Below are 52,589 nucleotides of genomic sequence, written 5' to 3'. Positions count from 1 at the left end.
TTCGCTGCTCCAGACTGAGTCAAAAGCGATGAAGATCTCGCGACGAACTGACCCAAGATATAATTATTAGAAATGGCTATTCGCACGCATGGAGCTGGCCTACGACTACCCTCTGTACAGGCCGCCGTCAGAGGCAAACTCGCTGATATTCCAGGTGACTCTGGGCTGCTCCTTCAACAAGTGCTCGTTCTGCGACATGTACAGGACAAAAGAGTACGCGGAAAGGCCGTGGGAAGAGATCAAGTCAGAGATAGACCTGATGGCCCGGCTCTACCCTGACTCGGCAAGGATATTCCTTGCAGACGGCGACGCGCTCAACATGTCAAAGGACAGGCTTGTGCAGATACTGCAATACTTGTACCATAAATTCCCCAAGATAGAGCGCGTGTCGTGCTATGCCATGCCAAAGAACCTGCTGCAAAAGACAGATGCTGAACTTGCGGAACTCCGCAAAGCCGGCCTGCACATGTTCTACGTTGGCATAGAAAGCGGCAATGATGTGGTCCTGAAAAAGGTCACAAAGGGGGCCACGGGAAAGTCCATAGTCCAGGCCTGCAACAAGGCCAAAAAACACGGCTATGTCCTGTCTTGCATGATAATCCTGGGGCTTGGCGGCAAAAAGTACAGCCAAGAGCACATCGCCGACACCGCCAGGGTACTGAGCGAGGTGGCACCGGATTACGTTGGCGCGCTGACTTTGCACCTTGACCCGAGCCTGCACGACGAGTTCATGAGCAAGTACGCCGAGCCGTTTGAGTTCATCGACGACATGGAAGTGTTAGACGAGCTTGAAAGACTCATCCATGATTTCAACCCCGCAGCGCCGGTAGTATTCCGTGCAAACCACGCGTCAAACGTGTATTCGGTAAAGGGCACGATGCCTGCCGACCGGGAAAAGATGCTAGAGCTGGTAAAGAAGCTGAAGTCGCACCCGGAGATGCTAAAACCAAAGTTTATGCGCGGCTTTTAGTTCAACCCTGCCTGGAGCGCCCTCCTGGAAAGCTCGCCCACCGTAACTACCTCGTATCCTTCTGCGTCGATTGCATTGAGCAAGAGCTCCAGCTCTGCCATCTGCTGCCTGTCGACGCGGTCCTCAAAATTCAGGCCCGACCTGACAGAGAACTCCATCGGGTGCATAGTGACTACCGCAAACCCGTGCCTGTCGACGCTCTTTCTTATGGCATCCATGGTCTTTGTGTGCGGGTATCCCGGCCAGCTCGTGCCCCCTGCGCTCAGGTCGCCTGTGAGCGCCGTCTCGTGGTACCGGAAGAGGTCCGGCCCGCTGTAAGGCGGCGGGTCAACAGTCATGTTGGCGCTGACATAGAGGATGCTGTTTTGCCTGGCCGCCCAGAACGTGTTGTTGTTGATGGCGTTGTAGGGCGCAATGAACACAAGCGGCTTGAAGCCAAAGATCTGGCTCAGCTTGTCGTTTGTCATCCCCATGAGGCGGGACTGCCCGTAACTGTCGAGCAGCACAAACCTCTCGTGGTTCCAGCCGTGGTTTGCTATCTCTAGCCTTGGCTCGCCCTTGAGCCTCTCCTTGATGTAGGACACCATCACCTGGTCTTGTCCAAAGTAATTGCCAATGACGCCGACAGTCAGGTCCAGGTCGCGCCGCTCAAAAGTGTCCATCATCTCTATCTGCACGTCGCGCAGGTAATAGTCCTGTATGTCGTCGAGCCTGAACGCTACACACCTGCACTTTTCGCCTGCAGGCTGCGCGTTGAAGCTTGGCGCGGCGCCCATCGTGAGCAACAGCAGCACCGCGCAGCCGGCAGCGGCACGTTTCAACCCGCCGCTGCTCTGCGTGCCGGCAAAGTAATCTGTTGTGCACGTAATTTCTAGAGGCTCGTTCCAAAATATTGCACTGCGCTCTCATTATAGAGCGTTATCAAAAGGATTATTAGCCAGCCGGACTTGTCAGTGTGCAAATGTACAGCGGGGAACTTGAAGTCCAGGCCAAAAGAAAGGCCCTGGCCGTTTTGCAGGACGAAATAAGCAAGATACTGAACTCTTCCCGCGACCTTTCCGCACTGACAACCTCGCTTGTCAGGGGCGACGACAAGGACATGCAGGTCTGCCTTGAGCGCATGCGCAACACCGAAGAAGAGGTGGAAAACCTCCGGCGCAACATCACACGCGAAGTCGCAGAGATAGGCGGGCTCATGGCCCACCGCGAGGACATACTGAGGACCGCCTACCTTGTAGACGACATCGCCGGCTATATCAGCGGCATCGCTTTCAGGATAGCAAACATGAAGGGCGCGGCCCTCAAGAAGGCCCAGTGCGACGCCGACCTCGAGCACCTCGTGGGAATGGTGGTTGAAGCGATTTTCAAGCTGAACGAGATGGGCAGGGCGCTTTCGATAAACCCTGCGACCACGATAGAGCTTGCCCAGGAAGTGCAGAGGCTCGAGCGCCAGGTCGACGCCAAGTACAGGGCGATGATAATCAAGGCCCTTGGCAACATACCTGACACCAAGGACCTGCTGCTTTTCAAGGACGCTGTCGAAGGCATAGAGGGCGTGGTGGACAAGTGCCAGGAAGCCTCAGACTCGTTCACCATACTTGCGCTTGGAATGTAAATGATAAAGGGAAGGCTCGTCGGCAGCAGAATAGTCGTCTGGGACATAAACGATTCACGGCAGCTGTACGGCTCGGGCTACTACGGCAAGCCGATTGGCGTCCCAAAGCCAAAGGGGACCGAGTTTGACGCGCCGCTTGTCCTTGACCTCATGGAAGGGTGCTACCTCGCAGAAAAGGGAAGGCTGAAAATATCGCAGCCAGACGGCAAAGCTGTCACGCCGGCAGAGATAAAAAAGATCTGCAAAAAACAGTACGTGGACTTTGACGACAAATACCTAGTTTTTCTGGACCTTCGCGGGAAAGGCTACGTCGTGACTCCGGGGATAAAATTTGGCTGCGACTTTGCTGTCTATGAAAGGGGCCCGGGAATAGACCACGCGCCGTACCTTGTACAGGTGTTCAGGCCAACCGACGAACTTACCGCCACGGGCGTGGTGCTTGCCGGCAGGCTTGCGACGACTGTCAAAAAGCAGTTCATACTTGCAATCCCGAAGGCAGGCAAGGCAGTCGACTATGTCGGCTTTGACTGGTGGCGCGCCTAGCCTTCTTTTCTTGGCAGGTCGAACTTGACGAAATTCTCGCCAGATATCGTCAACTTGGCTGAGAGCTTGTCGGAACCTTGCTCGAGCCAGCCCTTGTAGCGTATCGAGTTTTTCACGATGTCAGTCACGCTGGGCTTTTTCTCGTTGACCTCCTCGTAGCACGAGAGGACCTCGCCGTATTTCACTTCCGGCTGCTTGTTGAACTTTGTAATATAGTAGGCAAACACGGCGGCCTTTTCATAGTGGTTTGCAGGCTTTTTCTCTGCGTAGAACTCGCGCAGGCCGGGCTTGTCCTTGGACGGTTTCAGGTCGACCGGTATCGGCGGGATGGTCGCGGCGATGCGCGGGGCGTGCTTGGCAGGGGCGGCCTTTTGCTCTGGCGCTGCAGGGACTTCCTGCACCTCGGGAAGCGCCGCCTGAGCCTGCGCCTTTAGCGCGACCTGGACCTGGAGGCCGCTTGCGATTGCCTCCCTGACCGCCGCCTTGAATATCTCCTCGAACCTGTCGAGGTGCTTGTCCACAAAGCTCTCCTTGCCCTCAAGTTCCACAATCCCTTCCTTGACGTTTATGGTAAACCTTGCCTCTGAAGTTCCCGAGCTCATCCCGCACTAGCTGTGCCGAGGTTTTTAATTAATTTGGTGGTGCAACCGAGCAACCCTGATGTTAAAAAATGCGAACTTGGTTCCGGCTCTCTTAAATACACGCGCCGTCAATTAGATGCGCTGGAATGTTTTCGGTAAAAAAACTTGGCAAAAACGGCATGTGGGGGACGGTCAGCCTGATAGACCAGAACGGGTCGTTCAGGGGCGAGGCAAAGTTTGAGACCCGCAAGGAAGCCGAAGAGTACATGAAGATATACAAGCAGAGGATGAAAAAGCCGGTAGAGGTCAAGGTCTTTGACGACTCGCCGGAACCTGCGCCTGAGCCCGAGCCAAAGCCAAAAGCGCACAAAAAGCGCTAGCCCAGACCGTTTACCTTTTTCCCTATCTTTTCAGCAAGCGCGGCGAGCTCTCTCATCTCGGCGACCCGCCTTGCGGGCCACTTGCCGTCGGGGCTGTCGTCTGCAAAGCGCGGGATTACGTGAACGTGGACGTGTGGCACTATCTGGTTTGCCGCAATGCCGTTGTTCTGGCCTATGTTAAAGCCGTCTGCACCAACTGCCGACACGACGGCCTTTGCCACGGCAGGAACGGCTGCATACAGCCTGCCCACTTCTGCCGGCGGCATATGCAGGAGCGTGTCATAGTGCTTTACCGGGATAACAAGCGTGTGCCCCTTGTTTATCGGATACTTGTCCATTATCACCACGAAATCCTGGTCGCGGTAGACCTGCGCGCTTGGGATCTCGCCGGCTATTATAGAGCAGAATATGCACGAGTTTGGCATTTGTCGTTGATGACCATGCGTGCACGTTTATTCCTTGCTGCAAAAGACCAATTCTTAAATACCCCAGCTCCCCGACTTTTATCATGGCAGAGACCGTGGAACTTGAGGATTTTGACCTGACCTTCACGTTCAAGTGCCCCAAGTGCGACTACCTGAACGAGGAGGTCTCTGCCCGGGACATGTCGTCAGGAAACGCCGAGTGCGGCATGTGCGAGACCATTTTCAGGGTCGAGGGCCTCGACGCCGTCAAGGTCACTGCGACTCTTGACTGAGAAAGTCGAGAATCTTAAAATATGCTCTGCGAGCCCACACCATCATGGAGCTTCCAAGCAGAAAGGTTCTGGAGGGCACTGCAAGGGCGCCTCACAGGGCGATGTACAAGGCGATGGGCCTGACCGACGAAGACCTGAACAGGCCGATGATAGGCGTCTCTTCGACTTGCAACGAGGCAACGCCCTGCAACATACACCTGGGCCAGCTGGCACAGAGCGCCAAGAGGGGGGTCAGCGACTCGGGCGCGACCCCGCGCGAGTTTACCGCTATTGCAGTGTCAGACGGCATAGCCATGGGCCACGAGGGCATGAAGGCCTCGCTTGTAAGCAGGGAGATCATCGCCGATTCTATTGAAGTCATGATGAGGGCGCACGGCTACGACGGCCTCGTGGGGATATCGGGGTGCGACAAGAGCCTGCCCGGAACCCTGATTGCAATGGCTCGCCTTAACCTGCCGTCGATATTTGTCTACGGCGGAACCATAATGCCTGGCGAGTGGAACGGCAAGCAGGTGACAGTCCAGGACGTGTACGAGGCGGTAGGCGCCTACGACTCTGGTAAAATGACATTACAGGAGCTCTTGAGCCTTGAAAACGTGGCGTGTCCTGCCGCAGGCTCGTGCGCAGGCATGTACACCGCAAACACGATGGCGTCGGTGAGCGAGGCAATAGGCATGTCACTTCCGGGGAGCGCGTCGCCTCCGGCAGAAAGCGAAAGGCGCCACGAGATATGCTACAACACCGGCAAGTCTGTCATGAGCCTTATCGACGCAAACATCAGGCCCCGGGACATCATGACCTACGAAGCGTTTGAAAACGCGATAATGATGGCAAACGCCATCGGAGGCTCTACAAACGCTGTCCTGCACCTGCTTGCGATAGCAAAGGAAGCGCGCGTAAAGCTGACACTCAACGACTTTGAGCGGATACGCAAGCGCACGCCCCACATCGCAGACATGAGGCCGGGCGGCATGTACGTCATGCTGGACCTTGACAAGATAGGCGGAGTTCCAGTGATACTGAACGCGCTCTTGAAAAAGGGCCTGCTCAACGGCGACGTGATGACAGTCACCGGCAAGACGATGAAGCAGAACATAGAGTCGATGACTTTTGACCTGAGCCAGGGCAAGGAAAAGGTGGTCAGGCGATTGGAAGAGCCGATAAGCTCAGAAGGCACGCTCAAGATACTGCGGGGCTCGCTTGCGCCCGGCGGCGCGGTGGTAAAGGTGGCAGGCGTAAAGAGCAAAAAGTTTGCCGGCCGCGCGCGCGTCTTTAACAGCGAAGAGGAGGCGTTTGACGCCGTGTCAAAGCGCAAGATTGTGGAAGGCGACGTCGTGGTCATCCGCTACGAGGGGCCAAAGGGCGGGCCGGGAATGCGCGAGATGCTATCCACGACCGCTGCTATAGTCGGCCAGGGACTTGGCGAGAAGGTGGCGATGGTGACCGACGGCAGGTTCTCCGGAGCCACGCGCGGATTCATGATAGGCCACGTGGCGCCGGAGGCGATGGTCGGAGGCCCGATAGCACTTGTAAAGGAAGGCGACCAGATTGTGATAGACACCGCAAAAAGCAAGATAGACCTGCTCGTTTCAAAGGCCGAGCTTGCAAGGCGCGCCAAAAAGTGGAAGCCGATAAAGCCAAGGTACACGACGGGCGCGCTTGCAAAATACGCATCGCTTGTCCAGTCGGCCACCGTCGGCGCTATAACGACGCCTGTCGGCAGCTGAACCTTTAAATGGCAATCAGGCAGAGTAGCAGGAGAGAATGAACAAAGGTGGTAGCTTTTGGCCGGCAGCGGCTTGGCAGGGTCAAGGTACGCAAGCTAGCCACCGCTGACGACCAGTTCTCCCTTTTCAAAAAGATCTACTCGCTCTACGACCACGCCTTCATACTCGAGTCTCTCATAGGCCCCAAGGAACTTGCCGAGATGTCAGTCATTGGCTTTGACCCCGAAGTCACAGTCACGTGCGACTTTCGCTCTTTTGTAGTCAGGGACCGGCGGGGCCGGACAAAAAAGTACAAGGTGACAGAGCCACTTTCGCAGCTGCGCAAGCTCGTTCCGCGCGTCAGCGACGCAAGCTCGCGCTACATCGGCGGCGCGGTAGGCTACATCAGCTACGACGCCGTCAGGTTCTGGGAGCGCCTGCCTGTAGACAGGAAAAAGGGCAAGAACAGTTTTCCCGTGATGGAGTTTGGCGTCTACCACGACGGCATACTGTACAACCACAAGGAGAACCAGGCCTACTACTTTTACCTTGGAAAGTCGCGCCTTGAAGAGATAGAGCGCAAGATAGCCAAGGCTACTGCAAGCCCGACGCACTTTTCGCACACAGAGCCGGCTAGGAACATGACAGAGGAACACTTTGTCGACATTGTCAAGAAGGCCAAGAAATACGTCTACGACGGCGACGTGTTCCAGGTGGTGCTTGCCAAGAACATGAAGTTCGAGGTGGAAGGCGATCTCTTGCGCTTTTACGAGGCCCTCCGGGAAGTCAACCCCTCGCCCTACATGTACCTTCTAAAGTCCGGCAGGCGCTGCATAATCGGCTCAAGCCCGGAGATGCTCCTCCGCGTGACTGGAAGCCACGTCGAGACCTTCCCGATAGCAGGCACGCGGCCTATAACCGGCGACGAGGCCAAAAACGAGGAGATGCGCAAGGACCTGCTCAAGGACGAAAAAGAGCTTGCCGAGCACACGATGCTTGTTGACCTTGCACGGAACGACGTGGGCCGCGTCTGCGACTTTGGCACGGTCAAGGTCGACGAACTCATGACAGTCAAGCGCTTCAGCCACGTCCAGCACATAGTTTCGCACGTGACAGGTGACCTGAAAAAGTCCTTTGACTCGTACGACGCGCTGAAAGCTGTATTTCCGGCCGGCACGGTCTCCGGGGCGCCCAAGGTGAGGGCAATGGAAGTCATAGACGAGCTCGAGCCAGACCTGAGAGGTCCGTATGCCGGCGCGCTTGGCTATTTCTCGTTCAACGGCTCGTGCGACTTTGCGATAACCATACGCTCGCTCTTTGTCGACGGCAAGAAGGCATACATCCAGTCGGGTGCCGGAATAGTCATGGACTCTGACCCTGAGCGCGAGTGGGACGAGACCGAGCACAAGGCCGGCGCCATGCTGTCTGCACTGAAAAAGGCCAGCGGCTAGCTTTTCGCTCAATTTCACCTGCGCCGTAACCACCATTTTGCACCCCTACCGTGCATGCCGGGCGCCCAAAACCGTATGCCGGCATGCGCCGGCGGCAAACGCGGCTGGCAAAACCAGAAAAATCATAATGCTATCTGGTTATTGCAATTGTAATGATAGAAATGATATGATACTATAAACATCGTTGCAATATGGAATAGTTGATAATGTAGCGACGTAGACTGGTGCAAATGAAAAATCAGTGGCTTGTAGGCGGCCTTGCAAACATGTTCGTCGCGTCAGTGTGGTAGTTGACTGCAAGCGACGGATCCTTCTGCCTGCCTGTGAGTATGCCAACGACCACATCGTCTTTCTTGACGACTCCTTCCTTGCGGAGCTTTCTCACTCCTGCCGGCACGGCGCCTGAGGCCATCTCACAGTCAAAGCCGTTGAGCCCCACAATCGACATGCCGTCGCTCATCTCCTTGTCGCTCACCTGCACGACGACTCCTTTTGTAAAGTCAAGCGCGCGAAGCGCCTTTGCGATGTTGGCCGGCCTCCCTATCTGTATGGCAGTTGCGTGCGTCTTTGGCCTTATGCCCTTCTTGTCCTGGTAGGCGTAGTAGCGGTCCACCATCGCAAGGTCTGGCCTCCCGCCGTTCCAGGCCAGTTTCTTGTCCTCAAACTTGCCGTTGTAAAGCTCGTACAGCGTGTTGGCGCCCTCTGCGTTAACAACAGCTATCCTTGGGACCTTCTTTATCCATCCCCACTCGTAGAGCTCCATGAGGGCCTTTCCGCAGCTTGAAGTGTTGCCGAGCGCGCCGCCGGGGTACACTATCCAGTCAGGCGGGTTCCAGTCAAGGTGCTCCATGACCCTGTAGACGATTGTCTTCTGGCCCTCTATGCGGAACGGGTTTACAGAATTGACAGTATAACCGCCTGTTGCAGCCGCGTTTTTCAGCGACGTTGCGAGCGCGTCGTCAAAGTTGCCGGGCACCTGTATGACCTGGGCTCCAAACTGGAAGGCCTGCCCGAGCTTGCCCGGCGCTATCTCGCCCTTTGGGATATACACGTCGCACTCCATGTTCTCGTTTGCCGCATACATGGCAGCAGACGCCGACGTGTTGCCAGTTGAGGCGCAGATTATCTTTTTGACCCCTAGCATCTTGGCGTGCGTGACAGCTGTTGACATGCCGTTGTCCTTGAACGAGCCGGACGGGTTGTAGCCTTCAGGCTGCAGGAAAAAGTTGTCGTGGCCCATGTCGGCATAGTCGGCGGCTTTGCTCATCTTGTAGGGCTTGGACAGCCTACCTTCTGCGCCGTCAAGCGACACGATTACACGCGCACATTCGTCAAAGTTTTCAGTGTCCATGCCGGCGAAATTTATCAGGTCCCGGAAGCGCCAGACGCCCGACTCGTTGTATATGTTGGTGCCGTGGTTGCGCCTCTGGTAGAACACGTTGACGAGGTCGCGGCTGGGCTTTTTGTCGTATTTTATGTCAAGCAGCGAGCCGCAGGTGCACCTGTACGTGTCGTTTGCGATGCCGTATGTCTTGCCGCAATCCGGGTTGATGCATTTTTTGACGGCGCTTTGCGCCATGAAGTTGAGACGTTCTTGGTTGCTATTTAGGTGTTTTTACTTTTTGGCGTTCTTTTCATACATCTTTAGCAACTGCTGGACGACGCCATCCATGTCGTCCTCGCGCACTTCGGGCGAGACTGCGTGCTTTAGGAGGTTGCTTATCGTGGATGATATCTCGGAGCTGACCTCGTCGAAACTGTCGACGTCGCTGTAGCTTTGCTGGTAAAGCCTGCGCAGCTTCATCGCGTACATCTGCGTCTGCTCGTTTATGGTGACGCTGTAGCTGCGGTTGTTCACCTTTATCTTCTCCTTTATCATCCGCGCTTACCGGGGTTTTGGGTGTTTAAAATACTTGTTGCCACATTTTTCTGCCGCATGAGAGCGGCTGTCACCGCGAGTCTGTGTAACCGTGGTTACACCGCATGGCAGTACAGCGGGCCTTTTAGTCGCACCCAGCAAGACTGGCTAGGTACCAGTTAGAATGTCATTTGGTAACAAATGGGTCAAAACCGAAGGCGCAGGCGTAGGACACAGGCTGATAGAGGGGATCAAGCCGCAGGCCCCGCTCAAGCCAAGAATAGAGGAGGCACAGAAGAAGCTGCAGATGCAGATATCAAAACTAGACTCGATATCTGGCAGGATAAACGAGAAGGACCAACTTATCTTCAAGCGCATAGTCATTGCGATGCAGAGCCACGACGCACAGCACGCGCGCGTCCTTTCAGGCGAGCTTTCGCAGGTCCGCAAGATGGGCAAGATGATAAGCTCGGCAAAACTCGCGCTGGAACAGATACAGCTCAGGCTGAACACGATAACAGAACTTGGCGACGTTGTAGTCACGCTCAGCCCGGCAATGTCTGTCATCAAGGGGCTCCAGGGCGGGCTCACGGGCATGATGCCAGAGGCCGACCAGTCGTTCTCGCAGATTTCGGACCTGCTTGGCAGCATCATGACCGACTCGGGCCAGATACCTGCAGGCGAGATAGGTAGCTTCACGGCGGTCAACGAGGACACGGCGAGGATAATGGAAGAGGCAAGCGCAATCGTGGAAATGAACATGAAGAGCAAGTTCCCCGACCTGCCCTCGACCACGAGCTCGCAAAAGTCCGCCGAGGAAGCAGCGGGCTTTTAAGTCCCTCTACTTTTTTATCCCTGCAATTTTTTGCAACTGCTTTTTTATCCTTGATATCGTGGGGTAGCTGTAGCCTTTCTCGCGGTACGTGCGTATCATCACCTTCCAGTTGTGGAGCCTCCACTTTGCCTGATCCGCGCTAAGAAGGTGGGTCTCCCTCTTTACCATGCTCTTTCTTCCCGGCATAAGGTATCCGCCTGCAGCAGCAGAATACCTGTTAAACGCAAAGCGGAGTCCAAACAGCAGGTCCTGCGCAGGCAGAGTGTTGATGTATGTGGCAAGCTCTTTTGCCTGCTCGTCTGTCACCTTGATCTTGAACGTAAAGTCCTTCGCAGGCACGGTATTCTTTGAAAATACTTGTTAATTAACTTTATTTCTAAACTCGAGTTTAGAAATATGTGCTCAGACAAGACCTGTTTTCCTGCCTGCAGATGCAAATGCGTCAAGCGCAGATTCCAGGTGGCCCTTTTCGTGCATGGCAGTAAGGGAGACGCGCAGCCTGGCAGAGCCTTTCTTGACTGTAGGGTAGCGCACGGCCTGGGCAAAGGCACCGTACCTTAGCAGCTCCTGCGAAAACGCAAGCGCCTTTTTTTCGTCGCCAATTATGACAGGGATTATCTGGCTTGACGAGTTGCCTAGCGTGAACCCTTTCTTTTTCAGGCCGGATGCAAAAAACCTGATGTTTGCATAGAGCCTTTTTTGCAGCAGGCCTTTTTTCGCTATCGGGACTGCAGTCGTTGCAGCGGCGCAGAGGTGGTCGGGCAGCGCAGATGTGTAGATGAACTGCCTCGACGTGTTTATGAGGACGTCCCTGACCCTTTCGCTTGAGGCAACGTATCCGCCAAAGCAGCCAAGCCCCTTGCTGAGGCTGCTGATGTGCACGTCAACATCGACGCCGAGGCTTGCAGGGATGCCTGAAAACCCTGGCCCAAAGACAAAGTCGCCGTGGGCGTCGTCGACAATCGTCATCGCACCGTGTTCCTGCGCGACCTCGCAGATCTGCCTGAGGTCCGCGGTATCTCCATCCATGCTGAACACGCCTTCTGTTATCACGACTTTTCTCCCTTGCACGCGCATGAGCCTGTCAAGGTGCGCCGCGTCGTTGTGCCTGAACACCTGCACGCGCGCCCCGCTCAGCCTGCACGCGTCGATTATGCTTGCATGGTTCAGCTCGTCGCTAAAGATGGTCGTTTTACTGTCGGCAAGGGCCGTGACTGCGCCAAGGTTTGCCATGTATCCTGTGGGGTATACAAGCGCCGCCTCTGTCCGGCGGTGCCGGGCAAGGATTTCTTCCAGTTTTTCGATGGCAGGGTCGTTTCCGGCTATGAGGCGGGAGCTGGCCTGCGAGACGTGCTTTAACGCCCTGGCGGCGGCCTTTACCACGCGCCTGTCCTGGGACAGCCCGAGGTAGTCGTTAGAGCACAGGTGTATTGCCTTTTTGGCGTTAACGACGGCGACTGGACCTTTGACAACGACGCTCTTCAAAGTCCGGTACAGGTTGTCTGCTTTTATCGAGTCCAGCCTTTCGTCGGTAAAATCGTCACTTTGCCTTGAGACCAATCTCTCTTATCATCGCGATGTCCTTGTTGGGCTCGTTGCCGCCAGTGGTGAGGTAACCGCCAGTGATAATCCCATTGGCGCCGGCCTTCAGTGCCATCCGCTCCTTGTCCTTGAGGTGGACCTCTCGCCCGCCGCCAATCTTGAGTATCGTCTTTGGCATGACAAACCGCCACACCGCTATCGTCTTTATGGCGTCAAGCGGGTCTATAGTCCCCATGCCTTCCATCGGCGTGCCTTCCCTGCCGATGAGTATGTTCATCGGCACCTCGTCGGGGTTCAGACCTGCAATGGAAAACGCAAGTTCTATCCTCTGCCTTGCAGACTCGCCCATGCCTATAATGCCTCCGCAGCAAAGCTCTAGGCCCGCCTCTTTGACTATCTTTGCCGTATTTACGCGGTCTGCAAAGTCATGGGTCGTGCATATCTTTGAAAAGTAGCTCTCTGCCGCTTCCAGGTTGTGGTTGTAGCGTTTCACCCCAAGCTCTTTGAGGCGCCTTGCCCTCTCTGGCGTCATAAACCCGAGGGAGACGTTGACCTCGGTCCCGACCTGCTTCTTTATCTCGACAATCGCGTCGCAGATCTGCTCAAAATCCTTTTCCGGCGGCGACCTGTACGCGCATACGAGGCAGAAACTTGTAGCGCCGCCGTCTCGGGCCATCCTGGCGTTTTGCACCAGCTGCTCGGTTGACAGGAGCGGGTACTTGTTGATGCCGGTTTCGTAAAAGGTCGACTGGGCACAAAAGCTGCAGTCCTCCGGGCACCTGCCGGACTTGGCGTTTATCAGAGCTTCGACGTCGACTACGTCGCCGTTGAATTTCCTTGTAATGGCGTTGGCGCATTCTGCAAGCGTCATTACGTCGTCTGTCGCAAGCAGTCGCTCGGCTTCTGCAAATGTTATTCTGCCGCCCGCAAGCACTTTTTCCATGCAGGCAGCGATAAAAGCAGAATCTGACATTTTTGAAACGATGTTGTAAACTCGTAATTAAAAGTTTGGTTTACAACTGGGCCAAAAACGGCAATATTTCAAAACTCGAATTTAGAAATATGGGGCAAAAACACGCGTAAAATCGTCTATTGACAAATGGCGGTTTTGGATGTCAAGGTGGGGTCCCGGCGTCTGTTTCTGGCAGTTGGTGCAGCCTGGTCTGGCTCCTGGCGCGGCATGGCAAAACTTGCAATTAACAAAAGTCTGGTAGGTGCTGCAAAATGATTGCAAGGTGGGGGACCCGACACTTGTCGCCATCCTGCATTTTTGGCCGTCCGGGGCGGGGGTTTGGTAGCGATTTTCTGCCGTTTACGGCCGCGGCGTTTCTTGCTGCTAGCGTCCTTGCTGGCAAATACGACAAAATGCGGAAAAACCGAAAATCGGCGCCGCGGGCAGCCGGCCAGAAGCGGCTAAAAAGCGGTCCTTTTCTATATTGGCTGAAAACCATCCCCGTTTTTTTACTCTTGATTTCAGGGCGCCGTCATCTTTGCCGTTCAATAACTCCAGCTGCCCTTTTTGAACAGTTTATCGTCCTTTTTTGACAAACCCTCTGTTAAGGCATCCTTGCAAGAAACGCCATGAAATACGCGTTTGCATACCTCCGGGTGAGCACCGAGGAGCAGACGGTGCAGAACCAGAGACTTGTCCTTGATAAGTGGGCGCAGGACGGCGGCTACCAGATCCTTGACTTTTTCGAAGATTCTGCCGTTTCCGGCAGGGTTCCGGCGACCCAGAGGAGGGGTTTCCGCGACATGCTTGAACTTGTTAAATCGGCGCAGGTGGACGCCGTGCTGGTCTACGAGCTGTCGAGGGTGGGCAGGACATTCTGGGACACGCTTGACGCCATAAAGGCCATCGAGCAGTATGCGCCGCTCATCTCATGCTCTCCAAGGGAGTCGTTCCTGCAGACGACGGAGCCAAGCGTGAGAAAGCTGATGATAGGAATACTCACGTGGGTCGCAGAGAGGGAGCGAGAGATGCTTGTGCAGAGGACGAAAGACGGCATGGAGCGCGCGCGTGCTGCAGGAAAAGGCATAGGCCGGCCGCAGAAAATCCTTGACAAGGACAGGCTCATAGCGATGCTTGCAGAAAACCAGTCAAAGGCGACGATTGCCCGGTCGCTTGGCGTTTCAAAGGCGACGCTGTACAAGGAACTGCGCCAGATAAGCCAAAAGTAGCTACAGTTTTTCGGCCTTTTTTGCCAGTTCCAGGTGGGTGTCCACCAGCTTTTCCAGGCTGTTCCTGTCGATTGCAAGCGGCGGTATTACGACCATGATGTTGCCAAGCGTCCTGAGGTGCACACCCATCCTGAGCGACTCTCGTGCGACGAACTGCCCGAACCTCTCCTTCTTGAGGTAGAGCGGCTTGCCGTTTCTTGCCAGCTCTATGCCTGCAAGCAGGCCCTTATGCCTGACGTCTGCCACTATGCCTATTTCTTCGAATTCGCGCATCCTTGACTGCAGGTACTGCGAATTATCCTTAATCTGTTGCATCAGGTTGCGCTTTTCGTAGAGTTCAAGGTTTGCAAGCGCGGCCGCGCAGCCGACAGGGTGGCCGGTGAACGTGTGGCCGTGGTAGAGATGTTTGTTCTCAGAATATTTCCCCAAGAACGCGTCGTAGACTTCTTTTCTTGCAAGCGCGACTGCCAGAGGGAAATACCCTGCAGTGAGCGCCTTTCCAAAGCAGACGATGTCGGGCTTTGACCTTTGCGCCGTGTACTCTGTCATGTTGCCGAGCCTCCCAAAGCCGGTGGCAATCTCGTCAAGTATCAAAAGCGTGTCGTGCTTTTCGCACAGCTCCGACATTTTCTTCTGGTATCTGTCAGGGTAAATGACCACACCGCCGGCTATCTGCGCGCCAGATTCCATCACAAGCGCCGCACATTTGCCTCGCAATTTCCTCAACGTCTTCTCGGTCTGTTCGAGGCAGTGCTCCACCAGGTCGCGCTCGTCTTCAAACCCGCTTTTGTACAGGAGCGGGCCTGGGACCCTGTGCACTTTTTTCAGAATCGGCCTGTACGCGCCAAAAAACTGCTCGATGTAGCCTACCGACATGGCACCTGCAGTGTCGCCGTGATAGCCTCGCTCAAGCGAGACAAACTCTTTTCTCGGCTTTCCCCTGTTGCGCCAGTACTGCAGCGCCATCTTCATCGCCGCCTCTATTGCAGTCGAGCCGTTGTCCGTGTAAAACACGCGGTCCATCCCCTTTGCAAGTTTCACCAGCTTCTCTGCAAGCGCAGTCGAGGGCCCGCTTGCAAGCCCGAAAAGCGTCGAGTGCTGCAGCTTGCTCAGCTGGTCGCGCATTGCGTCTACGACCTCGTTTGGCCCGTGGCCCCATACGTTGCACCACATGCTGGCTGTCCCGTCGAGGTAGCGCCGCCCCTCGCTGTCTACCAGGTAAAAGCCCTCTCCCCTCACTATCACCCTGTTGTCGCTCCTCTCCCACTCGCTCATCTGGGTATAGGGGTGCCACACAAACCGCTTGTCTGCCTCGTCGAGGCGTGGGCCGCTCAATTCAGTTAAATCCAACCGTGCCATCTATCTAATGATTTCCATGAAAGGCGTGTTTGTGACTGGGACAGGGACAGGGGTCGGCAAGACGCTTGTCTCTGCAGGGCTTGCCTGGGCGCTGAGAAAGCGCAACGTGGACGTTGCGGCAACCAAGCCCTTTGCAACTGGAAAGAAGGTGTATTCATCAAAATACAAATCGCACGACACCGCGATGCTTGCAGAGGCGTCAGGCGCGACGGAATCTGACGAGGAGCTGAACCCCTTCTTTTTCAAGGTCCCTGCCGCACCGCTCATGGCCGCGCAGGTCCTGAAAAAACCTGCAGCCGACGTACACGGCGCGCTTTTCCCTCTGAAAAAGCTCGGCATAAAGCATGGCTTTGTGGTGGTGGAGGGCATAGGTGGCATAATGGTGCCCCTGACAGAAAGCGAGTTTGTCGCGGATTTTGCCCGGCTTCTGGGCCTGCCTGTAGTCATAGTCACGACGCCAAAGCTCGGAACCATGAACCACACCCTTCTCACTGTCAGGGTGTGCAGGGAGTTTGGCCTTGACATCGCCGGCCTGATAGTCAACATGATGCCGCAAAAACCGGATGCGGTAGAGAAAAATACGCCCCAGATGCTGCAGCGCCTTGCGTCTGTTCCGCTCCTTGCCACCGTGCCTCTCATGAAAAAGCCGAACTACAAGCAGGCCGCAGGCGCGCTTGAAAGGCAGGGCGCAGTCGACAGGATACTTGGCTAGCCGTGCAGCATCTTCAAGCTGCTGACTCCCTTGTCCTGCAAGAACGCGCGGATGTCAGATATTATGGAAGAATATTTGCCATTTAGCGCATAGTTTTTGTGATCCGTGTCGATGGGTCTTGCGGAAACGACCCACAGGTTGTCCGGGACTGGCTGTACCTTTTCTGCCTCCCTCACGCGCTGTAAAGTGCCGTCCTTGACCACCTGGATTACCAGAGACTTTGAAGGGTCTTTTGCAAGGCTTTTCACAGATGGGACGACGACGCTTATCTCGACGCCGTTTACCGTCACCTTTCTTTCGGAAGGCAAAAGCGACGCGGTGAGCATGAAGTGCAGGAGCGCCTCGCAAAGGGTACCCAGAGTCTCGTCGTCTGTCTGGCTGCCAAGCGCCCTGACGCATTTTTCAGTAATTTCCTCGCAGTACCTCTTGGACGCGGAAACGTCTGCAGACACCTCTGCCCTTATCTTGCCACGCCCGATTCCGTCTATGACAGAATACAGCACTTCCTTGACATCTGCAGACAACGCTCTCTTGGAACAGAGTAGGTTTATTAAATCTGATTGCGATAATTTTGTAATGTCCAAGGTGCAGGTTTCAGTAGGGCTCCTTGCAGTTTCTCTGGCCCTCTTGATAATATACGGCGCAGACGCAGCCGCCGCTGCCTCAAGCCCAAGTGGCACAGGATTTCTTCCGCTTGACGAGGCGACGCGCGGAGCGGGCCTGGGCGGAGGCGCTGTCATAATGTCCATAGCGGCGTTTGTGATTGCACGAAAAGAACCGTCCGGCATAATAACAGCACTTTTGTTCGTGAACGGCGGACTCATAATAGCAGGTATGCTCGTGCTCATCGGACAGGGCGCGCTTGCCTCCGAGAATGCCGAAGGCGCCATGCGCACCATCAGTTCCACTATTGCTATGGGCGCAATACTGGTGGGCCTCGGCGGATGGAAGGCTGCAACTGACAGGCGCGTAGCCGGCAGAAAAGAGCAGGCAACGAGGTAGTTGCCTTCCTGCTCGCGCTGTGGCGCAAAAGTTGACAGGATCCACAGCTGCGTCCACACCGGCGACAGAGAAGTGTGCACCGAGTGCTACCAGCAGATCCACTGGCTCCTGACCGAGCCAGATAATGTTTTATAACAAACAAGCGTCAAATGAAAACCGTGAAGGCAGTTATTCTTGCAGGAGGCTTTGGCAAGCGTCTGAGGCCATTGACCGACGAGATGCCAAAACCCATGATAGAGGTCCTCAACCTCCCGATAATAGAGTGGCAGATAAAGTGGCTTGCAAGCAACGGCATCAAGGAATTCATCATCTGCGTAGGCTACCTGAAAGAACACATCATAAACCACATAGGCAGCGGAAGCAGGCTTGGAGTTAAAGTGGGGTACGCGGTTGAGGAAGAACCGCTCGGTACTGGCGGCGCGCTCAAGAACGCGGAAGGGTTGCTGTCAGGCCAGAAAGAGTTTTTCATGGTAAACGGCGACATACTGACAAACCTAGACCCCAAGATGCTGCGAGACAGCGGAAGCTCGCACTCGCTTGCGCTGGTGCCGCTCAGGAGCCCCTACGGCGTGGTCGAGGTGGACAAGAACGCCAAGGTATTAGGCTTTGTTGAAAAGCCTAGGATAAAGGACAAGTGGATAAACGCCGGCGTCTACCATTTTGAAAGCGAGATCTTTTCGTACCTGCCAGACAGCGGCAACATAGAAGTAACGGCATTGCCCGCGCTGGCAAAGGAGGGCAAGCTCAAGTCTGCCCTCTACGAGGACGTCTTCTGGCGCTCGATTGACTCGCACAAGGACATCGAAGAGGCCGCCAAGGAAATGCAGGCTGCGCACATCTCATGAGGGTAGGATACAGCCTCGGGCCACTGCTTTCTGCCAGCGAGGTGCTCACCTGTGCAAGGCTTGCCGACGCAAAGGACGATGTCGATTCTGTGTGGGTTCCAGAATCGTGGGGCCGCGAGTCGTTTGCGACACTTGGCGCTATTTCGCAGATAACAAAAAGAGTCAGGCTGGGGACATCCATAGTCAGCATATTTTCGAGGACGCCTGCGACTGTTGCGATGGGCGCAGCCACGCTTGACATGCTTTCTGGCAACAGGGCAGTTATTGGCGTAGGCTCGAGTACGGAGGCAATTGTGGAGAACTGGCACGGCGCCAAGTTTGAAAAGCCTGTCAGCAGGATGCGCGAGTTTGTAGAGTGCCTCAACCTCATGACCTCCGGCGAAAGGGTCAACTATGATGGAAAATTCTTCAGGGCAAGCAATTTCAAGATGCTGAATTCGCCAACAAGAAAGCACGTACCCGTCTTCATGGCTGCGGTGAACAAGAAAATGGTATCGCTTGCGTGCGAGCTTGCAGACGGCGTCATACTTTACTTGCGGCCTCTTGACGAGCTGAAAAAGACCGTTGCAGAAATAAGGCGGGCCAGTGCCGGCAGGCAGTTTGAGATAGCGCTTTCTCTCATCTGCGCCGTGTCTGATGATGATCCGGAAGACGCGCGCAGGCGCGCGGCAAAGACTCTTGCGTTCTACGTCGCAGTCGGAAAATACTACAGCAAGTTTCTCGCAGAAAACGGCTTTGCCGCCGAAGTGGAAAAAATAAAGCAAGAGTACGGCAAGGGAGGCAACGGAACAAATGCTGTGACAGACAGGATGCTCGACTCGCTTTCCGTGTGCGGGACGCGCCAGGACTGCAGAAAGGCACTGTCAAGGTTTGTTGAAGCAGGCGTCACCCTGCCCATAATGCAGGTCAACCCTGTAAAGGACGCAGAAGGTTCATTTAGGGAAATGTTGTCAACCTTTTAGATTGCCAAGGGTAGCTATCGCCTCGGCCTCCTCGTCTCAGTTCACAAAAGAGTCGGGCAAATCCATATTCGAGCTTGCCTGCGAGCCTTCTATCAAAGTTCTCCTGGAAAGCGGGATAGGCAAACAGGTGGACGCGGTTCTGGTGTCCACCTGTGCTACCGACCAGTACAGCTCGACCATCGTCTCTGAAATGCTTGGCATAAAACCAAAAGTATCGCACAGGGTCGACAACCTCTGCAATTCCGGCACAAACGCCATCGCGTCCGCGTACTCGCTCATAGCGTCTGGCCTGTGCGAATCGGCGCTTGTTGTTGGCGTTGAAAAGGCGACAAGCGCGGGAAACAGGCTCGTCTGGGACCTTACCAGGGGTTCGTTCAACTTTCCAGTCCACTGGGCGTCCATGTTTGCCCGGGCACACATGAGACGGTACGGCACGACTGAGGAACAGATGGCGCAGGTGTCTGTCAAGAACCACAAAAATGCAGCAAAAAACCCTAACGCGCTGTTCCGCAAGCCCGTGAGCCTGCACGACGTCATGAATTCAAAAAAAATAGCCGACCCCATAAAACTGCTAGACTGCTCTGCCCCGTGCGACGGGGCGTCTGCAGTGCTTTTGTTTTCAGAAAAAAAGGCAAAAAAAACAGAGGAACCTGTCTGGATAAACGGGATAGGCCAGCAGACAAACGGGGCCAGCTTTGCAAGCGCCGGCGACCTTACGGAGCTTGACACCGCAAGAAAGGCGGCAAAAGAAGCGTATTCGATGGCCGGGATAAAGCCGTCACAGGTCGACATTGCCGAGCTGCACGACGCGTTTACGATACTTGAGATAATCGCCTACGAGGATGTCGGGTTTGCTCCAAGGGGCAAGGGGGGCAGGTTCGTCGATCAGGACGAAATTGCCATCAACACACGCGGCGGCATACTCGGCTGCGGCCATCCAGTCGGCGCAACCGGCGTAGCACAAGTAACAGAAGTCGCGTTACAACTTCAGGGGCGCGCAGGCAAGAGGCAGGTCGGCGGATGCAGGACCGGCATTGTGCACAACCTTGCAGCCGCAGGGTCTTCTGCGACGGTGATGGTGCTTGGAGTCTGAATTCACGCAGCACCTCAAGCAGGGAGAGTTCAGGATCCCTGTGTGCACAAAGTGCGGGAAAAAAGCATGGCCTCCTTCTTCGACATGCTCGGAATGCTATTCCCGGACCGCACTGAAAAAAGTCAGCAACAGGGGCGTGCTTGTCGAGTTTGCCACGTCGCATCTGCGCGGGCATGAAGGCGTGTTTGGCATCGTGCAGATGGATGGGTTCAGGCTGGTCGGCTCGTTTGAAAGCGCGGATCTCTCCGAAGGCATGGACGTGCGCATGATAGAATGTGGTATGAAGGATGGTACGCCGTACTATCTCTTTGCGCCTGAAAAATGAATGCTTATTAATGCTAGTGAGACATCAACTCTGTACATGAGTTATGACCGGTTTGTCGACGAGAGGCTCCTGACAAGCAGGGACGCGCTCAACCACATGCAGATAAAGATAAAACTAGTCGAGATAGACGAGGGCGCAAGGGACCTGTCGCGCCGGTTTGGAAACAGGGTGCTTGTGAAAAAAGTCCTGCTCACGATAAAGTACACCGCGACACAGGAAGTCGAAGAGCGCGAGCTTGACATCGAAGAGATTGAAAAGAGGATGAAAAAAGAAAGACTGTTCAGTTCAACTAACAGGTGGGTCGCATCGACTGACATCAAGAACGGCTACGTAGTGGCTGCAAAACACGTGGACCTTCTTGCAGACGCGGTGGCCCTTGACATCATCAAGGTCTAAGTATTTCAAAATTCGAGTTCTGAAATATTATGAAATAGGCCGCTTGAGCCACACCCTTATCGTTTCTGCCCAGAACGCCACTGCGCCTGCGACTGCAAAGCCAAGCGCAAAGACGTCGAGCCTTTCAAAGTTGACGACAAGGTACGCGGCAAGCATGGTTGTGAAAAACGCGGCAAAAAAGAGGAGCCGCGGGACTGCCCTGCCGCCGACGTTGACAAACGCCTGCAGCACGCCCACCTGCACCTTCTGGATGACGTAATACCTGCCGTGCTCGTCCTGTTCTACCAGGACAAGCTCAACCAGCTTGTCTATGTGGTACTGTGCAACACTTGGGCTTGAAAACGACAGGTCGCGCTGCACCTCTCTCACGCCGACCGGCTCCTTGCGCCTTATCATGTACATGTAGACCTGCAGGGTCTTGCCCTTCAGCTGGTCCTCCACCCTGTCAGCCGGCAAGTCGTCCTTGCTCAATAACCAGTACGCGTGATTTGGAAATGCTATAAAGCTATCGTATGGAAAATACATGGCGCCGCTGACCAGACTCGAACTGGTGACCCACTGGTTAACAGCCAGTTAAGCTCCGAAGCACAATATTGCGCTTTGAATTTGCTCTACCATGCTGAGCTACAGCGGCGCAGATATACGCAAATTCCATGCACAATATAATGTTTTTGAGCAGGCGCAAAAATGGAGGGGGCCCTTACATGCCCTCTTCGCGAGAGTAGACGTACAGCCCGTCTAGGAAGACGCGCTGGTCCTTGTCCTTTATCTTGGTGGACTGCTCGATGTTGGCCGCAGTCTGCGAGACGTCTTCAAGGCTCGGGCCCTTGATGACCACGTCTTCTCCCTGGACCTCTACCTTCGTCGCGTCGCCCTGGATCCTGGCCACGCGGGCGGACCTTTCGCCGAAAAAGTTCTCCACGTGCACTTCCTTGCCCTTTACCTTGACAGATATCGGAAAGTGCGCAAAGATAACCTTGACCTTGTAAGTGTAGCCCTTCTCGACGCCCTTTATCATGCTCTGGACGATGCTCCTGACGGTGTTTGTCACTGCAAGGTCGCGCTTTCTCTTGCCGTACGGCTTTATCGTGACCTTGTCGTTTTCTATCGTTATAGTGACCGGGACCTTGAGCAGGTCTTTCTTGACCGTGCCGAGCTTGCCCTTGGCTACCAGGTATGACCCTTCCTTTGTCACCTTGACGCCGGCGGGGATCTTGACCTCTGCCATTATCTCTTGCTCAGTAGACGTAGCCAACTAGGACTCCTCCCAGACCCTGCGCCTGCGCCTCGTGGTGCGACATTATGCCCTTGCTGGTCGAGACAAGCAGTATGCCCATGCTGTACGCAGGAAGGAACTGCCTCTCCCAGTCAAAGTACTTGTCCTTTTTCACCGAAAAGCGCGGCGTGATTATGCCGCACTTGTTTATTTTCGCCAAAAGCTGCACGCGGAACTTGCCCGCCCTGCCGTCGTCAATCTGCTCAAATTCTCCGATGTAGTGGTGCTTTTGCATCACCTTCAGGACCTCGCTTGAGAACTTGGACGCAGGAAGTACCATGCACTCCCTCTTCCTCCTGGTCTCGTTGTTGTATATCGTCGTGAACATGTTTGAAAGGACGTTTAGCGCCGGCATCCCATACACCTACTCGTACTTGACGAACCCCAGGCTGTTTGCCACTTCCCTGAAACACTGCCTGCAAAGCATCAGGTTGTAACTTCTGACGAGGCCGTTATATGAACCGCACCTTTTGCACCAGCGGGTTCCCCTGCCGTGCGCCAGCTTTTTCCTTCCGGTTGTTTCGTAGTCTCTCGGCTTTGGCATCTAGGCTACCTCCACTCCAAACTGCTGCTTGAAAAACTCGATAGCTTCCTGCTTGTTTATCCTGTGGGTCTTGCCTATTTTCGCCCGCTTGCGGCTCTTCCTTGCTATCCTGTATCCTGGCCTCACAAGAACGACGTTTATGTCCATACCGAAAATGCCTATCTCCGGGTTGTACTTTGTGCCGGGGATGTCGATGTGCTCGTGCACGCCCAGAGAAAAGTTGCCAAAGTTGTCAAACGAGGACTCTTTGAGCACGTTCTTTTTCGCCGCAAGTGCGCGCTTTAGAAACTCCAGGGCCTCTTCGCGCCTCAAAGTCACCATCGCGCCTATCGGCTCGCCCTGGTGGATGCCAAAGTCGCGCACGGTCTTTTTCGCGCCCCTGACTGCCGGCGTGTGACCTGTCAATTCAGTCAAGGCTTTCTTGGCCTTTTCCATCGGCTCGCCGGACTTGCCGACGCCGATGTTGATAACTACCTTGTCCACCGCAATCCTTTTCATGCTTTTTTCCATGACTTGCTCGCTTATTTTCTAGTTCACCTTTATCACCGGTTTGTCAGAGCCGACCACCATGACCATCTCGACCGGAAGCTCGACTGACCTGTCCTCGAACGCGACAAGCGCCCTCGTAGGAAGCGAGAAGACCCCCTCGCGGAGGTCCTCTATCTTGCCTATCTTGCCGGCGTTGTCGCCTGTTATGATGAGCGCGGTCGCGCCCTTTTCAAACTTGATGTGGTCCTTTATCTTTGACTCTGGCAGCTGCATGACGCACGTGTCGCCGACCTTGAGCTTGGCGTCGCTTATCAGCGTCTTGCCGTCGTGGAAGCCATACTGGATCTTTTTGCCCTTTATCATGACCTTGCTTGTCACCTTGGCAAGCTTCACGTTCTTTTCAGAGCCGTCGACTGCGACTGGCGCCAAAAGCTCCGAGTCCTTGGGAACTAGCCTGTAGGCCTGGCCGTTTGAAAGCTCCACGACATCCATGAGGCCGACTGCGAGGTTGGGGTCGCGCCTGACAATGCCGTCGACTTTGATCTTGCCCTCGTTGAGTACCACCTGCGACTCGCGCGCAGTCTTGGTTGCCTTGATGGCGTCGCGAAGCACCATGCCAAGCGGGTACGCCCTGCTCTTGGGGTGCGGGCCCGGCTTGACGCGCATCACGAACTGGCTTTCCTTCCTCTTGATGTCCCAGAACGTCGGGGCCATCTGCCTCTTTACGCGCGTATCTCCGCCTTTCTTACCCATTTACTTTGACGCCCCCTTTTTCTTTGCCGCCTTTGCTTTCTTGGCGACCTTCTTTGCCTTTTTGGCTGTCTTCTTTGGCTTTGCCTTTGCCTTGACCTTTGCAGGCTTGGGTGCCGCTTTAGCCTCTGTTGCCGCTTCGGCCTTTGACTCTGCAGCCGGCTGCTCCTTGGGGCTTGTACCCGCAAAGCGCAGCTTGTCGTCTGTCTTGACGCTTGTTATCATAACCTTTGAGGCGTGGATTGGTACCTTGACCTGACCGCCCTTGACCTTTTCGTGCTGTATGCCTTCGATTATCAGGGTGCCGAACTTGACGTTGACGCGGTCGACCTTGCCCTCCACGCCCTTGTACTCGCCGCGCATCACGCGCACCGAGTCGCCCTTTATGACACGCGCGCTCCTGCGGCCGTACTGCTGGCGCAGGCTGTCTGACAGCGTCGAGCCGACCATCTTGTCGAGCTGGTGCTTTGGAACGTGCAACAGTTTTGGATTCATCTGTGTCATTAGACTATCATCCCCGCCAGGTTTGCTATCCTCGGCCACTTTTCTGCGGCCTCGCTTGCGACCGGCCCCTTGATGTCCGTGCCCTTTATCTCGCCTTCAGGTGTCACGAGCACTGCAGCATTGTCTTCAAAGGATATGCGCGTGCCGTTGGGGCGCCTTATCGGGTATTTCTGCCTCACGATTACTGCGCCGAAAACCTGCTTGCGGAGCTCGGCCGGGCCCTTCTTTACTGTCACCGTGACAAAGTCTCCGACCGCCGCTGCCGGCTGGCGCGAGTGCCTTCCCTTGTACCTTGTGACCTGCGCGATGCGCAGCACCTTTGCGCCGGTGTTGTCGGCGCACACGAGCTCTGCCGTTACCGGCAGCGCCCTCGTGATGTACGGGCGGAACTCCTCTACGCCCTTGGCTGAAACTGCTCTTGACTTAGCTCCTGCCGCCATCCTTTGTGTTCACCTCAATTACAACGAAAGATATCGTCTTTGAAAGTGGCCTGCACTCTGCTATCATTACCTCGTCGCCCTCCTTTGTCTCGACGCACTCTGGCAGGTAGGCGTGCACCTTTGACCTGGACCTGACGTACCTCTTGTACTTTGGAACTGGCCTCGGGTACTCCCTTGCGACTACCACCATCTTCTTTGCCTTGGCACTTGTGACCGTGCCCCTCAGCAGCTTGCCCCTGATGGAGAGCGTGCCGTGGAACGGGCAGAGATCGTCTGCACATTCTTTGCGGGGCGCAACAACTGAAACACCGATATTTCTTGTCATACTATCACCTATAATCGCGATACGCGGTCCTCAGGTCTTGCTATCAACGACGAACCACTTATAAAGCAAGCGCCGGTCTGCGTTTCGATTTCGATCTTTTTTGCAGCAGATTTTGCAACCTGCTTTGTCCCGCTGCTCGTTCTTAATGAAATCGTGTTTTTGGTTTCAAACACTATCGTGCCACTGACGCCTGCAAGCGACGGGTCTGTCGACTCGGCGATTTTTGCGCCAAGGCCTACGAGCTCGTGCGCCAGAATATTTCCAGGAGTTATCATGCCGACGCCTTTGCCTTCCTTTCGTTCAGGATGGTCATGATGCGCGCAATGTCGCGCCTCACGTACCTTATCTCTCCCGAGTGCTTCTTCAGCGTTCCCTTGGACTGCTCGGACCTCATCTTTGCAAGGTCTGCCTTCATCTCTGACAGCTTGCCTGCAAGGTCTGTGTCGTTCATTTCACGAAAAGTCTTTAGCTTAATTCGTGCCATTTACTGTCTCCTCCTTTTGTTCGGCCGGCGCTTCTTGAACTGCATCTGCCGCCGGGGTTTCTGCGGGCTGCGGCGCCGCAGGCGCGGTGCCGTCGACCAGCTGGAACTCTTGCGGGAGCTCTGCCTTTGTCGCTATGCGGAGCTGGATGCCCATGAGGCCCATCTTTGTAAGTACGTGCGTGATGCCCGTCTTTACAATGTGGCCTGCGATGTCGCCACTCTTCGGGACGACGCCAACCGTGTGCTTTTCAAAGTGGGCGCGCTCTGTGCGGAGTTTGCCCGAAATAACCACTTCAACGCCAAGCGCGCCTGCGCTCATTATCGTGTTGAGAGTCCACATCGAGGCGCGCCGAAATGCAGTCCCGCGCTCTATGAGCTGCGCGATCCTGTTGCACATTATCTCCGGGTTCAGCTCCGGCGACGTGACTTCAAGGACCGATATTTGCGGGTTCTGCAGGCCAAACTTTTGCTCAAGTTTTGCCATCAGGTCCTTGATGCCTGTCCCCTTGCGGCCGATGACGAGGCCCGGCCTTGTGACAAAAACGGTTATCCTTGCGCCGACGGGCGTCTTTTGGATCTCTACGCCACCAAAGCCGGCGTCTTTGAGCTCGCGCCTCAAAAACTCGTTTATCTCCATGTTGCGGTAGCTGTTCTTCATGACGTTCTTGACTGCGCTCATTCTGTGGTGCCCTCCTGTGCGACCAGTTCCACGTGGACAAGCGTGTCGTATTTCGGGCTTGACCTTCCCATCGCCCTTGGCTGGAACCTCTTCAGCTTGGTGCCCTTGTGCACGACCGCGCTGACGATGCGAAGCCTGTCAAGGTCCATGCCCTTGTATTCTGCGTTTGATTCCAGGTTGTCGAGAAGTTTCAAGAATTCTTTGGCTGCCTTTTGCGGGAACCTGCCTGCAGAAAAGCCGTCGCGGATGTTGCTCCTGTGTGCGACCTCGTTGTGGTAGCGCCGGTACGGAACCGCCTCTTTCTTGGCGACGACGTTTTCAAGGAACTCGCGTGCCTTTTCGATGGACTTGCCAGAGATGGCGACTGCTATTTCGCGCGAGTGCTTGTGCGAGATGCTTTTCTCGCGGACAGAGGCGCGCACGTGGCGGGCCTTGTCAAAGTTGTGGAAAGCGTAGGAGTATTGTGGCATGACTATCACTTCAGCGGGACGTACAGGCTGGACCTGGATGCGCCGACACCCGGTGCGCCGTGCTGTACCCTCTTGTTTGTTATCGCATATTCGCCTAGGTAGTGGCCGACCATCTCGGGCTTGATTGCGACTGCCGCAAACTCTTTGCCGTTGTGAACGTTGATGGTTAGGCCAATCATGTCTGGAAGTATAATCATGTCCCGGACGTGTGTCCTGAGCTGACCCTTCAGCTTGCCTTCGCGGGCCAGCTTTATCTTTTCGCGCAGCTTTCTCTTTTCGTCGTTCATGTAGGTGCCGACGCGCTTTGAAAGAGACCTGCGCTGCCTTGCATTGAGAAGCGGGAGCACGCTCTCGACAGACATTGACTGTAGCTGTTCAGGCGTGTAACCCTTGAACTTGAATTCGCGTACCATTAGATCATTCTCTCCTCCGCAAGTTTTCCATTTTTAAACCTAGCGAGCGTCATGCTATACCAGCCCCAGCTTTGTCGCAAGCTCGCGCGCGCCTTCCGGCGCCTTGAAAGTGACAAACGCCTTCTTGCCCTGTATCGTGCGCGCCGTGTTGACCTCTGCTGCCTCTGCCTCGTACAGGATGCGGATTGCATCGACTATCTGCTTCTTGCTTGCGTGCTCTGACACCTTGAACGAGAGCTTGTTCTCGCGCTCTATTTGGTTGAACGTCTTTTCTGTAACGTAAGGGGCGATGATTATCGTGCTTGCCTTCTCTGCAGACATTTCCTCGCTCATTTCACCATCTCCATAATCCTGTGCAACGGCGCCTTTACTTCCTTCAGGTGCTCGATTGCGTTCTGCGAAAATATCGTAAGCCTTGCAGGTTTTGAGCCCGGCGCAAGGTCAAGCACGCTTATCTCCTTTGCCGTCTTGACAGAAACGCCCGGGAGGGACTTGATTGCAGTCGCCTTGGCTCCGTCGCCGACGACGACAAGTGCGCTGGTGCCGGTTCGCGCCTTTCTTCCGCGCCTGCGCGCAGTGCCTGAGCGCGCCTTTCTGACTGCAGCGCGCGCAAGGTCGTCTGCAAGCCCGAGCGCCACGAGCGCGCTTTTCAGGTCCTTTGCCTTTGCAATCGACTCGATGTCGTTTGAGACGACTATTGGGAGTTTCACGTCTTTTGCAACCTTGTGGCCGCGCCCTTCAACCAGGTCGCGCCTTGAAGTCGCAGCTATTGCAGAGCAAAGTCCGAGCTGCTTTTCCTTCTGGTTTATCTTTTTGTAAATGTGCTTCCACGACTCTGGAGGGTGTGCGACCCTGCCGTGCCTGACGCCTGCCACGCCTGCTGCCTGGCCTGCGCGGGGGAACCCTTCGCCCCTCGCCCTTGCGAGCCTTGCGATGCCAAGGCCCGTGTTCCTGGACTCGGCGCTCACGTTCTCGCCTGCGCCGGGGTAGCGTCCCTGCCTCTGGTAGCCGTGCGACGCGACGTTCACGTAGACCTTGTGGATTACCTCTGGCCTGTACGGCGTGTCAAAGACTACTGGGAGCTCGACACTTCCTGCGTCCTTGCCGTCGATGCCTCTTAATGCTGCCTTCATTCCACTATTACCTCCAGAACCTTGGGCTCTGCCACCTTCTTGGGCACGTTGCGTATCGGGTGGCGCATCTTTATCAGGCGCTTTGGAACGCCAGGGATTGAGCCCCTGACCACGATATAGTCGCCTTTTACGAGGCCAAAGTGCTTGAACCCGCCCTTGGGGTTAATCGCGCCGTCCTTCTCGGTGTTTGACATTATCAGTATGCGCTTATTGTATTCGGTGCGCTGGTGGAAGCCGTGCTGGCCCTGCCTGGCGACTGTGTACATGACTACCGCAGGCGAGATTGGACCCAGCGTTCCTACAGCGCGAACGCTCTTTCTTGACTTGTGCTGCTTGCGCTTTATTCCAAACCTTGTGACCGGGCCTTCTATTCCCTTGCCCCTTGTTATGCCAAAAACGTCGACGTTCTGTCCCAGCTGCAAAATGTCGCTTGCCTTTATCTCCTTGCCAAGAACGCTCTTGACGTATTCAAACTGTGCCTTGGCGTCCTTGCCAGATACTGCGAGCTCGAAAACAAACGGCTTTTTCTGTGCTATGCCGACCGCGCTTGGAGTTATGGAAGCAATCGCAACGACAGAGCTTGCGCCGGCGACCTTTGCCTCTGCCTTGGCAAGGGAGTCGTCGGCCTGCTTTATCTCGACTTTGCGCGACATCTCTTTTGGAAGGTCTTTTGCATAGGCGTCAAAGATGGCGTGCTGGCCAAAGTTGTCCGTCTTGTATCCGCGTACGCCGATAATTTTGATCGGCGGCGTCGCGATGACCGTCGCGGCATTCATCAGCTGCTTGCCAAAGTTCGGTGTCTTTTCCCTGTCGTCAATAGTCAGAACGTGTATACTGCCAACCTTGAAACCAGCAAAACCCAAAAGAGTGCTCTTTTCGCCTGCCGCTTGCGGCCAAGTCCTCACCTTTGCTTCGAGGCTCTTGGCTCTGGCCCTCGGCCTGAAGGCGACACTGCCCCTTCTGGGCGCGCTGTACTTGCGATGACCCATAGATACTGCATCAGTCCGCCCAATCCTTTTATAAATTATGCAGTGTCAAAAGCTAGTTCTTTGACAAAATCGAGCTGTTGAGTATCGCAAGCGTGCCAAGCACTGCCTCTTCAAGCCTGACGGTCTCGGTGGCCTGGCCCGGAAACATGTTTATCACGAACTCCGGCCTGGCGCCGCTCTTTTCCCTCGCAAGTATCTCCTGCACGCCGTGCTTTGGCGAGCCGAAAATAACGAGCACGTTTTCAGCAGTCTTGACCCGCTCTGCGAGCTTGACTTCTGTGTTCTTGAAATACGTGCCCTTGCGCGAAGCCACAATGACTGCGGTGTTTTCCACACCTGCCAGCAGTTTCACCACCGACGGCACCTCTTTCACCTCGTAGCCCCAGTACTCGAATATGTCAAGGTCGGTTGCCTCCATCGCGCGCAGCTTTGGAAAAGGCGACGTGAACTTGACGTTCACCTTCTTGCCCTCAAAGCCCTCGCCGTCAAAGGGCACGAGCGACCCGAGGCCGGCCTCGACGAACAGCTGGCCCTTCACCTTTGCAATCACGCCGGTGCGCACGTCGCCGGCCTTGATGGTCTTGATGTCCTGCGCCGGCTTGTGGTGCGGCGCCTTGATGGGGTGAAGGATGCCTGCAAACTCCAGGTGGCTCATCTTCGGGTACAGGATTTTCCGCAAATACTGAGGCGTGTCAAGGTAGCGCAGGATTGTGCGCAAAAGCACGGGGTCGTCCTGCTCAAACTGCGAGAGCGGGTCGTGGTAGATGTAGATGCGCTTGACCCTGAAGATGGAGCACGCGCGGGCAAACTGGGCTATCTTGGTGCTCTTGTCGCGCTTTGTCTGCTCGTCTGAAAGCGACGAGTCGGGTATTGCGACCCAGAGGTTTGGCATGTCTATTCGCTCAGGAGCTCTTGGACGACGTTTTCAAGGTAGCCAGTTGCGCCAAAGAGGTTGTGCCGCAGGTTGCCCTTTTTGTCTATCACAAGCGAGGTCGGCGTCCCGCGCATCGCGTATTCCTCAAACGTCTTGGCTGAATACTCTTTGTGCTTCAGGTATTCTTTGACGCGCGCAATCAGAACCTGCCTGTCCTTTTCGCTGTATGACTTGAAGTCAGGCACGTTTGCCTCGATAAAGTCCATGACCTTGCTCTCTGTCAGCTCGCCGGTCTCCTTCTTGAGCAGGTCCATGGCGACTGGGAACGGGATCTTGTATGGCAATTTGCCGCCGTTTTTCAGCTGGCCGTACTGCGCAAGCGCCTTGTGCGTCTCGCCAATGACCTCGCCGGTGGTCAGGAGTTTTTGCAGGTTTTCAAGCGTGTTCTTGTCATAGTCTTCAAAGGCAGTCGCCATGCCAAGCACGGTCACGCCCTTGTCGTGGTACTTTTCGTAAAGGTCGATTGCCTCCGGCAGCCCGTACATAAAGCAGCCCGGGCAGTTTACCTGGAAAACTTCAACGACTATTACATTGCCCTTTTCCTTGTCTATGTTAGTCGGCCTCCCTTGCACCCAAGTCGACACCTGCAGGTTAGGGGCCTTTGCACCGATTCTGGCCATAACGTACCAGAGGCTGCGCTCTCGTTAAATTAACCTTGCCTTGATTCTCAGGCCGCTCTTCTGCCGGAGCGTTCCTTTGCCATCGCGGCGTACTTTTCGAGCTCCTCGTCCTCGACCTTGCGCATGGCGCGGGTCTTGGTGTCGATGATGGCCATCTTCAGGCTCTTGGTGCTCGACTTGTCCTCGCTCACGATGAAGATGCCCTCGACTGCAAGCGCTGCCGCCTCTTCAAGCGAGACGTCTGGCTTGTAGGACTTTTCGAGGAAGTCTGTGACCTGGTCGCTTCCGGCGCCTATCGCCACCGCGTCGTAGCCGATGTAGGTGCCAGACGGGTCGGTCAAAAACAGGTTTGCGCCGTTCTTGTCGACGCCTGCTAGTATGAGTGCCACGCCAAACGGCCTGACGCCTGCGTACTGCGTAAATTGCTGGGCCATGTCGGCGATGTTCTTGGCGACGCCTTCCACGTCGACCGGCTCGTCGTAGATGAGCCTGTTGCTCTGCGCAAAGAACCTTGCGTGGTCAACCTGCGTCCTTGCGTCCGGGATGTAGCCTGCCGCAGCGACGCCGATGTGATCGTCGACCTGGAATATCTTTTGTGTGACGTTTGAAATCTGGAGCTTTCTTGTCTTTTCCTCAACCGCAAGGACGACGCCGTCCTTTGACTTGACGCCAATCGCAAGGGTTCCGCGCCTTACGGTTTCAATAGCGTATTCTACCTGGTAAAGCCTTCCGTCCGGCGAAAATACGGTGATCGCCCGGTCATATCCTGCTGCTGCGGGTAACAATTCGAGCTACTTTGCCCCCACCGTTTAATTTAAGTTTACCTCGTTTTTGCGCACGCTTGATTTTAATATCGTTTCGCAGTCAGACAAGGCGTGCAGGAAGAGATAGCGTTCTTTGGACACCCAAATGTCCAGTCGTTCCACGCCCGGACTGTGGAAATAACAAAGGAGGAGCACCTCACGCTAAGGGGCGACTGCATAATCGGCGTCAGGGCGACAAAGGCGTGCGCGGATCTCGAACCTGCAATCAGAAACAGGCTGATGAAAAGCGACTCGCACGTCAAGATAGAGATCGTGGTCGGAAACGATGTCTACGCTATATCTGGCAGCGGCGACGAGCGTCTGACGCTCAAAAACACGCACGACATCGTGATACGCAAGACAAACTTTGTCTGCCCGCGCACGCTGTCAGTAAGGTGCGACAGGGCGTCGTCTGACATACCAAGAAGGATGGTCCAAGTACTCAAGGACCCTGCCACAAAGGGGCTTTTCCGCATCACTGTCGAGTAGTCTCAAGCGCCCTTGCAAGCGCGGCGTTCATTATCTCTGCAGCCAGAAACTCTTTGCACTTGCCCTCTTTCTCTGCAAGCGCGACGAACCTCTTGTCTGCGTAGATGCTGTTCAACACTTTTGCCATCCTTGCGCTTGCGTCGCTTATCGTCTTGGCCGCCTTTGCGTCAAGGTCTGCTGGCGCGCTGCAGCTGTATGCCCTTACCGTCGCAGAGTAGTATTTCATCACCGCGCCCCTCACCTCGACCATCTTGGCCGTTTCCACAAGCCCTGCCCGTTTTAGCGTGTCAAGGTGGTGCCTGATAGTCGTCGTGGCCTTCTTCATGCCCGAGCCTGCAAGCGCCTTTGCAATCTCCTCTGCAGTCATGGGCTTGTGCGCCAGAACTTCTAAAATCCGAAGCCTTGCAGGGTCGCCGATGCCTTGTGCCGCCTGGTGGCTCAAAGTCGTTATCCTCTTGACTTTCACTTCCTTCTGGAGCAGTGTCTCTGACATTTCCTATCCAGTTCTGCAAAAGAATGAAAAAGCCTGTATCAACTAGTTTTGCCCAGCTTGTCAACTGCAATCGCAGCCGTAGTTTCGCTATTGCAGACATGACATCAAACAGGCGGAATGGTAGCGCATCTATGTAGATGACATGACTACGACAGACATGATAGCGCTACGACGCTGATTGGCAGGCGGCAGGGACGGGTATCATTTGCCAGCCAAGAAAGCCGTACAAGCACGACAGGGTGGCAAAAACGCCCCTAGACGGCCTGCCAGATTGAGCGGATCAGAGCCTTTTCCCGCTTATCTTTTCGTACGCGAAAATATAGCGGCGCGCAAGCTCGCTGACTATTTCCGGCGCCACTTCAGGCGGGTCCGGCTTTTTCCCCTCCTTTGCAAGCCTGTCGATTTCGGCCTTGAAGCCCGTCTTTATCAGCCAGTCGCGCAGGTGCTGCTTGTCGTAGGCCTCCTGCATCTTGCCGGGCTGGTAGTCCTTCTCTAGCCACAGCCGGTATTCGTCAGGCCCAAGCGAGTCGCCAAGCACTATCTTGCCTGTCGAATCACGGCCAAACTCGAACTTGACGTCGGCTATGATAAAGCCGCCCCTGCCTGCAATCTCGCTCATCTTTTCATACAGAGATATCGACGTCTTCTCCAGGTAGTCGTAATCCTTTTCGCTGACAAGGCCCATCCCTATTGCCTGCTTTTTGTCAACGGGCATGTCGTGCTCCTCTGATTTTGTCGTCGGGTCAAAAATAGGCCTTGGCAGCTTGCCTGCAAGGACAGGCTTGTAGTCTGCCGGCAGGCTTTTTCCAAGGTGGTCCTTGTACCTTTCCTGGAACGAGCCGTAAAAGTAGCCCCTGACCACGCATTCTAGCGGTATCATCTGCAGTTTTTTTACTACCATTTTGTCTTTGTCCTGTATCCTGAGCATGTGGTGCGGCGTGCCAAGGGCGTTGAACCAGAACTCGCCGAACCTGCAGAGCACCTCGCCCTTCCTGGGGATGGGCGTTGCCATCTTGACGTCAAAGGCAGACACGCGGTCGGAAAAGTGGAACAGGACGTTGCCGTCTTCAAGCTCGTATATGTCCTTGACCTTGCCCTTGCGGATGAGCCTCAACGGGCTTGAGACTGCGCCCAGAGAATATCTGCTTATCTGTTGAAGGTGTCATAACTATAGACAATCCTTTTGGGTCAGCATCAAAGCTAGAACACAATGGTCGAACCGCTGCCAGAGGATTCTGCATACCTCTTATCTATGATTAGACGGCATCCCGGAGTTAATGGCAGAGTAATTATGATAGAGACGGGTTTCGCCCATGATCATTGTATTGACGCACTCAAGGTATTGGTTCTTGGAGGTTTCATTTATCTCAAGTTTGACCATCCGGAAGACTGGTTCCATCCTCGTTTTGAGATTTGCAGGTTCTTTCCAAGGACTTGACCATCATCCATCACCTTACAGGCTTCATATCGCCCGTGAGCTGTACAGAACCCTGTTGAAAGACTTTTTAACGGCGCGAAATTCATTGCCTCTGTCGGATGGCAGAGTTCTCGCTAGCCCTTGACCGGCCAGTTTGCATCGGCATCATCGGCGGAGGGCAGCTCGGCAAGATGCTTGCGCACGAGGCCTGCCGCATGTCGTTCAAGGTCATCGTGCTCGACCCGACGCCGGGGTGCCCTGCTTCCAAGATAGCCGACGAGCAGATAGTCGCCGACTTTAAGGACGAGCAGGCCATAATGAGACTTGCAGAAAAGTGCGACGTGCTGACTTATGAGATAGAGCTTGCCAACTCGACTGCGCTCAAGCAGCTTGAGGAGCGCAACTACCCAGTGAGGCCGGCGCCGGAAACCCTGCGGATAATCCAGAACAAGTACAGGCAAAAGTCGTTTCTGAAAAAGCACGGCGTGGCGGTGCCCGAGTTTGCGCTTGTAGAATCGGAAGCACACCTGCAAACGCTGTGCGACAAATTCGGCTACCCTGCGGTATTGAAGGCGACGGAGGACTCGTACGACGGCCGGGGGAATTTCGTGATAAGGTCAAAGGCAGACGTTGGAAAAGCATACATCTACTTTGCAGGGCGTGAGACCATGCTTGAAAAGTACGTCAGGTTCTCGCACGAGCTTTCCATAATGGTGGCCCGCAACCCGTCGGGCCAGATAGAGTCCTTCCCGGTGGCCGAAAACGTGCACGAGCAGGGGATACTTGTCATGACCATAGCGCCTGCCCGCGTCAGCCGCGCGGTGGAGGCAAAGGCAAAAAGGCATGCAGAAAAGGCGATGAAGGTGCTCCACGGCGCAGGCATATTTGGGATAGAGATGTTTGTCACAAAAAGAGGCGACGTGATGGTAAACGAGATAGCGCCGAGGGTACACAACTCGGGCCACTACACAAACGAGGCGTGCTCTGTCTCGCAGTTTGAGCAGCACCTGCGCGCGGTGCTGGACCTGCCACTTGTAAAGCCGGAGCTACTCTCGCCTGCTTGCATGGTAAACATCCTGGGCCCTGAGGGCTTTGAGGGCATGTATGCGGTTGAAGGGCTAAAGAGCGCCATGAAGGTTCCCGGCGTCGCGCTTTACATATACGGCAAGCAGTCGTCCAAGCCCCGGCGCAAGCTGGGCCACATCACCGCAACAGGCAGGACGGCCGCCGAAGCAATAGCGCGGGCCACAAAGGCAAGAAAGTCAATAAAGCTGGTCCCCTCTAACACAGGCGGGAGCGCATGAAAAAGCCGGTTGTAGGCGTGATAATGGGAAGCGACTCGGACCTGCCTGTCATGAAGGAAGCGTCCGAGTTTCTGGAATCGCTCGGCATACCCTGCGAGGTGACAGTCGTGTCTGCGCACAGGACTGCAAAACGAATGGTCGACTACGCCCAGGGCGCCAGAAAACGCGGAATTAAAGTCATAATAGCAGGAGCAGGCGGCGCCGCGCACCTGCCAGGCATGGTCGCTGCGCTTACGCCGCTTCCCGTGATAGGCGTGCCGATAAAGACAAAGAGCCTCGACGGCATGGACTCGCTCCTCTCGATAGCCCAGATGCCGCCAGGCGTCCCGGTGGCAACGGTGGCGATAAACGGCGCCAAGAACGCGGGCATACTTGCGTCGCAGATACTCGCGCTTTCAGACGACAGGATAGCAAAAAAAGTCGAGCGATTCAAAGACGGCCTAGAAAAGGCAGTGCTTGACAAGGCCCGGGCACTTGAAGACGTGGGCGTCAGGCGCTACCTGCAGAAAGAAAAGTGATTCTTGCAGCCGTCAGTCCTTTCTGTAAGACACGGACTGCGAGCCGTTTGACTCGGCAGCCTTTACCACTATGGTGTTGCTTGCCCTGCCAAGCAGCCTCTGCCTCTTGTCGTTTGTGAATATCCAGCCAAAGAACACGTCTATCGGGAGGATGAACGCCTTGCCAAAGCTCGATATCGCCACGCTCTTTGCGTCGGCAATGTTGCCAGCAAGGTTCGCGGTCTTTATCTTGAGGAGTTTCTTGCCTATCGACTGGCCGCTTGTCGACTCGAAATAAGTCCAGTAGCCAAAGAACATCAGGCTCTGCACCGCGTATTTTATGGCGCCAAGCGCCGGGTTTTCCTGCATGCCCTGGTTGAACGCAAGGGGCGCATACGCTATTGAGAATATTATCTCGGCTGCCGTCATCACTATGATAAAGTCCAGAAGCCACGCCCAGAATCTCGTGCTCCACTTTGCCAGCACCAGCTCGGGCTTTTGCGGCGGTAGGCTTTCATGACTCGGTTCTGAAGTCATGCCTAGACTTCACAGTGAACGTATAATAGCTGCAGGAATTCTCTGCAGCGCAGTGCACTGCTTGTAGGCTGTTCAGCCGCGCCTGAACCTGCATAAAAGAACTGTTTTTCTGGCCGCTTTTCCACTGGAAACGACCCCCCACCCTGCCCTGCGGCAGTAGAATTTATTTGGCAGCCTTTCTGCTACTCTAGCCGTGGAGCACGAGCATTCGCACTCACACGAAGAGCACGGGCACTCCGACGAGGAGCCTGTCATAGTCAAAAAGTTGTCGCCAAACCAGATGCTTGCAGCAGACCTGAACGACCACGGCATAGTGGCAGAGGCTGTCGCTGTTGGAACGCACTCTCTTGAAAAGCAGGAATACTACAGCCACAAGTTCGGCCTGAACTCCAAGTTTGTCACAAACAGGGGCGTAATCCGGGTAAGCGGCAAGAACTTTGACCTGGTGCAGGTGCTGGAGAGGAACTGAGATGAGGCAGGACGCGTCGCCGCTCCCATACGGGACTTTGGGATACTACCAGGTCCACTACATCGTCGACACGGGCAATGCAAACACCGAGCAGGTGCTTGCAAGGTGCGAGCCCATGACAAAGGGCCACTTCTCTGAAAAGCGCGTCGTCGCAGTGCGCTGGACCGGCTACCCTGCATTTGCAGAGCGGCTCCAGAACGACTCGCGCCTGACGGAACTTTTAAAGGAAGTGCTCCTGCACGAGGGCGAGATAAGGGTCGACCCGCTTGACGGCCACGTCAGGATATACGGCGGGTGGAACCACGAAGAAAACCTGCAGGCAAACCAGGCGATGGTAGAGGCCGCAGACCTGATAGCGGGCCACGTAAGGGCCGCGCTGCACTAAGTCTGCCGGGTTACCATTGCTTGCTGATTAATCAAGCTTGGAAAATACTCGGCGTGCCGGTGCGCAAATACCTTTAATAATCGTCCAGCGCGCCTTTCCAACCTGAATCATGAGCGGCTTGAAATTTGAGGGCAAGACAGTAGTTGTTACCGGTAGCGGCACCGGAATCGGCCAGGCCATCGCAAAGAGGTTTGCCGAAAACAGCGCCAACATCGCCATCATGGGCAGGCGCAAGGAGCCGCTCGACCAGACAGCCGCCATCCTGAACGACATCATAAAGAAGGCCGGCTCAAGGGGCAGGGTCGCCACTTTTCCAGGAGTCGACGTGTCAGACGAAGACGGCATCAACTCCATGTTTGACGGCATAAAGAGCCAGTTTGGAAGAGTCGACATCATCGTCAACAACGCCGGCGTGTCCGGGCCTGTCAAGACGTTCACAAACGCAAGCGTCAAGGAGTTTCGAGAGTGCGTCGCCATACACCTCACCGGCACGTTCTGGACCTCTGCCGCCGGCCTGAAGGCCATGGAAAAGGGAGGCAAGGTGATAACGATATCGACGTTCTTTTCAGAGGAGAACCGCTACGAGCAGAGGCCGTACCGCTTCAGGACGCCCTACACCGCCTCTCAGGGCGCCAAGAACAGGCTGGCAGAGTGCCTTGCCTGGGAGCTTGCCGAAAGGGGCATCCGCTCGGTTGCCACAAACCCGGGGCCCGTCCACTCTGACAGGATATACAAGACAGTCTACCCAAAGGCCGCGGCAGAGTTTCTGCGCGTCGGCGGCTACCCTGAACTTTCGGCAACAGAAATAGAAGTAGTCACTGCAAAGGCACTTCCGTTCCTTGGCGACGCCGACGACGTGGTGGCAAAGGCGTGCAGGGATGCCGCAACAGAAATAGCGGCAAAACGTGGCAAGGGCGACGACGCGACGGTAGCCAAGATTGCAGCAACAGTCAAGGGCGCACTTGACAAGATGCAGCAAATAGCTGAAAAGATCCAGGGCAACACGAGCAAGATGATAGTGGACGGCGAGTTTCTGGCGCAGGACGAGGTGGCCGAGATGGTCCTGAACCTTTCAGACGAGAAGATAAGCAAGCTGATAAACGGCAGGGTGATACCAAACGACCGCGTCTTTTACCCTGTCAAGCCCATAGTCGGCACCGGCGTGGACATACTTCCCGGCTCTGAACTGAAGGACAAGGTCATCGTGCTCACGACGACATCGTCTGCTCCAAAAGACATCGAGCGGGTCAAAAAGGTGGCAGGAATAGCGCAGGTGTCAGGCGCCAAGCAGGTAATAGTGCTTTACCGAAACCCTGCCGACCAGGCCCACTTCAAGGAGTTCCACAGCCACGCAATCGACTTTCTCGACGAGGCGGCAGTCAGGCGCATATTCAACACCGCCAAGACGCATTTTGGACCGATAGACTCTGTGATACACTTTACCGGCGACTACGACTACAACGCGGCATTCAGCGCCATGGCAAGGAAGCAGTGGGACGCACTTGTCGACAACTACCTGTACATCCCCGGACTCGTGGTCAAGGAGGCAGTCATTGCGATGGCGCCAGAGGGCGCGCTAGAGCAGCCTGCCAAGTTCAAGGGCACAAAGGGCACGGTTGTGGTGGTAGGACCGGACGCGCCTGTCGGCAAAAAGATATCCGGGCTCTTGCGCTCAAGGGCGGACGTTTTCAGGGGGGCGCTCAGGCCGTATACGGCGACAGTCAACCAGGAGCTTGCAGACGTCCTTGGCTCTGCGATAAAACTGCACCTTGTGCTTGCAGGCAACAGCGAGGGCGCCGAGCCCGCCGCAGACCGCCTTCACGCCTCGATACTGAGCCTTGCAGCAGGCGCTGCGCTCAGGCGCAACGAGGCCATATTCTACGTCGACGAGGCGCGGGCGTAACTACCTTCCTGAAAACCAGTCAAAGATGAACTTGCCGGCAACCGCAATCAGCACCGCGCCGAGCATGCGCTGCAGGAGCACTTCCTTTGCCTTTCTGGACCACCTTGCGCCCAGCTGCGCGCCCACAAACGCGCCTGCAGAAAGCGCAAGGGCATAGACATAGTCAGGGTGTCCAAGCGCAGAATGCGTGAAAACGCCGACCAGTGCGGTTATCATGAGCGTGAGCTGCGAAGTCGGCGCGGCCTTTTGCACGGCCATGCCAAGCACCAGCAGCATCGCTGGCACGAATATTATGCCGCCGCCCACTCCAAATAGGCTCGATATTATGCCCGCGCCAAACGTGATGGCGTAAACGGCGACGCGCCTTGCAGGCGACCTCTTCTCGCCCTTTTCCTTCAGGATGGAGCTTCGAAACGCTACGTACAGCCCGACAAGCGAGAGCAATATCCCAAAGTAGAGCCTAAAGTCCTGTGCGCTCAGCTGGCCTGACAAGAGCGCGCCGACGACTGCGCCGGGCACAGCAAAAGCCGCCATTTCCACGCCGAGCCTGTAGTCTATGCGCTTTTGCCGCGAGTACGCTATCGTCGAAGAAACGCTGGTCGACGTGACCGCAAACAGGCTGGTGCTCGCTATCTGGGTCGGCGGCAGGCCCAAAAATGCGAGTGCCGGCACCATCATGATGCCGCCTCCGACGCCTATCATAGAGCCGAGCGTCCCTGCGCCAAGCCCGACGGCAACCAGTATTATCACAGTCGTTACAATGTCAAGCAATACGTAGAATCTGTCAGTATCCATTCAGGGGATAAATCGTTTGCTATGGCGAGTCCTTCCACACGTTGAGGACCGAAAGCACCTGCGTCCCTGCCACGCCGGGCACACCCTTGATGTCGTTTGAGATGATGCCTGCAAGGTCGCTTGCGCTCTTTGCCCTGACCTTGAGCAAGAGGTCGCCGTACGTGTGCGTCTCGTGCACCTCGGCTACTGCGTCCAGCGACGAGAGCTTTTTCGCAACCTCGTTGAGCCTGCCGTTCACCGCGTTGAGAAGCACGAACGCGACCACGGACTGCCCGAGAACGAGAGGGTCGACAGACACCGTGAACCTGCGTATGACTCCAAGCCTGCGCAGCCGGCGCACCCTGTTCCTGACCGTGCCTTCTGTCACGCCCAGCCTGTCCGCAATGTCAACAAACGGCATCGAGCTGTCTTTCTGCAGCGTCTCGACAAGCCGGAGGTCGAGCGCGTCGAGGTCGGCCTTCATCTCGTTTAACATATTAACCAGACACCTTTAAGCAATTGGGTAGAAATTGCGAATAGTCCTGGTAGGCTTTGGCGTGGTCGGGCAGAGTTTTGCAAAGCTCCTGCTCTCACGCTCGGCGGACCTGTACAGCCAGCACGGCGTCAAGCCGAGGATAGTTGCCTGCGTGGACAACAAGGGCTCGGCCATTTCGCCGGCCGGCCTTGACCTTGAGCGCCTGCTCATGGCAAAAAAGAAGGGCACAGTTGGCATGTACGAAAAAGGCGCGGCCAAGTTTGACCCGCTGCACATCATTGAAAACGTCGACGCAGAAGTGGTGATAGAGGCAACGCCTACCGATCTGACAACGGGCGAGCCGGGGACGTCGCACATCATATCTGCCATGAGGACTGGCAAGCACGTTATAAGCGTCAACAAGGGGCCGCTTGCGCTTGCATTCCCGTCACTGATAGAGCTTGCAAACTACAACGGCGTCATGCTCAGGTTCTCCGGCACCGTCGGAGGAGGGACGCCGATTCTAGAGTTTGCCAAGCGCTGCCTGAAAGGCGACAGGATAGTGTCGTTCCAGGGTATCCTTAACGGCACCACAAACTACATCCTGAGCAAGATGGAAGAAGGCCTGACGTACGAGAGCGCGCTTGCAGACGCCAAGGAAAAGGGCTACGCGGAGGCAGTGCCGTCGCTTGACACGGACGGCTACGACGCGGCGGCAAAACTTGTCATCATGGCAAACTGGGTGATGGGCATGAAGGTGACCATGAAAGACGTCGCAAGGACGGGGATATCCGGCGTCAAGGTGTCGGACGTAAAGAGCGCGCAGTCCCGCGGCAATGCCATCAAACTGATAGCCGCCTGCGACAGCAGGATTCTTGAAGTAAGGCCTACGGAAGTATCCAAGAAGGACCCTATATGCGTAAACGGCACGCTCAACGCAGTAACGTTTTCGTCAGAGCACTCGGGCCAGCAGACAATCATAGGCAGGGGCGCCGGCGGCATGGAGACTGCAAGCGCCGTACTGCGGGACCTCATAGAGATCCGCGACACCGTCTTTGAGCGCTAGCTTTGTTGACTGCCGCGCCGTGTCTTGTGAAGCGAGAGTAACAAATTACATATAAATATCGGATTCACATTAGAATTCCTATAATCTACTGTGCAAATATTTGAATCGAAAGAGCCGAAATCGGGGGAAATTGCAGACATACTCTGCAACCAGTGCAAAGAGAGGCCCGCCGAGATATTCCAGGTCACAGGCGACTATTGCATAGAGTGCTGGCAGGCGCTGACACACACCAACGCCTAGCCTATCCTGAACCCGCCAAACGACACGCCGGTGTTTGAAGTAGTTTCTGCGCGCTGGTTTATTCCAAGCAGGTCCACCAGCTCGCGCAGGTTCTTTGTCTGGAAGTAGACAGGTCCCGGCCCGGTACATTCTGTCGCAAGGCCCTCGCCGCCAAGTATGGTCGTCTTCATGCCGCCCACCTTTATGACGTTGTACCGGACGCTTTCGCCAAGCGCGACCAGGTGGTAGTTGTCGACTGTCATCTTTTCGCCGGGAGCAAGGTCTTTCTGCACTATGCCGCCGTACGCATTGGCGAAAAGCTCGCCCTGCCCCGTCACCTTGAGCATGAAAAATTCAGAGCCAAAAAGCCCCTTTGTAAAGCCCTGCCACTGCGTGTCGAGCATGACTCCTGAGGAGGACGCGACGTACGAGCCTGACTGGACGATAAAACCCGCGCCGGGTTTGACATCGAGGCGTATGATGTCGCCAATCGGAGGGCCAGTGAGGCCTACCGAGCAGTCGCCTTTTGCCATAAAGTCGTTAACAAAGAACGACTCGCCTCCAAGCGCCGTCACCTTCAGTTTCTTCAAAAAGCCGCCTTCGCGCGTGCGCGTCTTTATTTCGATGTCGCCTTTCATGTACACCATGGCGCCGGACTCGGCGGTTATCTTTTCGCCTGCAGACATGTCAACTTCCAGGAGCGCCATTGGCTCCTTGACTATCCTGTAGTGCATAGTCAATTGTTGCCGGCTGTGCGTATAAAGTTGTCTGGAAAACGATAATAACGAACGCGTGCGTAGCGTCGATGATACACCCTGAAAATATCAGTCATTTCCAAAAGCGAGACTGCAGACATCATTGAAAAAATCACGGCAAGGTGGCCTGCAGGCGCGGTGCCAAGGGTCAAGACGTTCAAGGTCTACGAGGTGGACGCCGAGAAAAAGATCTTGGTTTCAGACGAGCTCACCGCCGTGCAGGTCAAAGACGCCATAGTGCCGTTCCTTGGCAAGCCCGACGTGCTTGCCAAGTTTCCCGCAGTCACAGTAGACATGGGCGCGGTCAAGTTTGTGTGCAACGGCGCAAAAGTGCTCAGGCCCGGCATAGTCGAATTCGGACAGTTCAAAAAAGGCGACATTGTAGTGGTCAAGGACCAGTCGCACGGCAAGATGCTTGCAGTTGGCGTCGCGCTTGAAGACAGCGAGGCCGCAAAGGCGATGCCCAAGGGCTACGTCGTCGACAATTTACATTACATCAGCGACAAAATATGGGAAGCACACAAGGAGATCTAGTTCAGCTTTATCGTTTCTTCGCGCGTGCCGTCCCTTGTGACAAACAGCACGTCGATTCCGTCGCCTGAAGCAGAGTCGCGCTGGATTGCCGACTTTATAGCCCTCACGGCAAGCTCCTTTGCCTTTGCCTCGGTCATGCCTGCCTTGAATTCTGCATCCATGATGCCAAGGGCCATCTCCGCGCCCGTGCCGACTGCCGCATACTCGTCTGGCAGAACGGAACCCAGCGGGTCAAGCGTGTATATTTCGGGCTTGTCGTTTACGCCTCCGACTATTACCTGCGTCAAAAGCGGGAAGTAGCGGCGCTCAAACATTATGACTGACATCAGCTTGGCGACAGAGTTTGGCGCGACTTCACGCCTTGTCTCGAGCTTGCGGATCTTGGCAAGAGCCTCGACCTGCCTTACGAGCACCTGCATGTCTGCGACCATGCCCGCGCAGGCAGCGCCCACCTGGTGGGTCACCGTAAAAGTCTTTTTGATGTTCTTGTTGACGACAAAGTGGCCAAAAGACACCCTCTTTTCGGCCGCCAGAATTACGCCGTTGTCGTACGAGATGCCGACGACGGTTGCGCCCGGCATGAATTCAAACGCCATATCTATCGCTGTATCTCGCGTCCGCAGTTAGATTTAGTCGTTTCTATCGCTTCATGACGGAGTAGTCGTGTATCCTGATTGCCTCAGACACCAGCTTGTTCTGCAGCTCCAGAGCGTCCTTGCCCTCCGGGTGCTTGGCTTTGGCTATCGATTCTGCGACCATGTTTATGATGTGCCTGAGCAGGAACTCGTCGCCCCTCGTTGCCTCTGCCTTGTACGTCGAGTTGGCCTTGTTGACGAACACGACGTTCTCGTTTGTAAAGCTGTAGCGCGAGTCAGACTCGTCCTCGTACGGTATGACCTTGAAGCCGACCCTGCGAAGTGCAAACGTCTTTTTCAAGATGGGCCTTCTCACCTTCTTTGTCCTGATGACTGTACCGTCGGCCTGCCTCTCGTCGATGACGTTTACCACCTCGCCTTCCACAGGCGCCGCCTCTTCCACAGGCACGGACCTGTACGACTGGGGCTCGGCGTGGCGTCCGGCCTTTGCCATGCCGCCGCTTTCAGGCGCAAGCGGCTTGGATTCCTCGTACTCTTGGACCTGCGCGGCGTGCTTGGACTTCTTTTCTTCCTTGCTTGTAGTCCTTACCACTTCCTTGACGTCCACCATTTCGTACCCCTGCACTATCTCCTGTGGCTCGAGCGTGTCTATGATGGCCTGCCCCAGCACCTTGTCTATCTGCCTGTATATCTTGGACTCCTCCCTTGTGATGAGCACGTCCTCGTACTCTGTCAGGCCCGGGATTACAGTGTCAATGACAAAGGTCTTCATGGCCTGATTGAACTTGGCGTACTCGTCGTCTTCAATCAGGGCAGACTTGTCAGCAAACCTAGACGTGAGCGAGTCGCACCTGACAAACCCTGTCACCCTAGCAAGCTTGGTGTCAAAGCCAAAGTTGCTGCGCGTGACGATGTGGTTTCCGACCATGACTGCTATCCCGCGCTCCTCGTCTGAAAGCGGCCTCCTTGCTATCACTATCTCGCCGGTTATCTTGCCTCCCTGCAGGCTGACAGGTATCCTGTGGCCCTGGATGTCCGGCGCCGTTATCTTTTGTGCGTCTTTCAGGTCCCATTCCTTGAACCTGTCGGCAGTCTTGATGAACACCTCGAACATCGGCTGCCTGAGGATTGCAAGCTTGCGGATTTCTTTGATGAGCTTTGGGACATCTGCTTCTGCCTTGGAACCTGACATTACAAGCTCTGTGCCGTCGCGCTTTAGCGCAGGCGCCCTGAGCTCGCCAAGGGTCGCGTTGCCCTTGAACAGCTTGTCAAGCACTGCGCCGTCTATCATGAACGCCTTGTGGAAGCTGCCGCGCTTTGTCCTAATCTTCATGCTTTCAAAAGAGGTGAGAAATGACAGCCTGCCCGTCCCGTATCGCCCGGTCCTTATCCTCTTCAGTTTCGGCGATATGGACTCGACCCTCTTGTGCGGCGAGCCTAGGAGCAAAAACTTTTCCATGCTCTTCTGGTCCATACCGGCGTCGTCCTCTATCGCAATAGAGCCACCCTTGAGGACTGTTACCAGCACCTTCGTGGCGTCCTCGTCAAAGGCGTTTTCCACAAGCTCCTTGACTATCTCGGTGGGCGAGACCCATGTCTTTGTTGCGAATTCCTTGAAAAACGACGGGTGAACCTTAAGCTGCGTAGCCATTTTCTCGATGAGGTGTACCTGTCTGCCTTTATTTAAGTCATGTCAAGAATTTGTTGACAAGTTTGTCAGTGAGAGGGCAGGCGCAAGCTAGAAATCAGCTGGCGGCCAAAAAGGTATCATGAAGTGCACCTGCGGCAGGGACGTAAAATCGTTTGAAGCCTGCTCGCCCCTTGGCTGCAATACTTTCACCGGGTGCTTTAAAGAAACCGCCATTTGCACATGCGAGCCTCAAGCCGGCTTGTAGCGCAATATGGCGCCCACCCTGCCAAGTGCCACCAGCTGCGCGCCTTCTTCCATCTGGGCAGATATCACCTCAAGGCGCGTGCCGGACATGGTTGCAAGCTCTTGCATATAGTCTACGATATCCTTTTCTGAAACGTCAAAGTCGGCGGCCTTGCACTTGGGGCAGGGCTTGGATGTCACGTCCTGCTTTGTCTCTACAAGTGCAGACCTGTCGACTATCCTTTCCTGGACGTTGCCGCAGGACTTGCATGTGAAATCCAGCTTTACATACGATATGTCGCTTGCCACAAGGACTAGGTCAGCGACGCCTCCCTGCATCATTTTGATGACATCAAAAATGCCATAGATGCCAAGTCCCTTGCCAGAGTGCACCTCGCTCATGAACTTTTTCACCAGCTGCTTTTCTTCCATCACACGGAACTCGGCAAGTATCCCGTCCTTCTGCGCCTTGTCGATTATCTCGCGCACCCCCTCGTCGCCAGAGTAGGAGGTGTCAAGCGTGACGAGGATGTTCTTCTGCAGCCTGTAGTCAAGGTACTCTTCTTTCAGGAAATTGTCCTTTGTGGGCCCGGGGCCGCCGACTATCAGGCCCTTGACGTTATACTGGTCGATAAAAACGGCCTTTGCGTGGTCTGCCACGCGGTGGTAGTATTCGTTGAGCTCGTTTTCGCGCAGGCGCTCAAAACGCCGCGCCGACTGTCCGCCCTGCCGGTGCTTGCCAGAAACACCCGAAGTGAGCGTGTCGACTGTCTCCCACCTGTCGCCTGTGAGTATTCCGAGGCCGGCTTCAGTCGTGTCTATTGCAAGGATTCCAATCACCTTTTCGTCCTTTAGCATGTCTTTCAGGTGGTCGGTCCAGAAATGGTCGTCGCACCGGTAGAGGCTTATCTGGATGGGCTTTGGAGGTATGACAGAGAACAGCTCTATCTTCTCCTTGCCAATCCCCTTGTCGTTTGGAATGGCTCCACAGAATATCACAAGCCCGTTTTCAGGGGTCGTCTTGAAGAGTTTCAAATGCTCCATGGTCCTGCTCAGTGCGTCCTGCACGTGCGTCCTTGTCAAATCCGACTTGATGTTGGACGCGGTTCCAGCCTCGTTTCGCAATTGCCCAATGACGTCAAATATCGGCCTCCTCGGCGGGACGTATACCGTGACAAGCTCCGTGCCGTGGCCCGATATGTTGGACAGCTCGTTTATCATCTTGGTCAGCTTGTAGCGCTTGACCGAGTCCCACGTGCTGTCGCCGTTTCCGCCGCCCATGCGAGTACCGGCAAAACGCCGCAAGCAGATAATATAACCTTACGCGACTTGGGGCCTACTGCAGGTTGTTTTCCAGTTTAAAGCGCGCAAGCATACCGGGAAGCTCCCTGTACAGCCACGAGCAGACGCGCACAAACTCGTCGGCCTCCACCCTCACGTAATTTTCAATTTCGGCGTATTTCCTGTCGGCATACCAGCCCGGGACGACGCTTCCGTCGTGCGGCTTGCCGGTTATCTTGTCAAGGCCCGACCCCTTGAACTCGCCGCCGTTCATGAGCACGCCAAACGGCCGCAGGTCTATGAACGGCTTGTTGAGTATGTCCACGGGCGGCAGGCCGTTTGCCCTGCAGCGCTCAAGCAGGAACTTGTGCTCAAAGCCGAGGTTGTACCCCACCGGCACAAACGTAAAGGGGTACGGGTCGGCTATCTTGGACTCTGAAATGAACGCAAGCAATATGTCCTTCTCGCCTGACTCCCACTCTTTCAGGATGCGGAGCTCGCCCTTTTTGGTCGCAGTCGTCCTGTCTATTTCCATGAACTGAATCGTGATTATCTTGTCCTTGAGAGGGTCAAGACCGGTGGTCTCGAGGTCCAGGTAAAAGTTCCCCATCTGCACCTAGTGGGCGCTGCTTGGTACTTATCCTTGGCGCCGGCGTTTCGCAAGCATATTTAAGTTCTGACCGCAAAAGAAACATGCTTGCTTCCAAGGCTCGAATACATCAAGCAGGCCCGCGTCAGGCTCGGCATAACGCAGCGCAAGCTGGCATCCCTTACAGGCGTGAGCACGTCGATGATTAACCAGATAGAGTCTGGAAGGTGCAAGCCCAGCTACGACACGGCGCGCAAGATCTTTGAAGTGCTCGGCTCGCTTGAGGGCAAGACGTCGATGAAGGCCGGCGACATCTGCAGCAGGCACCTCATCTACGTGCAAAAGGACGAGCGGCTGCACAGGGCCATTGAACTGATGCGCAAGAACTCTATCAGCCAGATACCGGTGTTCGACGCGTCAAAAGTCGTCGGCATACTGACAGAAGACGGCCTTGCCAAAATAATGGTTGAAAAAGACGAAATGGAGCTGAAGGACGTCAGGGTTTCCCAGGTGATGGAGTCGCCACCGCCCCAGGTCGACGTCTCGACGCCGGCAAAGGCGCTGATTCCGCTCGTGCGCTTTACAAGGTGTGTGCTTGTGAGCGAAAAGGCAAACGTCATCGGGATTGTGACTATAACTGACACGCTGAAAATGGTAGAATAGTTAGTGTCTGTGATGTATCGCATCTGCATGCATTTTCCAATGAAAAATGGTGCAACTTGTACCATTTTAAGCACGAAAAAATGGTGCAATTTCAAAACACGGGGTGGTGGGAACTTGCAGTGGAAATGCGGTGCAACTTGTGAATAATTATTCGTGGAGCTTTTCAAGCCCGCACGCGCAGTCGGCTATCTTCATGCACTCGCCGCACAGGCTGACCACGGTGCCTACTGGCAGCGTTGTGCCGCACAGGGCGCATTCCTTGCGTGACTGCAGTTTGGAGCTCAAGCAGTGCAGAATTGGCTTTTGCGGTATTTGAATCCTTCTGCGCAGAAGGGTTTTATGCTGTTTTGGACTTCAAAATGAAGGCTTGATGGCGTTTAGGGCTGTCTTTGCAGGCAGGACTTATGTTGCCCTTGCAGCCGCCATTGCGGCAGCATTCTGGACGCTTTTCAGCTGGCTTGACCAGCTCCTGTTCTTTGAGCCGGTGCTGGTGTTTTACATACCCGGCGACGCCGCGGCGACTTTTGCGCTTTCTGTCATCACCTCTATGCTGCTCGGCATCGTTGTCAGCATGAACGTCTATGTGTTCAGAAACTCCAGAGTAAGGCTGGGCGCGTCGCTCTTTTCCGGTTCTACCCTGAGCGTTGTTTCAAGCGCGTGTGCAGGGTGCACGTCTGCAGGCTTCTTTTTTGCCACGACATTTGGAGTTGCCGGCGCGGCTGTAACGAGCATCTTTGCGCAGTACCAGGTCCCGCTCAGGCTCGCCGGCATCGCGCTACTTGTCTGGGCCCTCTATGTCGTGAACAAGAGGTTCAACCAGTCCTGCGCGTTGAAACCTGAATGAAAACTGCATGGCATTGTACACGCCCTGCTTATAGTCTGCTTTTGCATTCTGCTATCTACCAGTCAGTCAAGCGGGTCCTGACCCTGTCTAGTCTGCGCACATGCAGGGCGGGACTCGCATTTACTTGAATTCTTCTTCGAGAATCTTGCGCTTCTTGCTCATCTGGAAGAGGTTGTCCGTCCTTTGGAGCGCCTCGTCCCTCGGCCTTTTGAAGACCATCGACTGTATGAGCATGTGGTTTTCTGGTATCACCATGCCAGTCTGGTCGTCAGAGTAGCCCAGTTTCACGATGTCGTCCTGCACGCGCAGAATGTCCTCGTGTATGTGCACCATGTTGGTGTCTCCGTGCGCAAATCCAAGCTCGATTGCCTTCTTGCGGACGTCGCCGGTGCCTTTGGCAGAATTCAGGATGGCGACGCCGAACTCCTTGCGGTAGCATTCCAGTATCTCGTCCTTTGCAGGCGCCCTGTCAAAGCGTATCGTCATGTGGTGCAGGTGCATCATGCGCGACGGCACCTTGAACGCGTCCACGTAGAGGTTGGCGTCGGGGATAAAGTCCTTGACGTCGTCCTGGTGGTGCGGGTGCCTGTCCCACTCGATAGAATCCTTGACCGGCTTTGTGTCCTCAAGGTCCGCCCACCTGCGGATGAGCGAAACGTCAAAGCGCTTTATGCGTGCTCCGAACTTCTCGATGAGGGGCTGCATAACCCTGCCCATCCCGGAGACGTTGCAGCTCCCCTGTATCACGTATGTCTTGCCTGCTGCCTTTGCATAGTTTACACGCGAGTTGTGTATCATGTCAGCGACTGCCTGCTCGCCGTGCCTGTCCTCTCCACCCTGGAATATCGCCGGCTTTTTCATCGGCTCGTAGAGCGCCTTTTTGTTCGCAAAGCCGCCGCCTTCCTTTGCAGCGTCAACCACCAGGTCGCATGCGGCAACTGCGTCCTTGACGGCGCCAGTCACGTTGTATCCCTTCTCCTTGAATGCAGGCATCATCTCCTGCGGCACGTAGACGCCGTACCTGTTGTCGAGCGCCTCCTTGACCTTCTCGTCCACAGTGTATTTTGCAACTCCTACGAACTGGATCTCCTTGTCGACTGAAAGCGCGGACGCAAGGCGCCGGCCGATGTTGCCGTAACCGTTTATGAAAATCCTGACCAAAGCCAATCGCTCCTGTGAGGTTGAGCTGACATCATAATCCATGGATTATATATCTTCGCAAATCCGGAACCAGAGGCTCCTTGCAGTAGGAGCACACTAGATTTAAATACAAACAGCGCGCTTTTGGTCTTGGGGACAATGAAAAGAGGCGGTCACTTTTGGCAGCAGCCGGCGCGCATCTGATTCTCCACCGAAGGTAAGGCCTTTGGCTAAAAAGAAGAAAATCCTCGTGATTGACAACTATGACTCGTTTGTCTACAACATAGCCCAGCTTTTGGGCGAGATGGACACCGAGCCGGTCGTGGTCAGAAATGACAAGGTGACATTAGCGCAGATAAAGAAGATGAAGCCTGACGGCATCGTGATATCGCCAGGGCCGGGCCACCCCGCAGACCGCAAGTACTTTGGCGTGTGCACGGATGTCATTCAAAAGCTGGGCCCCAAGACGCCGATACTTGGCGTCTGCCTAGGGCATCAGGGCATCGTCCATGCCTTTGGAGGCAAGGTGGTAAACGCCGGCAAGGTCAGGCACGGCAAGACAAGCGTGATCGAATACAAGGAAGGCAAGGACAGACTCTTTTCAAACGTGAGCAACCCGTTCCGTGCGACGCGCTACCACTCGCTTGTGGCAGACAAGGAGACGATCCCGGACTGCCTTGAAGTGACTGCCCGGGCTACAGACGACGGCGAGATAATGGGCGTCAGGCACAAGGAATATCCCATCGAGGGAGTCCAGTTCCACCCAGAATCGATACTTACAGGCGAGGGCCGCAAGATCCTTGCCAACTTTATGTCGTTGGTGAAGAAATGACCGACGCGCCGGCGGACCTGCGGCCAGTGATACGCAGGCTGGTAGCGCGGTCAGACCTGTCCGATGCAGAAGTTGCAGGAGCCCTTGACGCGATACTTGGCGGCCAGGCAGGCGAGGGTGCGATCGCGGCGTTCCTTGTCGCGCTTGCGATGAAGGGCGAAAAGCCGTCAGAGATAAGGGCGATACTCCAGTCGGTGAGAAGCCACGCGACCCGGATAACGCCCAAAGTCTCGGGCCTGCTGATTGACACCTGCGGGACGGGCGGCGATTCTATCAGGACGTTCAACGTCAGCACGGCCGCCGCTGTAATTGCAGCAGCCGCAGGCGCAAAGGTAGCCAAGCACGGCAACAGGTCGGTGTCTGGCCCTTGCGGCAGCGCGGACTTTCTCGAGTACGTCGGCCTAGACCTTGGTGCGCCGCCGGAAAAGGTCCAAAACTGTATTGAAAAAACCGGCATCGGCTTTCTCTTTGCGCCTGCCTTCCACCCTTCCATGAAAAACGTCGCGCCTGCAAGAAAGGCGATTGGCATAAGGACTGTTTTCAACCTCGTCGGGCCCCTTAGCAACCCGTGCACCAACATCGGCGGCCAGGTCATAGGCGTGTTCGAACCATCGCTCCTTGAGACGCTTGCAGAGGTGTGCACCGGCTACATCAACGAGGCGATGATAGTGCACGCCGCCGACGGCTTTGACGAGCTGTCGAACACGTGCGAAAACGACATCATCTGGGTCACAGGCGGCCAGCTGAAACGCCTGCGCCTGAGCCCCAAGGTTCTTGGCATCTCGCCTGCAAGGGCAGAGCAGCTGGTCGTGAACAGCCGCGACGACTCCGTCAAGACCACGCTCCAGGTGATCTACGGCAAGGCGCCAACTGAAAAAGAGGACATGGCAGTCATGAATGCCGCCGCCGCGCTTGCAGTGGGCAAGGTTGCAGCCGACCTGAAAGACGGCGTGGCGATGGCCCGGCAGGCGATAAGGGATGGAAGGGCAAAAGAAAAGCTGGCGCAGCTCATCAAGAACTGCGGCGACTTGGAAAAACTGTCGCAGGCAGAAAAGAAATTCCTCTAGTCTTCTGACTTTTTCTTCTTTGCCGACTCTTCGATGTCGTCTATGCCCTTCTCGTTCACTGTGAACCTGACATCGCTGTAGGGGTGGTATGGCGAGTCTATCATCTTGGCGACGCGGTCGTTGCCGGCCTTCCTCAGGTATATCCTGTAAGTCGAGGCGTGGCCTATGACGTGGCCGCCTGCGGGCTTTGTCGGGTCGCCAAAGAACGTGTCCGGCGTCGACTGGACCTGGTTTGTGACAATGACTGCCACGTTGTAGATCTCGGCTATCCTCACCAGCTTGTGCATGATGCCGTTAAGGCGCTGCTGGCGGTCCGCAAGCGTCCCGCGGCCGGCAAACTCTGCCCTGTGCAGCGAGATGATGCTGTCGATTATTATCATTTTGGCCTTGAAATCGTCAATGTACTTGCCCATCGACTTGACTATCAGTTCTAGGTGGCTCGAGTTGTACGCCTTGCATATTGCGATGCGCTTGAGGACCT

Annotated in this window: 71 protein-coding genes, 1 tRNA gene and 1 pseudogene; 29 read left to right on the top strand and 44 right to left on the bottom strand. The window is 55.4% G+C overall.

The genetic code is table 11. The features are described from left to right. Positions 1-88 precede the first annotated feature (88 nt). A complete protein-coding gene (locus HXY31_RS08675) occupies positions 89-970 on the top strand; it encodes a radical SAM protein (protein ID WP_292642033.1) in 882 nt (293 codons plus the stop codon). Here HXY31_RS08675 and HXY31_RS08670 read toward each other — a convergent pair. Beyond that, the gene (locus HXY31_RS08670; RefSeq protein ID WP_292642031.1) at positions 967-1,791 is read right to left on the bottom strand and encodes a polysaccharide deacetylase family protein; all 825 of its coding nucleotides are present in this window, start codon (positions 1,789-1,791) and stop codon (positions 967-969) included. The two genes, HXY31_RS08675 and HXY31_RS08670, sit on opposite strands and share 4 nt — an antisense overlap. A gap of 140 nt (positions 1,792-1,931) precedes the next feature. On the opposite strand from HXY31_RS08670, the gene HXY31_RS08665 reads away from it, so the two are divergent. Beyond that, positions 1,932-2,585 carry a DUF47 family protein gene (locus tag HXY31_RS08665; RefSeq protein ID WP_292642027.1) on the top strand — a complete coding sequence of 218 codons (654 nt, stop codon included), beginning with the start codon at positions 1,932-1,934 and terminating at the stop codon, positions 2,583-2,585. Positions 2,586-2,588: 3 nt separating this feature from the next. After that, on the top strand, positions 2,589-3,128 hold the full coding sequence (endA, locus tag HXY31_RS08660) for a tRNA-intron lyase (RefSeq protein WP_342817058.1): 540 nt from the start codon (positions 2,589-2,591) through the stop codon (positions 3,126-3,128). On the opposite strand, the gene HXY31_RS08655 is transcribed toward endA, so the two are convergent. Beyond that, positions 3,125-3,730 carry a hypothetical protein gene (locus HXY31_RS08655; protein ID WP_292642021.1) on the bottom strand — a complete coding sequence of 202 codons (606 nt, stop codon included), beginning with the start codon at positions 3,728-3,730 and terminating at the stop codon, positions 3,125-3,127. The two genes, endA and HXY31_RS08655, sit on opposite strands and share 4 nt — an antisense overlap. Positions 3,731-3,855: 125 nt before the next feature. Between HXY31_RS08655 and HXY31_RS08650 the strand changes: the two genes are divergently transcribed. Next, the gene (locus HXY31_RS08650) at positions 3,856-4,089 is read left to right on the top strand and encodes a hypothetical protein (RefSeq protein ID WP_292642018.1); all 234 of its coding nucleotides are present in this window, start codon (positions 3,856-3,858) and stop codon (positions 4,087-4,089) included. Here HXY31_RS08650 and HXY31_RS08645 read toward each other — a convergent pair. Beyond that, positions 4,086-4,514: an HIT family protein gene (locus HXY31_RS08645; RefSeq protein ID WP_292642017.1), complete on the bottom strand. Its 429-nt coding sequence runs from the start codon at positions 4,512-4,514 to the stop codon at positions 4,086-4,088. The two genes, HXY31_RS08650 and HXY31_RS08645, sit on opposite strands and share 4 nt — an antisense overlap. A gap of 83 nt (positions 4,515-4,597) precedes the next feature. On the opposite strand from HXY31_RS08645, the gene HXY31_RS08640 reads away from it, so the two are divergent. From HXY31_RS08640 to HXY31_RS08630, 3 genes are read left to right on the top strand one after another with little or no spacing between them, the layout of a single operon-like run. Next, positions 4,598-4,786 carry a hypothetical protein gene (locus HXY31_RS08640; RefSeq protein ID WP_292642014.1) on the top strand — a complete coding sequence of 63 codons (189 nt, stop codon included), beginning with the start codon at positions 4,598-4,600 and terminating at the stop codon, positions 4,784-4,786. Between the two features lie 44 nt (positions 4,787-4,830). Then, positions 4,831-6,513 carry a dihydroxy-acid dehydratase gene (ilvD, locus tag HXY31_RS08635; protein ID WP_292642011.1) on the top strand — a complete coding sequence of 561 codons (1,683 nt, stop codon included), beginning with the start codon at positions 4,831-4,833 and terminating at the stop codon, positions 6,511-6,513. A 47-nt stretch (positions 6,514-6,560) separates the two neighbouring features. Then, positions 6,561-7,943: a chorismate-binding protein gene (locus tag HXY31_RS08630; protein ID WP_292642006.1), complete on the top strand. Its 1,383-nt coding sequence runs from the start codon at positions 6,561-6,563 to the stop codon at positions 7,941-7,943. Between the two features lie 238 nt (positions 7,944-8,181). Here HXY31_RS08630 and HXY31_RS08625 read toward each other — a convergent pair whose 3' ends face one another. Together HXY31_RS08625 and HXY31_RS08620 are read right to left on the bottom strand one after the other, a co-directional pair. Next, positions 8,182-9,522, bottom strand: coding sequence for a pyridoxal-phosphate dependent enzyme (locus HXY31_RS08625; RefSeq protein WP_292642004.1), 1,341 nt, complete (start codon positions 9,520-9,522; stop codon positions 8,182-8,184). A 36-nt stretch (positions 9,523-9,558) separates the two neighbouring features. After that, complete coding sequence (locus tag HXY31_RS08620; protein ID WP_292642003.1) at positions 9,559-9,822, bottom strand: hypothetical protein; 264 nt, start codon at positions 9,820-9,822, stop codon at positions 9,559-9,561. A gap of 163 nt (positions 9,823-9,985) precedes the next feature. Between HXY31_RS08620 and HXY31_RS08615 the strand changes: the two genes are divergently transcribed. Then, positions 9,986-10,636 (top strand): Snf7 family protein, encoded by a 651-nt coding sequence (locus HXY31_RS08615; RefSeq protein ID WP_292642001.1) that lies wholly within the window; start codon positions 9,986-9,988, stop codon positions 10,634-10,636. 6 nt (positions 10,637-10,642) lie between these two features. On the opposite strand, the gene HXY31_RS08610 is transcribed toward HXY31_RS08615, so the two are convergent. The 3 genes from HXY31_RS08610 to bioB form a co-directional block, all read right to left on the bottom strand. After that, the gene (locus tag HXY31_RS08610; RefSeq protein ID WP_292642000.1) at positions 10,643-10,975 is read right to left on the bottom strand and encodes a hypothetical protein; all 333 of its coding nucleotides are present in this window, start codon (positions 10,973-10,975) and stop codon (positions 10,643-10,645) included. 63 nt (positions 10,976-11,038) lie between these two features. Next, positions 11,039-12,196 (bottom strand): aminotransferase class I/II-fold pyridoxal phosphate-dependent enzyme, encoded by a 1,158-nt coding sequence (locus tag HXY31_RS08605; RefSeq protein WP_292641997.1) that lies wholly within the window; start codon positions 12,194-12,196, stop codon positions 11,039-11,041. After that, complete coding sequence (gene bioB / locus HXY31_RS08600) at positions 12,177-13,151, bottom strand: biotin synthase BioB (RefSeq protein ID WP_292641995.1); 975 nt, start codon at positions 13,149-13,151, stop codon at positions 12,177-12,179. The genes HXY31_RS08605 and bioB overlap by 20 nt, the downstream gene beginning before the upstream one ends. A gap of 608 nt (positions 13,152-13,759) precedes the next feature. Here bioB and HXY31_RS08595 point away from each other — a divergent pair. Next, complete coding sequence (locus HXY31_RS08595; protein ID WP_292641992.1) at positions 13,760-14,359, top strand: recombinase family protein; 600 nt, start codon at positions 13,760-13,762, stop codon at positions 14,357-14,359. Here the strand turns inward: HXY31_RS08595 and bioA are convergent, their stop codons facing one another. After that, positions 14,360-15,694: an adenosylmethionine--8-amino-7-oxononanoate transaminase gene (gene bioA / locus HXY31_RS08590; RefSeq protein WP_292641989.1), complete on the bottom strand. Its 1,335-nt coding sequence runs from the start codon at positions 15,692-15,694 to the stop codon at positions 14,360-14,362. A 31-nt stretch (positions 15,695-15,725) separates the two neighbouring features. On the opposite strand from bioA, the gene bioD reads away from it, so the two are divergent. Further along, the gene (gene bioD, locus HXY31_RS08585; protein ID WP_292641987.1) at positions 15,726-16,430 is read left to right on the top strand and encodes a dethiobiotin synthase; all 705 of its coding nucleotides are present in this window, start codon (positions 15,726-15,728) and stop codon (positions 16,428-16,430) included. Here the strand turns inward: bioD and HXY31_RS08580 are convergent. Next, the gene (locus HXY31_RS08580; RefSeq protein ID WP_292641984.1) at positions 16,427-16,954 is read right to left on the bottom strand and encodes a hypothetical protein; all 528 of its coding nucleotides are present in this window, start codon (positions 16,952-16,954) and stop codon (positions 16,427-16,429) included. The two genes, bioD and HXY31_RS08580, sit on opposite strands and share 4 nt — an antisense overlap. A 52-nt stretch (positions 16,955-17,006) precedes the next feature. Between HXY31_RS08580 and HXY31_RS08575 the strand changes: the two genes are divergently transcribed. The 6 genes from HXY31_RS08575 to HXY31_RS08550 all read left to right on the top strand — a co-directional run bounded on the left by HXY31_RS08575 (position 17,007) and on the right by HXY31_RS08550 (position 21,053). Next, positions 17,007-17,432 (top strand): hypothetical protein, encoded by a 426-nt coding sequence (locus HXY31_RS08575; RefSeq protein WP_292641981.1) that lies wholly within the window; start codon positions 17,007-17,009, stop codon positions 17,430-17,432. A 149-nt stretch (positions 17,433-17,581) separates the two neighbouring features. Then, on the top strand, positions 17,582-18,277 hold the full coding sequence (locus tag HXY31_RS08570; protein WP_366933091.1) for a nucleotidyltransferase family protein: 696 nt from the start codon (positions 17,582-17,584) through the stop codon (positions 18,275-18,277). Then, the gene (locus tag HXY31_RS08565) at positions 18,274-19,239 is read left to right on the top strand and encodes an LLM class flavin-dependent oxidoreductase (RefSeq protein WP_292641977.1); all 966 of its coding nucleotides are present in this window, start codon (positions 18,274-18,276) and stop codon (positions 19,237-19,239) included. Before HXY31_RS08570 ends, HXY31_RS08565 begins: the two co-directional genes overlap by 4 nt. Before the next feature lies 1 nt (position 19,240). Next, positions 19,241-20,332, top strand: a complete 1,092-nt coding sequence (locus tag HXY31_RS08560; RefSeq protein ID WP_292641974.1) for a thiolase family protein — start codon at positions 19,241-19,243, stop codon at positions 20,330-20,332. Further along, positions 20,322-20,657 carry a zinc ribbon domain-containing protein gene (locus tag HXY31_RS08555; RefSeq protein WP_292641972.1) on the top strand — a complete coding sequence of 112 codons (336 nt, stop codon included), beginning with the start codon at positions 20,322-20,324 and terminating at the stop codon, positions 20,655-20,657. Before HXY31_RS08560 ends, HXY31_RS08555 begins: the two co-directional genes overlap by 11 nt. A 36-nt stretch (positions 20,658-20,693) precedes the next feature. Further along, entirely contained in the window at positions 20,694-21,053 is a 360-nt protein-coding gene (locus HXY31_RS08550) for a hypothetical protein (RefSeq protein ID WP_292641969.1), read from the top strand. 27 nt (positions 21,054-21,080) lie between these two features. Here HXY31_RS08550 and HXY31_RS08545 read toward each other — a convergent pair whose 3' ends face one another. The 21 genes from HXY31_RS08545 to psmA all read right to left on the bottom strand — a co-directional run bounded on the left by HXY31_RS08545 (position 21,081) and on the right by psmA (position 31,888). Next, complete coding sequence (locus HXY31_RS08545) at positions 21,081-21,524, bottom strand: hypothetical protein (protein ID WP_292641966.1); 444 nt, start codon at positions 21,522-21,524, stop codon at positions 21,081-21,083. A gap of 53 nt (positions 21,525-21,577) precedes the next feature. Continuing rightward, positions 21,578-21,687, bottom strand: a tRNA-Asn gene (locus HXY31_RS08540). A gap of 66 nt (positions 21,688-21,753) precedes the next feature. Further along, the gene (locus HXY31_RS08535; protein WP_292641964.1) at positions 21,754-22,308 is read right to left on the bottom strand and encodes a 50S ribosomal protein L6; all 555 of its coding nucleotides are present in this window, start codon (positions 22,306-22,308) and stop codon (positions 21,754-21,756) included. Further along, on the bottom strand, positions 22,292-22,684 hold the full coding sequence (locus HXY31_RS08530) for a 30S ribosomal protein S8 (protein ID WP_292641961.1): 393 nt from the start codon (positions 22,682-22,684) through the stop codon (positions 22,292-22,294). Before HXY31_RS08530 ends, HXY31_RS08535 begins: the two co-directional genes overlap by 17 nt. A gap of 9 nt (positions 22,685-22,693) precedes the next feature. Then, on the bottom strand, positions 22,694-22,873 hold the full coding sequence (locus HXY31_RS08525) for a 30S ribosomal protein S14 (protein ID WP_292641958.1): 180 nt from the start codon (positions 22,871-22,873) through the stop codon (positions 22,694-22,696). Then, positions 22,874-23,398 (bottom strand): 50S ribosomal protein L5, encoded by a 525-nt coding sequence (locus HXY31_RS08520; protein ID WP_292642057.1) that lies wholly within the window; start codon positions 23,396-23,398, stop codon positions 22,874-22,876. It abuts the gene before it with no gap. Positions 23,399-23,401: 3 nt separating this feature from the next. Further along, positions 23,402-24,115 carry a 30S ribosomal protein S4e gene (locus HXY31_RS08515; protein ID WP_292641956.1) on the bottom strand — a complete coding sequence of 238 codons (714 nt, stop codon included), beginning with the start codon at positions 24,113-24,115 and terminating at the stop codon, positions 23,402-23,404. After that, entirely contained in the window at positions 24,116-24,616 is a 501-nt protein-coding gene (gene rplX, locus HXY31_RS08510; RefSeq protein ID WP_292641955.1) for a 50S ribosomal protein L24, read from the bottom strand. Further along, positions 24,616-25,056 carry a 50S ribosomal protein L14 gene (locus tag HXY31_RS08505; RefSeq protein ID WP_292641952.1) on the bottom strand — a complete coding sequence of 147 codons (441 nt, stop codon included), beginning with the start codon at positions 25,054-25,056 and terminating at the stop codon, positions 24,616-24,618. Before HXY31_RS08505 ends, rplX begins: the two co-directional genes overlap by 1 nt. Beyond that, positions 25,040-25,381, bottom strand: coding sequence for a 30S ribosomal protein S17 (locus HXY31_RS08500; protein ID WP_292641950.1), 342 nt, complete (start codon positions 25,379-25,381; stop codon positions 25,040-25,042). The genes HXY31_RS08505 and HXY31_RS08500 overlap by 17 nt, the downstream gene beginning before the upstream one ends. 8 nt (positions 25,382-25,389) lie before the next feature. Next, positions 25,390-25,656 carry a ribonuclease P protein subunit gene (locus HXY31_RS08495; RefSeq protein WP_292641948.1) on the bottom strand — a complete coding sequence of 89 codons (267 nt, stop codon included), beginning with the start codon at positions 25,654-25,656 and terminating at the stop codon, positions 25,390-25,392. Beyond that, a complete protein-coding gene (gene rpmC, locus HXY31_RS08490) occupies positions 25,653-25,865 on the bottom strand; it encodes a 50S ribosomal protein L29 (RefSeq protein ID WP_292641946.1) in 213 nt (70 codons plus the stop codon). The genes HXY31_RS08495 and rpmC overlap by 4 nt, the downstream gene beginning before the upstream one ends. After that, positions 25,852-26,544 carry a 30S ribosomal protein S3 gene (locus HXY31_RS08485; protein ID WP_292641943.1) on the bottom strand — a complete coding sequence of 231 codons (693 nt, stop codon included), beginning with the start codon at positions 26,542-26,544 and terminating at the stop codon, positions 25,852-25,854. Before HXY31_RS08485 ends, rpmC begins: the two co-directional genes overlap by 14 nt. Then, the gene (locus tag HXY31_RS08480) at positions 26,541-27,014 is read right to left on the bottom strand and encodes a 50S ribosomal protein L22 (protein WP_292641940.1); all 474 of its coding nucleotides are present in this window, start codon (positions 27,012-27,014) and stop codon (positions 26,541-26,543) included. The genes HXY31_RS08485 and HXY31_RS08480 overlap by 4 nt, the downstream gene beginning before the upstream one ends. Positions 27,015-27,019: 5 nt before the next feature. Further along, complete coding sequence (locus HXY31_RS08475) at positions 27,020-27,427, bottom strand: 30S ribosomal protein S19 (protein ID WP_292641938.1); 408 nt, start codon at positions 27,425-27,427, stop codon at positions 27,020-27,022. 54 nt (positions 27,428-27,481) lie between these two features. Continuing rightward, the gene (locus tag HXY31_RS08470) at positions 27,482-27,760 is read right to left on the bottom strand and encodes a 50S ribosomal protein L23 (protein ID WP_292641936.1); all 279 of its coding nucleotides are present in this window, start codon (positions 27,758-27,760) and stop codon (positions 27,482-27,484) included. Next, positions 27,757-28,560: a 50S ribosomal protein L4 gene (rplD, locus tag HXY31_RS08465; RefSeq protein ID WP_292641934.1), complete on the bottom strand. Its 804-nt coding sequence runs from the start codon at positions 28,558-28,560 to the stop codon at positions 27,757-27,759. The genes HXY31_RS08470 and rplD overlap by 4 nt, the downstream gene beginning before the upstream one ends. Then, complete coding sequence (locus tag HXY31_RS08460) at positions 28,557-29,549, bottom strand: 50S ribosomal protein L3 (RefSeq protein ID WP_292641932.1); 993 nt, start codon at positions 29,547-29,549, stop codon at positions 28,557-28,559. Before HXY31_RS08460 ends, rplD begins: the two co-directional genes overlap by 4 nt. 52 nt (positions 29,550-29,601) lie before the next feature. Next, a complete protein-coding gene (locus HXY31_RS08455; RefSeq protein WP_292641930.1) occupies positions 29,602-30,441 on the bottom strand; it encodes an RNA methyltransferase in 840 nt (279 codons plus the stop codon). Positions 30,442-30,443: 2 nt separating this feature from the next. Then, on the bottom strand, positions 30,444-31,103 hold the full coding sequence (locus tag HXY31_RS08450; protein WP_292641928.1) for a peroxiredoxin: 660 nt from the start codon (positions 31,101-31,103) through the stop codon (positions 30,444-30,446). Positions 31,104-31,150: 47 nt separating this feature from the next. Further along, positions 31,151-31,888, bottom strand: a complete 738-nt coding sequence (psmA, locus tag HXY31_RS08445) for an archaeal proteasome endopeptidase complex subunit alpha (RefSeq protein WP_292641927.1) — start codon at positions 31,886-31,888, stop codon at positions 31,151-31,153. A 90-nt stretch (positions 31,889-31,978) separates the two neighbouring features. Here psmA and HXY31_RS08440 point away from each other — a divergent pair, with 90 nt between their 5' ends. Then, positions 31,979-32,395 carry a DUF371 domain-containing protein gene (locus HXY31_RS08440; RefSeq protein WP_292641924.1) on the top strand — a complete coding sequence of 139 codons (417 nt, stop codon included), beginning with the start codon at positions 31,979-31,981 and terminating at the stop codon, positions 32,393-32,395. Here HXY31_RS08440 and HXY31_RS08435 read toward each other — a convergent pair. After that, positions 32,382-32,888 (bottom strand): winged helix-turn-helix domain-containing protein, encoded by a 507-nt coding sequence (locus HXY31_RS08435; protein ID WP_292641921.1) that lies wholly within the window; start codon positions 32,886-32,888, stop codon positions 32,382-32,384. The two genes, HXY31_RS08440 and HXY31_RS08435, sit on opposite strands and share 14 nt — an antisense overlap. Before the next feature lie 280 nt (positions 32,889-33,168). Continuing rightward, positions 33,169-34,002, bottom strand: coding sequence for a phosphoribosylaminoimidazolesuccinocarboxamide synthase (purC, locus tag HXY31_RS08430; RefSeq protein ID WP_292641918.1), 834 nt, complete (start codon positions 34,000-34,002; stop codon positions 33,169-33,171). 422 nt (positions 34,003-34,424) lie between these two features. On the opposite strand from purC, the gene purK reads away from it, so the two are divergent. Both purK and purE read left to right on the top strand, forming a co-directional pair. Further along, positions 34,425-35,609: a 5-(carboxyamino)imidazole ribonucleotide synthase gene (gene purK, locus HXY31_RS08425; RefSeq protein ID WP_292641916.1), complete on the top strand. Its 1,185-nt coding sequence runs from the start codon at positions 34,425-34,427 to the stop codon at positions 35,607-35,609. Then, complete coding sequence (gene purE / locus HXY31_RS08420) at positions 35,606-36,127, top strand: 5-(carboxyamino)imidazole ribonucleotide mutase (protein ID WP_292641914.1); 522 nt, start codon at positions 35,606-35,608, stop codon at positions 36,125-36,127. The genes purK and purE overlap by 4 nt, the downstream gene beginning before the upstream one ends. A 12-nt stretch (positions 36,128-36,139) precedes the next feature. On the opposite strand, the gene HXY31_RS08415 is transcribed toward purE, so the two are convergent. After that, complete coding sequence (locus HXY31_RS08415) at positions 36,140-36,643, bottom strand: RDD family protein (RefSeq protein WP_292641913.1); 504 nt, start codon at positions 36,641-36,643, stop codon at positions 36,140-36,142. A 193-nt stretch (positions 36,644-36,836) separates the two neighbouring features. On the opposite strand from HXY31_RS08415, the gene HXY31_RS08410 reads away from it, so the two are divergent. From HXY31_RS08410 to HXY31_RS08400, 3 genes are all read left to right on the top strand, one after another. Continuing rightward, entirely contained in the window at positions 36,837-37,112 is a 276-nt protein-coding gene (locus HXY31_RS08410; RefSeq protein WP_292641910.1) for a hypothetical protein, read from the top strand. A 1-nt stretch (position 37,113) separates the two neighbouring features. Next, positions 37,114-37,497, top strand: coding sequence for a hypothetical protein (locus HXY31_RS08405; RefSeq protein WP_292641908.1), 384 nt, complete (start codon positions 37,114-37,116; stop codon positions 37,495-37,497). Positions 37,498-37,606: 109 nt separating this feature from the next. Beyond that, complete coding sequence (locus tag HXY31_RS08400; protein WP_292641906.1) at positions 37,607-39,400, top strand: SDR family NAD(P)-dependent oxidoreductase; 1,794 nt, start codon at positions 37,607-37,609, stop codon at positions 39,398-39,400. Here the strand turns inward: HXY31_RS08400 and HXY31_RS08395 are convergent, their stop codons facing one another. Both HXY31_RS08395 and HXY31_RS08390 read right to left on the bottom strand, forming a co-directional pair. After that, positions 39,401-40,195 (bottom strand): sulfite exporter TauE/SafE family protein, encoded by a 795-nt coding sequence (locus tag HXY31_RS08395; RefSeq protein WP_292641904.1) that lies wholly within the window; start codon positions 40,193-40,195, stop codon positions 39,401-39,403. It lies immediately after the preceding gene. A gap of 19 nt (positions 40,196-40,214) precedes the next feature. After that, positions 40,215-40,658 (bottom strand): Lrp/AsnC family transcriptional regulator, encoded by a 444-nt coding sequence (locus HXY31_RS08390; protein ID WP_292641901.1) that lies wholly within the window; start codon positions 40,656-40,658, stop codon positions 40,215-40,217. Between the two features lie 46 nt (positions 40,659-40,704). On the opposite strand from HXY31_RS08390, the gene HXY31_RS08385 reads away from it, so the two are divergent. Then, complete coding sequence (locus tag HXY31_RS08385) at positions 40,705-41,715, top strand: homoserine dehydrogenase (protein ID WP_292641898.1); 1,011 nt, start codon at positions 40,705-40,707, stop codon at positions 41,713-41,715. Between the two features lie 90 nt (positions 41,716-41,805). After that, positions 41,806-41,955 (top strand): hypothetical protein, encoded by a 150-nt coding sequence (locus tag HXY31_RS08380; protein ID WP_292641895.1) that lies wholly within the window; start codon positions 41,806-41,808, stop codon positions 41,953-41,955. Here HXY31_RS08380 and HXY31_RS08375 read toward each other — a convergent pair. Beyond that, positions 41,952-42,668 carry a TIGR00266 family protein gene (locus tag HXY31_RS08375; RefSeq protein ID WP_292641893.1) on the bottom strand — a complete coding sequence of 239 codons (717 nt, stop codon included), beginning with the start codon at positions 42,666-42,668 and terminating at the stop codon, positions 41,952-41,954. The genes HXY31_RS08380 and HXY31_RS08375 overlap by 4 nt on opposite strands. Before the next feature lie 81 nt (positions 42,669-42,749). Here HXY31_RS08375 and HXY31_RS08370 point away from each other — a divergent pair, with 81 nt between their 5' ends. Beyond that, complete coding sequence (locus HXY31_RS08370) at positions 42,750-43,223, top strand: PUA domain-containing protein (protein WP_366933092.1); 474 nt, start codon at positions 42,750-42,752, stop codon at positions 43,221-43,223. Here HXY31_RS08370 and HXY31_RS08365 read toward each other — a convergent pair. The 4 genes from HXY31_RS08365 to HXY31_RS08350 form a co-directional block, all read right to left on the bottom strand. Continuing rightward, positions 43,220-43,819: a proteasome subunit beta gene (locus tag HXY31_RS08365; protein WP_292641890.1), complete on the bottom strand. Its 600-nt coding sequence runs from the start codon at positions 43,817-43,819 to the stop codon at positions 43,220-43,222. The genes HXY31_RS08370 and HXY31_RS08365 overlap by 4 nt on opposite strands. Positions 43,820-43,862: 43 nt before the next feature. After that, a complete protein-coding gene (locus HXY31_RS08360) occupies positions 43,863-45,470 on the bottom strand; it encodes an ATP-binding protein (RefSeq protein ID WP_292641888.1) in 1,608 nt (535 codons plus the stop codon). A gap of 228 nt (positions 45,471-45,698) precedes the next feature. Then, positions 45,699-46,973, bottom strand: a complete 1,275-nt coding sequence (gene prf1 / locus HXY31_RS08355) for a peptide chain release factor aRF-1 (protein ID WP_292641885.1) — start codon at positions 46,971-46,973, stop codon at positions 45,699-45,701. Positions 46,974-47,028: 55 nt separating this feature from the next. Continuing rightward, a complete protein-coding gene (locus HXY31_RS08350) occupies positions 47,029-47,583 on the bottom strand; it encodes a ribonuclease H-like domain-containing protein (RefSeq protein ID WP_342816900.1) in 555 nt (184 codons plus the stop codon). An 87-nt stretch (positions 47,584-47,670) separates the two neighbouring features. Here HXY31_RS08350 and HXY31_RS08345 point away from each other — a divergent pair, with 87 nt between their 5' ends. Then, positions 47,671-48,225: a CBS domain-containing protein gene (locus tag HXY31_RS08345; RefSeq protein ID WP_292641880.1), complete on the top strand. Its 555-nt coding sequence runs from the start codon at positions 47,671-47,673 to the stop codon at positions 48,223-48,225. A gap of 147 nt (positions 48,226-48,372) precedes the next feature. Here HXY31_RS08345 and HXY31_RS08340 read toward each other — a convergent pair whose 3' ends face one another. Beyond that, positions 48,373-48,510, bottom strand: a complete 138-nt coding sequence (locus HXY31_RS08340) for a hypothetical protein (RefSeq protein WP_292641878.1) — start codon at positions 48,508-48,510, stop codon at positions 48,373-48,375. An 85-nt stretch (positions 48,511-48,595) separates the two neighbouring features. Between HXY31_RS08340 and HXY31_RS08335 the strand changes: the two genes are divergently transcribed. Then, the gene (locus HXY31_RS08335) at positions 48,596-49,069 is read left to right on the top strand and encodes a hypothetical protein (RefSeq protein ID WP_292641876.1); all 474 of its coding nucleotides are present in this window, start codon (positions 48,596-48,598) and stop codon (positions 49,067-49,069) included. A 120-nt stretch (positions 49,070-49,189) separates the two neighbouring features. Here the strand turns inward: HXY31_RS08335 and HXY31_RS08330 are convergent, their stop codons facing one another. Further along, complete coding sequence (locus tag HXY31_RS08330) at positions 49,190-50,230, bottom strand: type II glyceraldehyde-3-phosphate dehydrogenase (RefSeq protein WP_292641875.1); 1,041 nt, start codon at positions 50,228-50,230, stop codon at positions 49,190-49,192. A 205-nt stretch (positions 50,231-50,435) separates the two neighbouring features. Here HXY31_RS08330 and HXY31_RS08325 point away from each other — a divergent pair, with 205 nt between their 5' ends. Continuing rightward, a complete protein-coding gene (locus tag HXY31_RS08325) occupies positions 50,436-51,041 on the top strand; it encodes an aminodeoxychorismate/anthranilate synthase component II (RefSeq protein ID WP_292641873.1) in 606 nt (201 codons plus the stop codon). Beyond that, the gene (gene trpD, locus HXY31_RS08320) at positions 51,038-52,108 is read left to right on the top strand and encodes an anthranilate phosphoribosyltransferase (protein ID WP_292641870.1); all 1,071 of its coding nucleotides are present in this window, start codon (positions 51,038-51,040) and stop codon (positions 52,106-52,108) included. Before HXY31_RS08325 ends, trpD begins: the two co-directional genes overlap by 4 nt. Here the strand turns inward: trpD and HXY31_RS08315 are convergent. After that, positions 52,105-52,589 (bottom strand): annotated as a pseudogene (locus HXY31_RS08315) (DNA repair and recombination protein RadA); the annotation flags it as partial. The gene trpD and the pseudogene HXY31_RS08315 overlap by 4 nt on opposite strands.

Origin of the sequence: Nitrososphaera sp. (genome assembly GCF_013388945.1) — an archaeon.
Lineage (GTDB): Archaea > Thermoproteota > Nitrososphaeria > Nitrososphaerales > Nitrososphaeraceae > Nitrososphaera.
Note: the sequence above shows the minus strand (reverse complement) of the source record. Positions and strands in the feature narration are given on the sequence as shown.

Coding starts and splice junctions, on each gene's coding strand:
- HXY31_RS08675 (WP_292642033.1), top strand. CDS start 89: ATGGAGCTGGCCTACGACTACCCTCTGTACAGGCCGCCGTCAGAGGCA.
- HXY31_RS08665 (WP_292642027.1), top strand. CDS start 1,932: ATGTACAGCGGGGAACTTGAAGTCCAGGCCAAAAGAAAGGCCCTGGCC.
- HXY31_RS08655 (WP_292642021.1), bottom strand. CDS start 3,730: ATGAGCTCGGGAACTTCAGAGGCAAGGTTTACCATAAACGTCAAGGAA.
- HXY31_RS08650 (WP_292642018.1), top strand. CDS start 3,856: ATGTTTTCGGTAAAAAAACTTGGCAAAAACGGCATGTGGGGGACGGTC.
- HXY31_RS08645 (WP_292642017.1), bottom strand. CDS start 4,514: ATGCCAAACTCGTGCATATTCTGCTCTATAATAGCCGGCGAGATCCCA.
- HXY31_RS08640 (WP_292642014.1), top strand. CDS start 4,598: ATGGCAGAGACCGTGGAACTTGAGGATTTTGACCTGACCTTCACGTTC.
- ilvD (WP_292642011.1), top strand. CDS start 4,831: ATGGAGCTTCCAAGCAGAAAGGTTCTGGAGGGCACTGCAAGGGCGCCT.
- HXY31_RS08625 (WP_292642004.1), bottom strand. CDS start 9,522: ATGGCGCAAAGCGCCGTCAAAAAATGCATCAACCCGGATTGCGGCAAG.
- HXY31_RS08620 (WP_292642003.1), bottom strand. CDS start 9,822: ATGATAAAGGAGAAGATAAAGGTGAACAACCGCAGCTACAGCGTCACC.
- HXY31_RS08615 (WP_292642001.1), top strand. CDS start 9,986: ATGTCATTTGGTAACAAATGGGTCAAAACCGAAGGCGCAGGCGTAGGA.
- bioB (WP_292641995.1), bottom strand. CDS start 13,151: ATGTCAGATTCTGCTTTTATCGCTGCCTGCATGGAAAAAGTGCTTGCG.
- HXY31_RS08595 (WP_292641992.1), top strand. CDS start 13,760: ATGAAATACGCGTTTGCATACCTCCGGGTGAGCACCGAGGAGCAGACG.
- bioD (WP_292641987.1), top strand. CDS start 15,726: ATGATTTCCATGAAAGGCGTGTTTGTGACTGGGACAGGGACAGGGGTC.
- HXY31_RS08575 (WP_292641981.1), top strand. CDS start 17,007: ATGTCCAAGGTGCAGGTTTCAGTAGGGCTCCTTGCAGTTTCTCTGGCC.
- HXY31_RS08570 (WP_366933091.1), top strand. CDS start 17,582: ATGAAAACCGTGAAGGCAGTTATTCTTGCAGGAGGCTTTGGCAAGCGT.
- HXY31_RS08565 (WP_292641977.1), top strand. CDS start 18,274: ATGAGGGTAGGATACAGCCTCGGGCCACTGCTTTCTGCCAGCGAGGTG.
- HXY31_RS08550 (WP_292641969.1), top strand. CDS start 20,694: ATGAGTTATGACCGGTTTGTCGACGAGAGGCTCCTGACAAGCAGGGAC.
- HXY31_RS08530 (WP_292641961.1), bottom strand. CDS start 22,684: ATGCCGGCGCTAAACGTCCTTTCAAACATGTTCACGACGATATACAAC.
- HXY31_RS08525 (WP_292641958.1), bottom strand. CDS start 22,873: ATGCCAAAGCCGAGAGACTACGAAACAACCGGAAGGAAAAAGCTGGCG.
- HXY31_RS08515 (WP_292641956.1), bottom strand. CDS start 24,115: ATGGGTAAGAAAGGCGGAGATACGCGCGTAAAGAGGCAGATGGCCCCG.
- rplX (WP_292641955.1), bottom strand. CDS start 24,616: ATGACACAGATGAATCCAAAACTGTTGCACGTTCCAAAGCACCAGCTC.
- HXY31_RS08505 (WP_292641952.1), bottom strand. CDS start 25,056: ATGGCGGCAGGAGCTAAGTCAAGAGCAGTTTCAGCCAAGGGCGTAGAG.
- HXY31_RS08500 (WP_292641950.1), bottom strand. CDS start 25,381: ATGACAAGAAATATCGGTGTTTCAGTTGTTGCGCCCCGCAAAGAATGT.
- HXY31_RS08495 (WP_292641948.1), bottom strand. CDS start 25,656: ATGATAACTCCTGGAAATATTCTGGCGCACGAGCTCGTAGGCCTTGGC.
- rpmC (WP_292641946.1), bottom strand. CDS start 25,865: ATGGCACGAATTAAGCTAAAGACTTTTCGTGAAATGAACGACACAGAC.
- HXY31_RS08485 (WP_292641943.1), bottom strand. CDS start 26,544: ATGAGCGCAGTCAAGAACGTCATGAAGAACAGCTACCGCAACATGGAG.
- HXY31_RS08480 (WP_292641940.1), bottom strand. CDS start 27,014: ATGCCACAATACTCCTACGCTTTCCACAACTTTGACAAGGCCCGCCAC.
- HXY31_RS08475 (WP_292641938.1), bottom strand. CDS start 27,427: ATGGTACGCGAATTCAAGTTCAAGGGTTACACGCCTGAACAGCTACAG.
- HXY31_RS08470 (WP_292641936.1), bottom strand. CDS start 27,760: ATGAGCGAGGAAATGTCTGCAGAGAAGGCAAGCACGATAATCATCGCC.
- rplD (WP_292641934.1), bottom strand. CDS start 28,560: ATGAAGGCAGCATTAAGAGGCATCGACGGCAAGGACGCAGGAAGTGTC.
- HXY31_RS08460 (WP_292641932.1), bottom strand. CDS start 29,549: ATGGGTCATCGCAAGTACAGCGCGCCCAGAAGGGGCAGTGTCGCCTTC.
- HXY31_RS08455 (WP_292641930.1), bottom strand. CDS start 30,441: ATGCCAAACCTCTGGGTCGCAATACCCGACTCGTCGCTTTCAGACGAG.
- HXY31_RS08450 (WP_292641928.1), bottom strand. CDS start 31,103: ATGGCCAGAATCGGTGCAAAGGCCCCTAACCTGCAGGTGTCGACTTGG.
- HXY31_RS08435 (WP_292641921.1), bottom strand. CDS start 32,888: ATGTCAGAGACACTGCTCCAGAAGGAAGTGAAAGTCAAGAGGATAACG.
- purK (WP_292641916.1), top strand. CDS start 34,425: ATGGCAGAGTTCTCGCTAGCCCTTGACCGGCCAGTTTGCATCGGCATC.
- purE (WP_292641914.1), top strand. CDS start 35,606: ATGAAAAAGCCGGTTGTAGGCGTGATAATGGGAAGCGACTCGGACCTG.
- HXY31_RS08415 (WP_292641913.1), bottom strand. CDS start 36,643: ATGACTTCAGAACCGAGTCATGAAAGCCTACCGCCGCAAAAGCCCGAG.
- HXY31_RS08405 (WP_292641908.1), top strand. CDS start 37,114: ATGAGGCAGGACGCGTCGCCGCTCCCATACGGGACTTTGGGATACTAC.
- HXY31_RS08400 (WP_292641906.1), top strand. CDS start 37,607: ATGAGCGGCTTGAAATTTGAGGGCAAGACAGTAGTTGTTACCGGTAGC.
- HXY31_RS08395 (WP_292641904.1), bottom strand. CDS start 40,195: ATGGATACTGACAGATTCTACGTATTGCTTGACATTGTAACGACTGTG.
- HXY31_RS08390 (WP_292641901.1), bottom strand. CDS start 40,658: ATGAAGGCCGACCTCGACGCGCTCGACCTCCGGCTTGTCGAGACGCTG.
- HXY31_RS08375 (WP_292641893.1), bottom strand. CDS start 42,668: ATGCACTACAGGATAGTCAAGGAGCCAATGGCGCTCCTGGAAGTTGAC.
- HXY31_RS08365 (WP_292641890.1), bottom strand. CDS start 43,819: ATGGCGTTTGAATTCATGCCGGGCGCAACCGTCGTCGGCATCTCGTAC.
- HXY31_RS08360 (WP_292641888.1), bottom strand. CDS start 45,470: ATGGCTACGCAGCTTAAGGTTCACCCGTCGTTTTTCAAGGAATTCGCA.
- prf1 (WP_292641885.1), bottom strand. CDS start 46,973: ATGGGCGGCGGAAACGGCGACAGCACGTGGGACTCGGTCAAGCGCTAC.
- HXY31_RS08350 (WP_342816900.1), bottom strand. CDS start 47,583: ATGGGGAACTTTTACCTGGACCTCGAGACCACCGGTCTTGACCCTCTC.
- HXY31_RS08335 (WP_292641876.1), top strand. CDS start 48,596: ATGGCGTTTAGGGCTGTCTTTGCAGGCAGGACTTATGTTGCCCTTGCA.
- trpD (WP_292641870.1), top strand. CDS start 51,038: ATGACCGACGCGCCGGCGGACCTGCGGCCAGTGATACGCAGGCTGGTA.